The following is a 57,671-nucleotide window of genomic DNA, read 5'->3' on the forward strand; positions in this document are numbered from 1 at the left end:
TTCATTTTCCAAAAGTGGTTACCAATAATTTTAAACAGAAATATGATGTTGTTCCTTGGAGGAATAATGAAGCCGAATTTAAGAAGTGGTGTAAGGGAGAAACGGGGTATCCGATGGTTGATGCAGGTATGCGACAACTAAATAAAACTGGCTATATGCACAATCGTGTTCGAATGATTACAGCAGGTTTTTTGTGTAAACATTTGTTAATTGATTGGCGCTGGGGAGAAGCATATTTTGCTGAGAAGTTATTAGACTATGAACTATCTGCAAATAATGGAAATTGGCAGTGGGCAGCAGGTACAGGCTGCGATGCGGCTCCGTATTTTAGAGTTTTTAACCCAGAAGCACAGTTAAAGAAGTTTGACAAAGACTTACTATATATTAGAAAATGGGTTGAAGATTTTGATGAATTAACATACCCACAACCAATGGTTGAACATAAGCTAGCAAGAGAAAGAGCAATTGCAACTTATAAAAAAGCATTAAACTAAAAAGGTTCAAAGAATATGTTCTTTGAACCTTTTTTAATAATTAGAAGCTAATTCCCGCTTTACGCACTCGCTTTTTTTGAAGAAAAATCAAAAAAGAGCTCAAACAAACGCTTCAATCGGGGCTAAACTTATTTATAATTTTTTAGCTGCTATAAAGTATTGTTTGTATTATGATTAAACAATATAATCTTTCGCTTTTTCTAAAGCTTTCGGAATGCCGCCTGGGTTTTTACCACCAGCAGTAGCAAAGAAATTTTGTCCACCACCACCACCGTGAATCAGTTTTCCTAGTTCTCTAACTACTTTTCCAGCATCATAACCACGTTCTGCAGCTAATTCTTTAGAAATATAACATGTTAACATTGCTTTGTCAGCTTTTTCTGATGAAGCAAAGAATAAGAATAAGTTTTGAAACTCTTTACCTAAAGCAAAAGCTAAGTTTTTAATTCCGTTAGCATCTAAATCTACTTTAGTTGCTAAAAACTGTACTCCATTTACTTCTTGCAGTTGATTTTTTAATTCACCAGATAGGTTTTGAGCTTTTTCTTTTAATAATTGCTCCACTTGCTTTTTTAAAGCTGTATTTTCATCTTGTAAACTATTTACAGATTTGGCAATATCTTTAGGATTTTTTAATAATTGTTTTACCGCAGAAAAGTTACGTTCAACATCCTCAAAATAATTTCCAACAGCAACATTTGTAATCGCTTCAATTCTTCTGATTCCAGAAGCAACAGCTCCTTCAGATTTAATTTTAAAATACCAAATATCACCAGTTTGTGCTACGTGAGTACCTCCACATAATTCCATAGATTGACCAAACTTAATAGCTCTTACAGAATCTCCGTATTTTTCTCCAAATAAAGCAATCGCGCCTTCGTCAATAGCTTGTTGCATTGGTATGTTTCTTCTTTCAACTAAAGAAAGATTTTCACGAATACGAGCATTTACAAAGTTTTCTATTTCTTGTAATTGATCAGCATCTACTTTAGAAAAATGAGAAAAATCAAAACGTAAGTGTTTTGGACTTACTAATGATCCTTTTTGTTCAACATGTGTTCCTAAAATAGTACGTAATGCTTGGTGTAGTAAATGTGTTGCAGTATGATTACTGGCAGATAAATTTCTAGCCTCTTCATTTACTACTGCTTTAAATTTCTCTGATAAATTATCTGGTAAATTTTTAGTGTAGTGAATAATAAGGTTATTTTCTTTCTTAGTGTTAACTACATAAATTACATCTCCGTTAGACGTTTCTATATAACCTACATCACCAACTTGCCCTCCACCTTCAGGATAAAAAGGCGTCATATTAAATACCAATTGGTATTGCTCACCATCTTTTTTTGTAGTTACTTTTCTGTAACGTGTTAATTTAACATCAGCAGTTAAAGTGTCGTAACCTATAAACTCTTCCTCATCATCTTCTATTAAAACATTCCAATCATCAGTTTCAATAGCAGTTGCAGCGCGTCCTCTATCTTGTTGCTCTTTTAAAGCTATTTTATATTCTTCTTCATTGTAGCTAAATCCTTTTTCAGATAAAACTAAAGCCGTTAAATCTTCAGGAAAACCATAAGTATCTTTTAGTTCAAATACCTTTTTTCCAGAAATTAATTTATCAGCAGCATTAGCAGTTATCGTATCTAATAAAAGCAAACCTTGTTCTAATGTTTTTAAGAAAGAGTGCTCTTCTTCTTTAATTACATTATGCGCTAACTGTTCCTGTGCTTTTATCTCAGGGAAAGCATCTCCCATTTGCTCACTTAATGTTTCTACTAATTTGTAGATAAAAGGTTCTTTCTGATTAAGGAAAGTGAATCCGTAACGAATAGCTCTTCTTAAGATTCTTCTAATAACATAACCAGCACCAGTATTACTTGGTAACTGACCATCGGCAATAGAAAATGCTACAGCACGAACATGATCGGCAATAACACGAATCGCAATGTCTGTTTCGTCTCCAGTAACAGAAGTGTCTTCATATTTTACACCGGTAATAGTTTCAATCTCTCTAATAATCGGTGTAAAAACATCCGTGTCGTAATTAGATTGAACGCCTTGCAATGCCATACATAAACGCTCAAAACCCATACCAGTATCAATATGTGTTGAAGGTAAATTTTCTAAACTTCCGTTTGCTTTACGGTTGTACTGCATAAAAACTAAGTTCCATACTTCAACAACATGTGGATGATCTAAATTAACTAATGATGCACCCGATACTTTTTCTTTTTCTTCCGCAGAGCGGATATCTATATGAATTTCTGAACAAGGTGCACAAGGCCTTGCGCACCCATTTCCCAGAAATTATCTTTTTTATTACCTAATAAAATACGATCTTCAGCAATGTATTGTTTCCAAATATCATAAGCTTCAGTATCTTTTTCTAAACCTTCTTCTTTATCACCTTCAAAAATAGTAACATATAAAATGTCTTTATCTATTTTATAAACTTCAGTAAGTAATTCCCAAGCCCAAGCAATTGCTTCTTCTTTAAAGTAGTCACCAAAAGACCAATTTCCAAGCATTTCAAATAATGTATGGTGATAGGTATCTTTTCCTACTTCTTCTAAATCGTTATGTTTTCCAGAAACACGCAAACATTTTTGAGAATCAGAAACTCGAGTATTAACTACTTTTTTCTGTCCTAAAAAATACTCTTTAAAAGGAACCATACCTGCGTTAACAAACATTAAAGTAGGGTCGTTTTTTAATACCATCGGTGCAGATGGTACGATATTATGGTTTTTAGATTTATAGAATTCTAAAAATTTAGATCTTATTTCTTGAGATTTCATATAGTTTGAGCTCGAAATTTTGTTAAATAATCATTAAAAAACAACTAAAGAAAAGTAGTTTTAAAACATTTTGTAAATTTGTGTGTTTCCAAACACAACCCCTTAAATAAAGTTGCTTGTTTAACGAGCACAAAAATAGTACATTTAGCATTATGGCGAAAGTAAAATATTATTACGACCCCGAGACCTTATCATATCGGAAAATAGAGTCGAAAAAAAGTGAAACATTTAAAAAGTCTTTCCTAGGAGTTGTGGGGGCGTTATTAATTGCTTTTTTCGGATTTATTGGGTTTAGTCAATTTTTAATGTCGCCGAATGAGAGAGCTCAAAAAAGAGAGCTTGAAAACTTTAAATTGCATACAGAGCTGATGAATAAAGAGCTCGGTGTATTGTCTGAAAGATTATCGGAACTACAAGAGAGAGATGATAATATTTATAGAACATATTTTGAAGCTAGCCCGATACCCGATGAACAACGTAAAGCTGGTTTTGGTGGTGTAAATAGATATAAGCATTTAGAAGGTTTTAAGAATAGTGCAATGATTACCAATGTGACTAAAGAGATAGAAATATTATCGAAACAAATGGTCGTACAATCAAAATCATTAGACGAAATTGTTAGTTTAGCAAAAGAAAAGGAGAAAATGCTTGCGTCAATACCAGCAATTCAACCTGTAAAAAATGAAGATTTAAAAAGGATGGCTTCTGGTTACGGTATGCGTTTACACCCTATTTTAAAATCGTGGAAAATGCATAACGGAATGGATTTTACGTCTCCAAAAGGTACTCCTATTTTTGCATCCGGTAACGGAGTTATAAAAAAAGCACATCGTAGCGCTACTTTTGGAAAAGTAGTATATATAGATCATGGTTACGGGTATCAAACCATTTATGCACACATGAGTAAAATGGCAGCAACAAAAGGACAAAAAGTTAAACGTGGCGATATTATAGGCTATGTAGGGAATACAGGGCGTTCAGCAGCAGCGCATTTACATTATGAAGTGCATAAAAACGGAAGACCTGTAAACCCTATTTACTATTATTATGGAGATTTAACTCCGGAAGAGTTTATTGCAATGCAAAAAGCATCACAACAAAAAGGGCAATCATACGATTAATTAGAATTTACTGAAAAATGTATGTAGAATTACCTGAAAAAAGATATTATAAAATAGGAGAAGTATCTAATGCTTTTGGTGTGAATGTTTCTTTAATTCGTTTTTGGGAACAAGAGTTTGAGGTAATTAAACCCAAAAAAAACGCTAAAGGAAATCGATTATTTACCAAAGATGATATTGAAAATTTTAAATTAATTTTTAACTTAGTAAAAGAAAGAGGATTTACTTTAGAAGGCGCAAAGCAAAAATTAAAAAGGAATCCGGATGATGTGATTAATAATCACGAAGTTATTAGTAGGTTAGAAAGAGTAAAAGCGGAATTACAAAAAATCAAAAATCAATTATAAAAAAAAATCAAAAATTATGAAAAAATGGTTAGTGCCTTTAGTTATTGTTGGAGTAGTTGTATTCGTAATTTTTAAATGGGTTGTAGGATTTAACAATACAGCAGTAAGGTTAAATGAAAATGTAGCTGAGGCTTGGGGTAATGTAGAAACTGCATATCAAAGAAGAAGTGACTTAATCGGTAATTTAGTAAAAACGGTACAAGGAGCTGCCGATTTTGAAAAAGAAACATTAACTCAAGTGATAGAAGCAAGAGCAAAAGCTACCTCTACAACGATTAATGCTGGAGATTTAACACCAGAAAATATGGCTCAATTTCAAAAAGCACAAGCTGGTTTAAGCGGTGCGTTATCTAAATTATTAGTTTCTGTAGAACGTTATCCTGATTTAAAAGCAAATCAGAATTTCTTAAAATTACAAGACGAATTAGCAAGTACAGAGAATCAAATATTAACGGTTAGAACTCGTTTTAACGAGGCTATTAAGCCATATAATAATCACGTAAAAGTATTTCCTAATTCAATCTTAGCAGGATGGTTTGGTTTTGAAGGAAAACCTTATTTTGAAGCTGAAGCAGGTGCAGAAAAAGCGCCGGATGTTAATTTCGATTTTGGTACTAAAAAATAAAAATGTCTAAAGTAGAAGATTTTCTTACCAAAGAAGAAGAACAAGAAATTGTTTCAGCTATTAGAGTAGCTGAATTGAATACTTCTGGTGAAATAAGAGTACACATAGAAGCATCATCAAATAAAGATGATGCTTTTAATCGTGCTTTAGAAGTATTTCATTCTTTAAAAATGTTTGAAACCAAACAACAGAATGCTGTTTTAATTTACGTAGCTGTTGAAGATCATAAATTTGTGATTTATGGTGATGAAGGTATCAATAAAGTAGTGCCAACTAATTTTTGGGACACGACAAAAAACACCATGCAAAGTCACTTTAAACAAGGCGATTTCAAAAAAGGAATTGTTGAAGGGGTTTTAAAAGCAGGACAAGAATTAAAAACTCATTTTCCTTGGCAAAATGATGACGAAGACGAATTGTCTAACGAAATATCTAAAGGATAAATAAGCTTGAAGAAAACTATACATATTTTATTTTTTGTAATCGGATTGTTGTTTACTCAAACAACATTTTCTCAGGGATATAAAATTCCAGATAAACCAAAAGAACAAACAAGTGTTTATGATTATGTTGGTTTACTTTCTGATGCTCAAAAAGCAACTTTAGAAAATAAATTAATTAAATACTCAGATACTACTTCTACACAAATTGTGGTAGGAATTATCGATACAACCAATGACGAAAGTATTGGTGTTTTAACTCCGAGATGGGCACATGAATGGGGAATTGGCCAAGCAAAGGAAGATAACGGTGTTTTTATACTTTTAGCAAAAAACGATCGAAAAATATGGATTTCTCCTGGGTATGGAGTAGAACATAAACTAACTGCCGGAATTGTAGGTGAAATCACTAGAAATTATATTATTCCGCAATTTAAAAGAGGCGATTTCTATGCAGGATTAGACGCGGGATCGAATGCTATTTTTAAAGTCTTAAACGGCGAGTATAAAGGAACTCGTAAAAAAACTAAAAAAGATACAGATTTTAGTTTCATCATCTTTATTATAATTGTAGTCATCTTTTTTATAGTTATTTCTAGAGGGAACAAAGGAAATAGAGGTGGAGGAAAGCGAAATTACAAACGCTCAACATCAAGAGATATATTAGAAACCATCATTTTAAGTAACGCAGGCCGTGGTGGTTTTGGCGGCGGCGGAGGTTTTGGTGGTTCTTCTGGTGGATTTGGCGGTGGCTTCGGAGGTGGATTTGGTGGCGGTGGATTTAGCGGTGGTGGTGCTGGTGGTAGCTGGTAAAACATTTTTTTTTATGCAAAAAAGCCTTGTTTTTATTTCTTTCTTATTGATAATTAGTTGTCAGGATTTTGGACAGCTGAAAGTGCTTGCTGATTTGCCAAATGCTTTAGATGAGGTTTCTGGAATAGAAAAAATAAAAGGAGCTAACTTAATTTGGATGCTAAATGATAGCGGAAATAAACCTGTTGTTTATGGTATTAACATTAAAGGAAAGGTTATACGAGAGGTTTTTGTTAATGCTAAAAACAACGATTGGGAAGATATCACATCCGATGAAAAAGGAAATATCTATATCGCTGATTTTGGAAACAACAATAATAAGCGAAAAAATTTAAGAATACTTAAAATAAACGATCAAGATTTATTGATTAAAGATAAAGTTGAGGTAGAAAAGATTAAGTTTTCTTATCCTGATCAAGATAAGTTTCCGCCTAAAAAGAAAGATCGTTTTTTTGATGCCGAAAGCTTGGCGTACAAAAACGGGTTTTTATATATTTTTACAAAGAGTAGAGTGAAAAATAAGTCAGGTAAAACTACCTTATATAAGATTCCTGCAGTAAAAGGAAATCATGTTGCAAAACGCATTTCAACTTTTAAAACCTGTACAGATTTACACTGTTCGATAACTGCAGCAGCAATTTCTCATAACGGAAAAAAAGTAGCTTTGTTAAATCATCAATCGGTATTTATATTTACCAATTTTGTTGATGATGATTTTTTCTCTGGTGATGTAAAAGAATTTTATTTAGGGTATGTTTCTCAGAAAGAAAGTATCAGTTTTATAGACGATACAACACTTTATATTGCCGATGAAAAAACAAAATCGTTAGGAGGGAAGTTGTACGAGTTTAAGATTAAATAAACTCGAGTAATAACATTACCCAACCTATAACTAAAAATAAACCGCCTAAAGGTGTAATTGTGCCTAAAAACTTCATTTTTTTACCTTTCGCATCCGATAAAATTAATCCGTAAATACTAAAAGAGAAAAGGAATACTCCTATAATAAACGACCAACTCATAAATTGATTTGGGTTTGAAAAAGAACTTCCTACAAAGAGTAAAACAATTGCATGATACATTTGGTATTTTACACCTGTTTCAAACGATTTTAATTGTGTTTCAGATAAAATTTTCTTTAAAGCATGTGCGCCAAAGGCACCAAATATTACAGCTAATCCGCCAAATAAAGCGCCAGAAATTAATACTATTTGTTGTGTCATCATTGTTTTTTGTTAAAAGTTAAATCCCATAGCAAAAGCTATTCGTAAACCATCATTACTATTAAAGGCAGATAGGTTTGCTGTCGCCATATTAGCAGCGTTAAAGAAAATTCCACCACCAACAGAAGTATTCCATTTTTTAGAATCGTTAGTATCTAGCCATACTTTTCCGTAATCAAAGCCTCCATATATACCAATATGTAATGGTAATAAACCTGTTTTTAATCTTGTTAAATTTAATCGAATATCTGAACTATGATAAAATGCATCTTTCCCTGTAAAACGTTCGTTTCTGTAACCACGTAAACCGTTGTTTGCACCTAAATTTGCCCCTTGATAAAATTCAAAATCATTGCCATAAGTAAAATGACCTTTAACCTTTGTTGCAAATACTAATTGACCACTAGTGGCTAACTTATAATTAAAAGAAATGGACGGTATTACATAAGCAAATTTGTTGTTTTTACTTAAGTTGGCGGTATAGCCAACATATAATTCAGTTTTCATTCCCATTGTTGTAAAAGCAGGGTTATCAGTGTTTTCAAAAGAGTAACTTGCTTCAGCATTTAAAAAGTCCTGATTGTTAAAGTCAACGGCCTGTGTTGTGATAAATCGATTAAGGGTTTTATCAATTTTAAAAGATTGATAGTTGATACCTAATTTTATTTCGGCACCTAAATCACCTTTCCATTGCATAAATGATCCTGCAATTAATTTTCTTATTTTAACTCGATTATAGTCTTTTTCTTTAGTTTCATCGGCATCTAAATTAACGGTATTATTTCCATATCCGAAGAAATTTATAGCGTAATTTGGGCTTGTGTACATTGCATTAAAACCAAGATTCCAATGACCAATAATGTTTGCAAATTCACTAGCATATTTTAATTCAAATCCGTTAGTTGCAAAATAGTACGCTCCAGAAATGTTGTGTAGTGAGGTAAACGGATTCCTTTCAAATCCGTTAGTTGTATAGGTATTAGAAAGTCCTATTTTAAAACCATCATCGGGATTAAAACCAATAAGCGGAGTTAAAGTATTTGCATTGTTTTTTAACTTCTTATAGTTGTATACATTGGTTTCATAATCATCCGTTAATTTGATGTCTCCATTATTGGTAATGAAAGTATTTTTCTTTGTTTTATGATCATATATTTTTACTTTTTTGCCATTAATGGTGTTGTAAGTGTCTTTATTTTGACCTCCTATAATTCTCAGTTTTATCAAGTTTTTTCCTGTTCCTTTTACTACAAACATATCATTATCATCTAAACCATAAATCCAAATTTCTTTTGTTTGAGCATGTTTATAAGTTCTTTGATGAAAAATAGCTTCTTTTTCCCCTTTTTTAATTCTGTAAGCAGTAATTTTTGTTTGTCCGTTTGGTAGTCTATCAATTTCAAACCAATCGTCTTTATCGGTTCCTTTAACTACTTGAAATTTATTAATGTGATTAAAATAGTTATCAGCTATTTTCTGTAAATTCTTTCTTCTTCCTTGTAATTTTTTCTTGATAATTTGTATGGTTTCACCTTGTACTTCTTTCGGAAAATATTTAAAAGCAGCATCTATAATTTCATCAGTAATATTAGTTGTAATATGTTTTACTTGAGTATTCCAAACGCTTTTATCAGACTGATTTATTAGTGACATATCTAAAGGGTAAGGTTCTAAATTAAACCATTTCGGGCTTTTTAAATCTTCTTGATATGCTTGCATTAAACGCAACGCGGGAATCATCTCTGTAACTAAATTTAATAAAGCGCCATCGCCCATGATAGAGAATGCCTGATCTCTGTCTCTAGGAATAGGTCGGTAAATAGTGTTTCCGTTTTCTTTAAATTTTGCCCAACGCCATTGATCCTCATGTCTATCCCAATCACCAATTAACATATCAAATAACCGCGCTTTAATGTAAGCGGCTTCATCTAACTTATGTTTTTCGTTTTTAGATAAGTTTTTTAATAAATCGTCGGTACTAATTACTTCATCAGAAAAACCAAAACTAGCTTTATCTCCATGCCCAGAAGCAGCTCGCTCTTCAATCATATACAATTCATTACCAAATTCAGTATTAAAAGAGCCTAAAGAATTTTGTTTTGGAATATAATATAAAACAGGATTTGTATGATAAATACCTACTGCATCCGACAGCGTTGCAATTGTAAATGGCGCGTATGGATGTGAACCTGTAAAGGCGTCTAACAATAAACCTTCGGTATATGTTTTATCAAGCTGACCTTCTAAATACTGATCTTTAAAAGCAACGGCTTGTAAATACTGAACTGCATTTTTACGCAAAGCGCGCATTACATATTCACGTCCTTTTTTATCGCGTAAACGTAAAGATTTAGATTGATTTCCTCCACCTTTTCTTACAGGCCTTAATCCGCCAAACAAAGTGTCTAAATTTACTGTTGGTGCGGTTACTTTTGTTCCGAAATGTTTACGGTAGCGTTCTCCCCAAAAATATCGATAAAAACCACTTCTTGTTACTTCTTTATTGGCGTATACTGCGGCAGATTTTTCTGAAATCTTGGTTTCGGGATATGTTGTAAAGTTTTTCTTTTTATCAGGCCTTAAAACATTGGTTTGGTAAACAACTTTTTTGTCGTTCACAGAATAAAAACGAACATTAGAAGAGCCATCTTCGTAAATATCTAATTTAGCAAAACCCTGATTTCCATAAGTAAATTTAGCTCCTCCGGTTAATTTGGTAGCGGTAGTTTTAGAGCCAGAACCGCTAATAATTTGCGGAATATTATCTTCAACGATATATTGTAAACTATGCTCATGCCCCGAAACAAAAATAGTTTTATTGTTTTCTTGTGCTAATGTTACAATGTGTTTTTTTAACTCGTTGTATTTTTTGTTTTGTAAATCGGTATTGGTAATTCCTGTTGTTTTCCTTAAAACATTTTTTAAAGTTCCTAAAACTGGAAGCGGACTCATATGACTTTTAAAAGAATAATAACCACCGTGAGAACCATTTGTAAACATTGGGTGATGCATTGCAATAATGGTTGTTTTGCCTCTTGCTTTTTTAATTAATCCTTTAAATTCTTCAAGAAATTTTACTCTTGTTTTTATCTCACAATTGTCGTTTATTTTAGGGTGATTGTCCCAGTTTGTAACATACCAATGTGTATCGACAATAATTAAAACAACATCTTTAGAGATGGTTACTTTTTTTAGAGGACAGCCACTTTCTGGTAAAAAAGAGTTCTTGCCTAATGCTTTTTCAACCAATTTTTCCTCTCTTTTTAATCCGTCTAAACCATGATACCAATCGTGATTACCAGGAATAAAAATAGATCTCCCAGCAAATTTTTTAGCAATAGCAGTTTGTGCTTCAATTCTATGCTTTGCTAAAGGATATTGCTTAGAGTTTTCGTAAGGAATACCTGTTTCGTAAACATTATCGCCTAAAAAAAGTAGGGTAGCGTTTTCGGTTGCGCTACTAATATGTTTATCTAGATATGCTAAAGCAGGCGATACTGAGCCTAAATCAGAATTTCCAGCATCACCAACTAAATAAAAAGAGTGTGCAATTTTTTTATCAGAATTTATTTCTTTTTTTTTGCTTCGTAGCATATTGAGCTTTAAATGTAGCACAACCTGTTATTAAAAAAAGAGTGACAAAATATAGAAAATATCTAAAATTCATAAAGTGATTAATTGAACTGTAAAAATACTATTTATTGATTAGTTTTTGATAATCTTCTTTCGTATCAATATCAATTAAGTTAAAAAGAGGCATTTTTATAGTTTCAGATACATGATTGTTCAAAAAAAGCGAAGCCCCTTTATCTCCCTTTAAATTTACTAATTGATTAAAATAGTGTTTTGGAAATATAGCGGGAACTCCAATTTTATCTGTATAATTAGAAACTATTATTTTCTTGGGATTTTCTTCGGATGTAATTATCAACTTATTTAAGTACCTTGAATTTACATTTGGTTGATCGGCTAACATAATTAAAACAGCATCGAAATTTTCAGTAATTAAATGATTGATTCCAGCAACAATACTACTACTTAATCCGTTTTTAAAATTGGTATTAAAAATAATATCAATTTTATGCTGCTTAATTTTTTCTTTAATATTTGTTACATTTGCTCCCAAAACACAAAATATACTACTTGTTTTTGTTTGTTTTGCTTGCGAAATAGCCCAGCCTAATAAAGTGGTTTTTTTGTAAGGAAGTAGTTGTTTTGCAGTTCCCATTCTTTTGGAACTCCCTGCCGCAAGTATTAAGATAGCAGTTTTTTTCATAAATTAGTTATGAATTTTACCTGTAATTTTTTTTAAAGAAAACACTTCTTTTTTACGAACTACCGATAAAATTTCTGCTAAAATAGACAATGCAATTTCTTCCGGAGTTTCTGCACCAATATGCAAACCTGCAGGTGTGTGTATTTTGTCTAAAAAAACATCATTTATTTCAGGAGCAAAATCAAACAATTCATTTAGTAATTTTTCACGTCGTTTGGCAGCACCTAAAATACCGATATATACTGGATTTTGCTCTTGTAATTTTACGAGCCAACGCAAATCATACGTAAAATTATGATTCATAAGTACAATTGCAGTATGCTCATTGATATCGTTTAAATCAATAATTTCAGGAGTTTGTGCTACTACCGATTTTGCTGTAGGAAAATCTATTAATTCTTTCGGGTCGTTAATAGATGTAATCACATCTACCTCCCAACCTAATTGAGTTGCTTGTGAACAAAGTTTTACAGCATCGTGTTCTCCACCAATAATCAACAAACGAAATAAAGGTTTTAGAGTTTGCTTAAAAACAAGTGATTGTTCGTTTTTTGTTGGGTTAAAATGTTCAGAAAAAGTAAATTTCTGATTTTTATTAAACTGAATTACAGAACCAAAATTCCCGAAAACTTCATCTTCTTTTTTATAAAAAGATTGAATTTTAAATGATTTTCTATTAGATAAACTATCAGAAAAAGAACGAATAAATTCGGTTGAAATTTTAATAGGTTCTAATAAAATATATAAAATACCTTCACAACCTAATCGATAACGCCCATCGTAGGTTATAACTTTCGATTTATGATCTCCAAAAACTGAATGTGCCCTTCGTTGAACTTCTTTTTCTACACAACCTCCACTAACGGCTCCAATCATTTTTCCGTTGTCAGATAGTAGCATTCGAACTCCGGGCTTTCTATACGAAGAACCATCTAAGTCTACTACGGTAGCTAATACGTTTTGTATTCCGTTTTGTTGATTTAAAATAATTTGCTGTATAATTTCTTTGAACTCGTGAGTCATGTATTAACTTAATTTTAAAGGTAAAGAAGTTAATCGTTTTCCTGTTAATCGATAAACAGCGTTTGCAACTGCTGCGGCAATTGGACCTAAAGGAGGTTCGCCTACTGCGCCAGGTTTATCTATGCCTTGAAGTAAAATAATATTAATTTCTTTCGGAGCATTTTTCATTAAAGCCATATCATATGTGCCATAGATTGTGGGTTGTAATTGTCCTTCTTCTACAAACATTTGTTCATGCATAGAGGCACTTATACCCATTATAATTGCACCTTCACATTGCGCTCTTACTTGATCTGGATTTACTGCAATTCCGGGATCCATAGCACAGGTAACTTTATGTACTTTAATTTGATTATTTTCTATAGAAACTTCAGCAATTTGTGCACAAGGTGTTCCCGCATCTGTTGAGGCGGCGAAACCCATTGCACGGCCATTTTCGGCTTCATTTTTATAATTAACACTTTTTTTAGCAGCTTCAATAACTGCTTTTAATCGTTTTCCGTTTTCATCGTCCTGAATATGAGCTAAGCGGAAATCAATAGGGTTTTTACCTGCTTTTTCTGCTAAAACATCCATCATGCTTTCCCATGCAAAGGTGTTTGCTAGTAAACCTAGACTACGCCACCAGCTGGTTGCAAAAGGTAGTTTTACATGCCAAGAAACTGCACGAATATTCGGAATTAAACCGTATTGACAAAACCCGCCACGAATAGCACCAATATCGGCACCTAAAATAGTATTTATAAAACCTGGTAACATTGCCGAATCTATAGCAACATCTCCACTAGAAAAATCGTGACGTATAGCTTTTATCATACCATCAGAATTTAAGGTTCCTTTTACAATATGATGTGTTGGCGGACGAAACATATCGTGCTGAAATTCTTCTTTTCGGGTGAAAAAATACTTTACAGGCTTACCAACTGCTTTCGACATTACAGCTGCCTGAACAGCATGTGGCGTATGTAATCTGCGCCCAAAGCCTCCGCCTAAATACGTAGGGATTACATTCACATTTTCTTCATTAATATTTAAACGAGCAGCAACTTCTTTTCTTGTAAGTGCCACTACTTGTGTAGAAATTTTAATTGTTGCTTTATCTCCTTCAACAAAAGCTAAAACTCCATTCGGTTCCATTTGCGCATGTGCTCCAATCGGGCTTTTAAATTCCATCGAAATACTTGCTTCATCCTCTATGTCATCGCCTATTTTTTGAATGATAGTTGGATTTCCTTTACCAACTTTCATCATTTCTTCAATATTTTCAGTGTTTAAAGTGTTGTTATATTCCCATCTAACCTTAATAGCGTTTTTAGCATTTAAAGCTTCTGTGTAAGAATTAGCAACTACACCTACAAAATCATCTTCTTTAATAATTTTTATAACACCTGGTAACTTTTCAGCATCAGTAGTATCTGCATCTATAAATTTGGCTCCAATATGTGTTGCGCGAACAACAGCGCCATGTACCATATTTGGCATTTCTGCATCCATTCCAAAAATTGGATTTCCAAAAACTTTTGCATTTAAATCTATTCTTGGTATTGGTTTTCCTACAAGTTTATAGGTACTAATATCTTTTAGTTTTGGGGTGTCAGGAATTCCCCATTCGTTAACACCTTTAGTTGTTTCTAGGAAAGATATTGTTTTATTTCCGTCAGAAAAAACACCTTTATTTGCTTTTAAAGTACTTGCTTCAATACCTAGTTTTTTAGCAGCTTCTATCTTTAGCATTTCACGAGTTGTAGCTGCTAATTCACGCAGTGGCTGCCATAAACTAGCAATAGAGGTGCTTCCGCCTGTGGCGAAAGAATCTAAATTTCCGGTAGCAGTTGAGGCATGCACAACATCAATTTGTTTTATTGAGACACCTAGTTCATCCGCTGCAATTTGTGCTAAACCCGTAAAGGTTCCTTGTCCCATTTCTACCTTTGGAGAATGTAAAATAATGGTGTTGTTTTTTGTGATTTCAAACCATATCATTGGTTTCATTCCGCTTCCTGAATAAGGAGATTCTGCTGAATTTAAATATCCTAAAACTTTTCTTCGTATAGGATTTCTGAATAAATAGGTTCCTACAGCAACAACACCTATCGTACCTAGAGCTCCTCGAACCAAAAATTTACGACGTGATAATTTAGCACTCATAATTTAAGATTTTAAAAGATTAGTATTGTTTAATTCAGCAGCGCGATGAATTGCTTTTCGCATTCTGTAATACGTAGCACAACGACAAATGTTTACAATGTTTTTGTCGATCTCATCATCTGTAGGGTTTGGGTTTTCGTTTAATAAAGCGGCAGTTGCCATCATAAAACCAGGTTGACAATAACCACATTGAGGAACAATTTCTTCAACCCAAGCTTGTTGAACGGGATGAGAACTCTCTTCGGTTCCTAAACCCTCAATAGTAGTTATTTTTTTGCCTTCTGCAAATTTAACAGGAAAAGAGCAGGAGCGAACAGCTTGATCATCAACATGTAAAGTACAGGCACCACAAGCTGCTTTACCACAGCCAAATTTGGTTCCTTTTAAGTTAAGCATATCTCTAATCACCCAAAGTAAAGGTGTATTACCATCATCAATAGTAATAGTTTTTGATTGGTTATTTACTTCGAATGTTATTTTCATAATTATTAGCTCGTTTATTGAGAGTTGTGTTCTAGTTAAAAAATAGGTATGTTTTTTAACTAGAACCTCCTATGTCGACCTAAAGTTACTCTTTTTTTACGAACTACAACTTAATGCAGAGCAGCCAACTTTATGACGTGCCCATTCTGGTCGTTTTGCGAACCATTTTTCATTTTTTGGTTGTTCTGAATACGGATTTTTTAATAGTTGATATAATTCATCAATTAATTTATAATCGCCTTTATCAGCAGCATCAATTGCTAATTGCGCCATGTAATTTCTAAGTACATATTTTGGATTTATTAAATCCATTTTTTCTTTTCTTTCTTGATCAGAAAAGGTTTCTTGTTGTAGTCTTTTTAAATAACGATTAAACCAATCGGCCCAATGATTTTTAATTTCACCTTTAACTTCATCAATCGTATAAAAAGCAATTTCAATTTTTTTGAAAGCGCTCTCGAAATCATCTTTTGTAGTAATAGTTGACAAATTTCTAAAGAACAGCGTCATGTCAGTTTCTGTTAATTGCAAGGTTTCTTCTAATCGCCCAATTAACTCTTTATCGTTTGCATCCTCAGAAAATAAACCTAATTTAGATTTCATCATTTCATATTGCTTCTGGCTATAAATATCAGCATATACATCTAAAATTTCTTGTAAAGGAGCTACTTCTTCAATAAGCGGATACAAAGCATTTGCGAGTTTAAATAAATTCCATAGTCCGATTTGCGACTGATTTCCGTAGCGATATCGTTTGTGTTGATTATCTGTTGTATTAGGTGTCCAACCAAAATCATAGCCTTCTAACCATCCGTAAGGCCAAAATCGATTGTTAATCCGAGAATCGACATGTTATCTGTATTCATCACTCCGTGTACAAAACCAACGCGTTGCCAATGCACAATCATATCGATAGTTTTATTTCTTATTGCTGTTAAGAAATCGAGATATTTTTGTTTTCCTTCGGATGTAATTTCAGGATAAAAATGTTTGATGGTATAATCAGTCAACTTTTTTAAAGTAGGATGGTTTTGCCTTGCTGATAAAATTTCAAAGTTACCAAAACGGATAAAATTTGGCGCCAAACGAGCTACAATTGCTCCTTTTTCATATGCAGGATTTCCGTCGTATAAAACATCCCGTAAAACATCATCACCAGACAAACTTAACGATAATGCACGCGTGGTTGGAACACCTAAATGAAACATGGCTTCGCTACATAAATACTCTCTAATTGAAGAACGTAAAACGGCTAAACCATCTGCGGTTCTAGAATACGGAGTTTCACCTGCGCCTTTTAATTGAATTGCCCAACGTTTATTATTGTGTACAACTTCGGTTAAATTAATGGCACGACCATCACCTAATTGCCCTGCCCAATTACCAAATTGATGTCCGCCATAACACATGGCAAACGGGTGTGTGTTTTCGAGCACTTTATTCCCTGTAAAAACATTTAAAAAATTATTAGATATTGCATCTTCTTCGGATAAACCAACAGCTTCTAACATTTCTTTTGAAACGTGAATTAATGTTGGATTAGCTGTTTTTTTAGGTTCAACATACGAAAAGCAAGCATCTAAAACTTGTCGGCGTTCGCTTCCTGTAATTTTATCAGCAGGTAATTCGTTGTTAAAAGTATCTTGAATATTTAGTTTCATAATTTTTTTGACAAGAGAATAGAAGTTACTTTAATTTATCAGCATGTAATTTTCTAAGTCTCGCTAATTTAGGCTCAATAACAAATGTACAATATCCTTGCTTTGTGTTTTCGATATAATAATTTTGATGCTCTTGAGTTGCTTCGTAAAAATTGGTATAAGCACTTATTTCTGTAACAATTGTGTTCTCATAATATTGCTGTATTTGTTTTAAGACTTCAGTAGCCAATGCTTTTTGAGAATCGTTGTGATAAAAAATTACAGAACGATATTCTGTTCCACGATCGGCTCCTTGTTGGTTTAAGGTTGTTGGGTCGTGTGTTGTCATAAAAATAACTAAAATATCTTCGTAAGAAATAATAGCAGCATCAAAAGTAATTTGTATAACTTCTGCATGACCTGTTAAGCCAGAACAAACTTCACGATAGGTCGGGTGACCAGGAGCATTTCCGCCAGCGTAACCAGATACTACTTTTTCTATTCCTTTTACTTTTTGAAAAACAGCTTCTGTACACCAAAAACATCCACCACCTAAAGTAGTTGTTTGTAAATTTTTAGTTGTCATTTGTTCTTATTTGTTGTGAAGTTTAATTACTTTCAGCTAACTGCATAGATTCTGAATTTACACAATATCTTAGTCCACTTGGCTCATATCCGTCAGGAAAAACATGTCCTAAATGTGCATCGCAAGTATTGCATAAAACCTCTACTCTAACCATTCCTAGTGTACTATCTTTGTGGTATTTAATGGCGTTTTCGGTAATTGGTTGGGTAAAACTAGGCCAGCCAGAACTTGAATCAAATTTAATTGTCGAATCAAACAAAGGGGTGTTGCAACATGTGCAATTGTATTGCCCTTCATCGTAAGATGTACATAATTCGCCAGAAAAAGGGCGTTCGGTTCCTTTTAGACGTGTAATTCTAAATTGTTCAGGAGTTAGTAGCTCTTTCCACTCAGTTTCTGTTTTTTCAACCCTCTTTGATGGAGTTGGATTTCCGTTTACAGCAAAATGTATAATGTTTTTCCAAGTTAGCATATCAAAATCCTTTTTTTAGTTAATATTAAAAATACGAAAATTTTGGGCAAAAAATATAGTACAAAATCAATTACTAAATTGATTTTGTACTATATTTTATAAGTTAACAGTAAGATAGTCGTAATATATTCGACAAACTTACACTTAGTAAGAATTAAATATTATTTTTACTATAGTTAAAACCATTTTGATGAAAAATTTATTAATTGAAGCTGAAAATTTCGTAGTTAATTTTTTAAACGAAAAATTAGAATCTTCGTTTGTGTATCATAGTGTATTTCATACCCAGCGAGTTGTAGAGAAAACTCAAATATTGATTGAGGGATTGAAGATTGATGAAGAATCTGCAAACCATTTATTATTAGCTGCTTGGTTTCATGATACCGGTTATACAAAATCGATTGAAAATCATGAAAACGAAAGTGTTAAGATTGCGGAAGCATTTTTTAACGAGCAAAACGTTTCCGAAAAGGTTGTTTCAGAAGTTTCAAAACTAATTTTAGCAACAAAAATGGGCGTAAAACCAACTTCTGAATTAGAGAAAATAATTCGTGATGCTGATTGTTCTCATTTAGGAAGTAAGAACTTTAGCGATTACACTTCTTTGTTAAGAAAAGAATGGGAATTAACTAAAGAATGTATTGTTTCTGATGAGAAGTGGAATGAAGAAAACATTCAGTTTTTAACAAATCATAGATTTCATACTGATTTTGCGACTAAAAATTGGGGAAAAGGAGAAAGTAAGAATTTAGCAAAGTTATTAAAAACTCAAAAAAAATAGCACAAGAAAGCGCGAAGTTAAAGCAGAAAAAAGAAGCCTTAGCACTTAAAAAAAATAAAGTAGAATTGCCAGAACGAGGTATAGAAACAATGTTTCGTGTGGCTTTAAGAAATCATATTACTTTAAGTGATATTGCAGATACGAAAGCGAATATTTTATTATCGGTAAATGCAATTATTATTTCGATGACACTGTCTACTTTAATTCCGAAATTAGACAATCCGTCGAATCATTATTTAATTATTCCGTCAATTGTTTTTATTTTGTTCACCGTTGCTTCTATCATTTTATCAATAATGGCTACGCGACCAAATGTAACAGAAGGTAAGTTTACAAAAGGAGATGTTGCAAATAAAAAAGTAAATTTATTATTCTTCGGAAATTTTCATCAAATGAACTTGCCAGATTTTGAATGGGCAATGGATGAAATGATGAAAGATCGCGATTATTTATACGGATCACTTACTAAAGATTTGTATTTTTTAGGCTTAGTTTTAAATAGGAAATATAAATTATTACGAGTTACTTATACCGTTTTTATGATTGGTATAATTGCAAGTGTAATTGCTTTTGCGGTTGCTTTTAGAATACAAGAAACAGCAGGGATATTATAAAAATAAACCCTCAGAATTTAATTCTGAGGGTTTATTTTTTATTGTTTAAATTCAGCCATTAATTCATCGATAGAGATTGTTTTTTTACTGTCAAAATCTTCTTGGTAAATTACTGCTACTCGTAAAGCTTTTAGTCCAGAAACACCTTGTAAATTTTCGAGTTCTAGATTTTCAACTTCACCTAATAATTTTTTAGATTGTAAATATTTAATATATTTCAAGTATTCTTTAGCATCTTTATCTTGTGAGTATACGATGGCAATTTTACCAGGAATTGTAAGTCGTTTATTAGTTCCTTTAATATGAACTTTGTCTATTCGTTTTTTTATAATTTCGTATCGAATATTATAAGCACCATCTACATCAAATTGTTTTTCATCCATTCTAAATTTTATAGATAATGGATTGCTATGCACTAATATTAAAGAGGCAACTTGTAAATCATGTTCCATTGATTTACGTGTGGTGTTTGCCACGTTTTCCATCTCACACATAACTTTTAATTGCCACAAACGAAGATTGTATAAGTAAACTTCATCGAACTTTTTATCTTTAGTTAAAGATTCTCCGATATACATATTGTATTCTACACCATCTGTTTTGTAACGCTCAAAATAATGCGGGAACATTGCTTGCGCATCTTCTTGTTTAGCATCTATAAATTTGGCTAATTTATCGTTTAGTAAAGTAACACTTTGTTCATATGCTTTTCGTTTTTCATAAACTACCTGTAAATTGTTGTCTAAACGATCCATGTAAGTGTTTACAATGGTTGTTAAGCTGTTATTAATTTCTTTAATATGTTTGAAAACAGGGTAGATTTCATTTTTAAGAAAATTTAAGATGACAATTTCATCTCCAGATTTTAAACAACTCGTTACTTTATTTAAGTATTCATTTACACGAAACATTAATTCTTTGTAAATAGGTAATTTCTCAGATTCACAAGCTTTTTTAAGTACAGCTATAGCTAAAGTAAGTTGTATTATTAAATCTTCCTTAATTGCTTTATTTCTGGCTAAAGAAGATCCTTTAATGTCAGATTGACCAAACAAAGGGTATACATCTTTAAAAACAATTTGTTCGATTTTTATATTTTCTTTTTTAGAATAAAGGTCTGTTTGGTATTGCTCAGCAGCTTCATAAAACTTCCATTTTACGGTTGGGTGTAAAGAAGTATAATGTTCTTGAATAGTTGCTTCTAAAATATTTAAATACTCTTTAGAAGAGCGATCGATGGCTGCTTTAAAAACCGGAATAATATCAGATAGTTTTTGTTGATTTACAGAATTTAATTCATATGCTCTTGGTGAAGCTATTTCTAATAAAGCAACATCGTTATTTTCGCTCGCTTTGATTGGAATTAGTAAAATACTCCCAATATTCTTGTTTTTTAACCTAAGAGAAAATTCATTTTCGTTTGATGACTTTCCGTAATTTTTAGTGTTAGAAATTGCAATTATTTGTTGCTCGTAAAAAATTTTAGAAATTAAATGATCACAAAAAAAAGTGCTACATGTTATTTCTTTTTCATCATCTAATAAAATAATACTTTCAGATTTTTTAACTCTTATTTTTTGTAATGATAAATTAGAAACTTCAAATATAGAAAAGCCAACTTTTAAATCTTTAATATTATAAAACTCACTTAAATCTTTACGAAGTTTTTCAACAATACTACCGTCATCTTTTTGTAAAAGACTCGTTCTTATTGATGAAATATTTTCATCAGCGGTAACATCAAATAAATTCATTAACCCAAATCCTTTAAAAATATAACTGTTTGGTGGGAATTTTTCTTTCCAAACATCAATGTTATCATAATTATCTAAAAGAATTTTAATATCGCTTTCTGTTATTTTTGGTGCGGTAGCAGAGGGAGTAACATCCATAAAATCACCGTTAAAAGCTACTCGGTAATGTTTTAGTTTTTCTAAATTTTTATCAGGAATATCAAAGAAAAAAGGACGTTTTAAATCAATAGGATGTTGGTATACTGCATTTAAAATAAACGTACATGCCATAATATACATTTTGTCATCTTCAAAATCTCTAACCTTTAGTTCGTAATCTTCTCCTGCGTTTTTAAGGATGTTTTCTAAACGTTTTGTAAATTTAAAAGAAGTAAAAGAAAAAGGAATGGTAGCTGCTTTAATTTCGTTTAGCGTTAATATTTCAGGGAATAATGCTTCTAGTAAAACATCTATAATTCCTTCATGTTTTTTTAATAACGTGAGGTCAGAAAATCCGTTTATAAGTTCAGGGTGTTTTTCAACTTCATTTATGATAAGCTTTGCAGATGCATTAAAAGGATGGTTTTTAGAGTTGTCACTTGTATACTCTTTAAACATATCGTAGATTTTCTTAAAACTAATATTTAGTTGTAAGGGTAATTCAATATCTTTAAACGTGTTTAATTTTCTAATTACCATGAAATTATTTATTAATCTATTGCAAATTTACAAAATTGTAAACTGTTAGTCGTAAAAGACTTATTTAGCTTTCATTAATGCGGGTATAAAAAAAGCCCTTATTATAAAAATAAGGACTTTTTTAAGTGATAATTTAGTGATTAAAAATGCATATTGTAATCTCGCACTTTTCCTTTTTTACCTAAGCTGTTAAATTTCCAGCTAAAGCCTAACATGAAATATTGTTGTAATACAGTACTTTGAGAATCTTCAATGTAATTTGAACTAGCTCTACGTTGCGCATTTGTATTTTGATTTAATAAATCATAGGCTTTTAAACTGATAGTTCCTTGGTCTTTTAATACTGAATAAGCTAAGGTTGCATTCCAAAACCAAGCTGCTTTATCAAAACCAACAATATTAGGATTATAAGTATATTTTATATCATTTCTCCACTCTAATTTTTTAGGAAAATTTGTTTTTGTTCTTATTGTTAATGTCTGCCTTGTGAAATCTTGATTTTGAGTAGTGTTTATATCGTATTTTGTTTTCGAAAAAGAAACGTCATAGCGTGTTTCAATAGAAATAAGTTTATTCCACTCTAAAGTTACTCCTAAGTTAGGTCTTAACGCAGTTGTTTGTGCCCCTTCTTTTATATTGTTTAGAATATTAAAGTTTTTATATATGCTGATATTTGAACCTGCTCTAAGTTTTAAAGTAGTAATAGAATCTAATTTTACCTTTTTACTATAGCTACCTCCTCCAAAAAAGTCGTAACCTCCATCAGTATTTTCGTAGGTAGAATTTCTAATAAATTCATCAGAAATTGTAGTGTTAGAAATAATTTGATTTTTAAACATACTTCCGCTTATATACAGATACATTCCAGTACCAGCTTGCCAATTATATTTATTGAAGTTAATATAAGCTCGGTGATTTTGCGTTGGTTTTAATTCTGGGTTACCAGTAATTATATTTGATGGATTGCTAACGTTTTCGAAAGGTTGAATTTGATTAATGCCAGGAACTCTGTTTGTTAAACGATAATCGAAATAAATAGAAGCTTTTGAATCGAATCGATATCTAAATCCTGCATCTAAAGCGATGTTGTTAAACTTCTTATTTAAACTTAAATTAGGGCGTAATTTATCGTTGTTCTCTAAAGTTCTGTTTACATAACCTGTTTCGAAATTAAAACGCCATTTTTTAGTTTTGTAAATCAATTCTAAAGAAGGTGTTTTTGCAATGTCATTATACGTAAAATCAGAACTTAAGTTCTGATTAAAATCAGCATATTGCTGAGAAGTATTATTAAAGTCATAAGTATCTTCTTTATTTTCTCTTTCATCACTTTGATAACTATATTTTGCATCCAAAAATAATTTTTTAGCTAAAGGAAAACGATAAGTTATCATTGTATTAAAGCTATTTAAGTTATTTGAGATAGTACTTTTTTGATCTCTATTTTCTATACTAGCATTACTACCAAATACTTCAATAGTAGATTCGTTTACTTCTTCAGTATCTGATTTATCTATTTGATTAGTAATAGATGCTTTAATAAACGCACCTTTAGACCCTATTTTTTTAGTAACATCAATAGTGTTTTTAAAATTGTTAGCTTCAGATTTAGCGTAAGAATTACTGGTGTAACTGTTGGTTAAGTTATTACTTTCATCTAAAGATTCTTCTTGCCTGTTGTTACTTCCTTCTCTCTTATTAAAAACAAAAGAAGGTTTTACATTAATTAAGAAGGTTGAATCTATTTCGATATCAAACTCAGTAGTAATACTATGGTTATGATTTTCATCATTTGATTTTGAGATAGCATTAGAGAAATATTTTCCGTCAGGAAGTGTATATTCTTTATTGCTCTTTGATTCGTCACTTGAATTACTACCAGAATAAAAATAATTAGCATTTACATCCAAGCCTTTTCCGTATTGATCAGCATAAGTTGCACCAGCAGTCTTAGATTTTACAATTCCGCTTCCACCACCAAAACGTCTTCCGTTAATACTGAAGCTACCGTTTCCGCCAATCCAATTATTTCCACCACCAAACATTTTTTGAATCTCTCCAAAACTAAAACCAGGAGAGTTAATGTTGTTTGTGCTGGCCAAAACACTAAAACGTTGGTCGTTGTTAAAACGATTAACCATCGTTGCACCTTCGTAACGCTTGTCTGTTCCTGCACCAGCAGAAACTCTACCAAACCAACCTTTGTTGTTTTCTTTTTTTATAGTAAGGTTTATTGTTTTATTATTGGCATCGCCTTTTTCACCGGCAAAAGCTTCAGATTTTGATTTTGTATCAGTAATCTGAACTTTTTCAATAATTTCTTTTGTTAGGTTTTTAGTAGTGATACTAGGATCGTTTCCAAAAAAAGGTTTTCCGTTTACTAAAATTTTATTTACTTCCTTTCCGTTTACAGTAATTTTACCAGCTTCATCAACTTCTACACCAGGTAGTTTTTTTAATAAATCTTCAACATTAGCATCTTTTTTTGTTTTAAAAGATTTTACGTTAAACTCTAATGTGTCTTTTTTTATGGTAATAGGAGCTCTAGAGGTAATAACAACTTCATTAAGTAAGTTGCTTTCTTCCTTTAGATTAATAATACCTAAATTAAAAGTTGTCTTTTCACCTAAAGAAATTGCTTTAGCATAGCTGTCTTTTCCAATATAAGAAACAAATAATTTTAAATCTTTATGAAAAGATTTTCCTTCTAACGAAAAAAGACCTTTGTCGTTTGATATTGTGTACGAAACAACAGTACTATCTTTTATTCTTTCTAAATGAACTGTAGCAGCTTCAATTGGTGTTTTTTCTTTTCCAGAATTTATCTTACCTGTAATTTTAAATGGATAAGATTGTGCAAAAATACTCGTAGTAAGTAATAGCGTAAAAACAAAAAGTAGTTTTTTCATTGCCTTTTTTATGAATTATTTAATGATTCGTAAAGGAACTGAAAAAACTACTTTTAAATAGTTAAAATATGTTAAAGCTATTATTATTATTTCTGTCTAAAATAAATAATAATAGGTACTCCATTAAAATTGTAACGCTCACGAAGTTGATTTTCTAAATAACGTCTGTATGGCTCTCTAATGTACTGAGGTAAATTAGCGAAAAATGCAAATTGTGGTGTATACGTAGGTAGTTGCATACAGTATTTAATTTTTACATATTTTCCTTTAATTGCAGGTGGAGGGTTTTGAGCCAAAATATCTAACATTGTTTCATTCAATTTACTTGTTTGAATACGACGTTTTCTGTTTTCAAAAACTTCTACTGCAGATTCGATTGCCTTAAAAATACGTTGCTTTGTTAATACTGAAGTAAAGATAATAGGTACATCACTAAAAGGAGCAATGGTCTGTCTTATTTTTGCTTCAAAATCACGCATGGTATTCGTTTCTTTCTCAATTAAATCCCATTTATTGACAAGTATAACGACTCCTTTTTTGTTTTTCTCAGCTAACCAAAATATTTTTTCATCTTGTCCTTCAAAATCACGAGTTGCATCAATAACTAAAACTGCAACATCACAATGTTCAATAGCACGAACTGCACGCATTACTGAATAAAATTCTAAATCTTCTTTTACTTTCGATTTTTTTCTAATCCCAGCAGTATCTACTAAGTTAAATTCAAAACCAAAACGATTATATTTTGTATCAATAGAATCTCTGGTTGTACCAGCAATATTGGTAACAATGTTTCTGTCCTCGCCAATTAACGCATTGATAAATGATGATTTTCCTGCATTAGGTCGACCAACAATAGCAAAACGAGGAAGTTCGTTTTCTTCAACCTCTTCTTCTTCAGGAATTTCTTTGGCAACAGCATCTAATAATTCACCTGTTCCACTACCATTTATTGATGAAATGGTGTGGTATTCACCTAAACCAAGGTTGTAAAATTCAACAGCATCTGCATCACGCATTGCATTATCTACCTTGTTAACAGCCATAATTAGTGGCTTCTTAACTTGGCGTAATATTTTAGCAACTTCATCATCCATAGGAGTAATTCCTTGCTCAACATCAACTACAAAAACAATAATATCAGCTTCATCAATCGCCAACTGAACTTGTTTACGTATTTCTCCTTCAAAAATATCATCCGACCCGACAACATATCCACCAGTATCAATTACAGAAAATTCCTTTCCGTTCCATTCAGACTTTCCGTAATGTCTGTCTCTCGTAACTCCACTTACAGAATCTACGATAGCTTCACGACGTTGTACTAAACGGTTAAATAAAGTGGATTTACCTACATTAGGTCTTCCAACAATGGCTACAATACTACTCATTATGCAAAAATTTGTGCAAAGATACAACTTACGTTATGAAATTAAGCCGAATTTTAAATAGTATACTATTTTTACTACATTGTAGGCGAATAATTTATAAGTATGGATGATCAATTATATAATCAGATTTTTTTAAAGCCAAGGTTTCAAATTGATTTTAAGATGAATTCTGCAATTTTGTTGGCTGAAATTAAAAATCATTTATCAGATGTAACGGTTTATGAAATGAGGATAGTAGACAATCATGTAATTATTGATGTGCCTAAAAAGGAAACTCATTTTTGGTCGCCTCAGTTATATCTCGAAATAGAAAAATTATCTGAAACAACTTCTTTAATTAAAGGGCTATTTGATCCGAAGCCACAAGTATGGACATTCTTTATGTTCTTGCATTTTATTGTTGCTATTGCTTTTTTAATTTTCGGAATAATGGCATACAGCAATTGGTCTTTACAAAAGGAGTCAATATTCCCCGTAGTAATGATGGTTGTTTTACCCATTATATGGGTGGCGTTTTATCTTGTAGGAAGTTTAGGTAAATCTACAGGTAAAAAGCAAATGGATGAATTAAAAATTTTTACAAAGTTATTATTACGAAAAATAAATTAATCTTTATAGCCAAAACGTTTTAACTGTCGTTCATTAGAACGCCAATTCTTATTTACTTTTACGTAGAGTTCTAAAAATACTTTTTTATCAAAAAACAACTCTAAGTCTTTACGCGATTCTGTTCCTACACGTTTAAGAGCAGTTCCTTTATGACCAATAATTATTCCTTTTTGAGTGTCGCGTTCCACCATAATTACCGAGCGGATTTTTATAATGCTTTCTTCCTCAAAAAATTCTTCAGTTTCTACTTCTATCGAATACGGAATTTCTTTTTTATAATGTGTTAGAATTTTTTCGCGAATTTTCTCATTTACAAAAAAACGTTCAGGTTTATCTGTTAATTGATCCTTCGGATAAAAGGCTGGTGCTTCTGGTAGTAATTCTATTATTTTTGAAAAAACAGTATCGATATTAAATTTTTCTAAGGCAGAAATCACATAAACAAATGCATTAGGCACTTTGTTTTTCCAGTATTCAATTTTATCTTCAACTTCTTGTTGTGATGATTTGTCTATCTTATTTAATAATAGGATAACAGGAATCTCACTGTGAATGATTTTATTAAAGAATGCTTCATTTTTTAATTCTTTCTCGCCAACTTCTACCATGTAAATTAATACATCAGCATCTTCAAAAGCTGATTTTACAAAATCCATCATAGATTGTTGTAGCTCATAAGCAGGTTTAATGATTCCTGGAGTGTCAGAAAAAACAACTTGATGATTGTCGTCATTAACAATTCCTAAAATACGATGTCTTGTCGTTTGTGCTTTAGGTGTAATAATTGATAATTTCTCGCCAACCAATGCGTTCATTAAAGTTGATTTTCCCACATTTGGGTTTCCGATGATGTTTACAAATCCTGCTTTATGTGTCATGCGGCAAAGATAAGTTGTTTGAATTAAAAAAACTTTTTTTTATAATGCTGTTATTCTTAGAGTTACTAATTTTATTTTTTTAAAAGCTAGTTTTATTTGGATATGAGGAATTAAAAGGGGTATATTTGCACTCGAAATCGCGGGATAGAGCAGTAGGTAGCTCGTCGGGCTCATAACCCGAAGGTCACTGGTTCGAGTCCAGTTCCCGCTACTAGCAAAGAGTAATCAGAAATGATTGCTCTTTTTTTTGTTCTTTTGTGTTGTTAAAATCACTTTTCTAGAAGAGCAAGTCTTATTTTTAAAACTAAAAATAAGACTTGTTTCTTTGTTTATAAATTCACTAAATTAGCGAAAAGTGATTTGATGACTTTAACAATTTCAATTGTTCTTTATAATAATATAATTAGTGAGGTAGAAAAGTTAATAAACGATTTTTTAACATCATCGGTGGATTTATATATCTATATAATAGATAACTCTATTAAAAATAATAAAATTTCTTTTGACGGGTATAAAAATCTAACATATATATATAATAATGAAAATTTAGGATATGGTAGCGCTCATAATATTGGTATAAGAAAAGCGATTAATTTAAACTCTAAGTATCATGTGGTGGTTAATCCAGATGTAAGGTTAAGTAAAAATGCTATTAGTCAATTAGCTCTTTTTATGGATAAAAATAAAGAAGTAGGTTTGAGCACACCTAAAGTGTTATATCCATCAGGAGAACTACAATTTTTATGTAAGCTAATTCCAAGCCCAAAAGATTTGATCATTAGACGTTTTTCGCCGGTAAAAAAAATGATTCAAAAGAATGACCAGATGTATGAATTAAGAGGTTTTGATTATAATAGTAATATTGAAATACCATATGTGTCGGGTTGTTTTATGTTTTTCAGAACGAGTGTTTTGAAAAAAATGAATGGTTTTGATGAGCGTTTTTTTCTTTATTTTGAAGACTTAGATTTAACTAGAAGAGTTGGAGAAATATGTAAAATTTTTTTTTACCGGAGGCATTTGTTTATCATGCCTATAATAAAGAATCATATAGAAGTAGTAAAGTTTTCTTTTATCACTTAATCTCGTCAATTAAATATTTTAATAAATGGGGATGGATTTTTGATGAAAAAAGAATAAAAATCAATAAAAGAACACTTCTTCAAATAGAAATTAAGAAATGAATATTTTAAAAGCCATATCATATTTTTCTATTTTTAATTACCCTTTAACTTCTGAAGAGATTTTTAAATTTTCTGATATTAAAGGGAAAGATAAGATGGTTAAAGAATTGTCAAGTTTAGAGCAAAAAGGAGTTATTTATAATATTAAAGGGTATTACTCAGCTATTAATGATGAGGGTATTTTAGTTAGAAGGCTTAAAGGAAATAAAAATGCTGAAAATATAATGCCAAAAGCATGGAAGATAGCTAAACTTATATCGAACTTCCCGTACATTGAGAGTGTTTGTATTTCTGGATCGTTGTCTAAAGGGTATTTTGACGAAAAGAGTGATATTGATTTTTTTATTATTACAAAAAAGAATAGAATTTGGATAGCAAGAACTTTATTAATACTATACAAGAAAATATTTTTACTAAATTCAAAAAAATATTTTTGTGTAAATTATTTTATGAGCAGCGGGTATTTAAAAATAGATGAAGAAAATAGGTTTACGGCCACAGAAATAGCTACATTAATTCCTTTGTATGGAGAAACTACATTTAATAGATTTATTCAAGAAAATAAATGGGTGTATAGTTTTTTTCCAAACATTAATAGAAGGGAAGAAAATATTAAGACTAGTTGTAAAAGTGTTTTGCCAAAAATTATCGAAAACTTATTAGATTCCAAATTTGGTAATTGTATAGAACTTTTTTTTATGAAAATAACAATTAAAAAATGGAATAATAAATTTAACCATTTATCTAAAGAAGATTTTGAACTAGCATTTAAGTCTTCTGAAAATATTTCAAAGCATCACCCTAGTAATTTTCAAAAAAAAGTGTTATCAAAATTAAATGAAAAATACATAGAAATAGAAAAAATACATAATATAAAACTCACACAAGAATATGCTTAATATTGCTTTCTCACATTCTTATTTTTATCGGTTTGACGAAAAGCAGTGGAATAATAAAACTCCTTTTCCTCCACTAGGAACCATATATGCAGCGTCTTTTTTAAGAGAAAAAGGTCATTTAGTTAGTTTGTTTGACACAGGTTTATTGAAAAATATAGATTCTTTAGATTATTTTTTAAAGACTAATAAGTCCGATGTTTTTGTGCTTTATGATGACGGTTTTAATTACCTTACTAAAATGTGCTTAACCAATATGCGAGAAGCAGCATTTAAAATGATTTCAAAAGCAAAAAATAATAATTGTAAAGTCATAGTTAATAGTTCTGATGCTACTGATCATTATGAAAAATATTTGGAAGCAGGTGCAGATTTTATAATTCAAGGAGAGGGTGAGGTAACCCTAAAAGAGTTAATAGATAAGTTCCAAAATGAAGATGATACACTAATCGTTAATGGTGTTGTTTATACAAATGAGAAAGGAGAAATTATTAAAACACCTAAAAGAGCTGTTTATAAAGAGCTAGATAGCTTTCCTATCCCAGCTTGGGATTTAGTTAATATTGAAGATTATAAGAAAATATGGAAAGAAGGAGGTAAAGAGTTTACCTTAAATATTGCTACGACAAGAGGTTGCCCTTTTAAGTGTAATTGGTGTGCAAAACCAATTTATGGAAATAGATACAATTCACATTCTCCAAAATATATTGTAAATCATATTAGTTATTTACAAGAAAATTATGGAGTTGATAAATTTTGGATGTGTGACGATATTTTTGGATTGAAAGAAAAATGGGTTCAAGAGTTTAATGTTCTATTAAAACAAAAGAACATAAAAATAGAATATTATATACAGAGTAGAGCGGATCTTTTATTAAAAGAAGATAATATTCAAGCATTAGCCGAAAGTGGATTGACCGAGGTTTGGATTGGAGCCGAAAGTGGTTCTCAAAAAATTTTAGACGCTATGGATAAAGGAACAACTATAGCTCAAATAGAAAAAGCTACTCGTTTGTTGAAAGAAAAAAATGTTAAAGTAGCTTTCTTTATCCAGTTTGGATATTTAAATGAAACCAAAGAAGATATTGATTTAACGATTGATATGATACAAAATTTGTTGCCTGATAATATAGGTGTTTCTGTTTCTTATCCGTTACCAGGAACTCAGTTTTACGAAAAAGTAAAAGATGACCTTAAAATAAAAGCTAATTGGACAGATTCCGACGATTTAGCAATGATGTTTCAAGGGTCGTTTAATTCAAAATTTTATAGAAAACTCCAACGATATGTTCACAGGGTTTTTAGAAGAAGCCAAGGGGTTTTTAATTTGAAAAAAATTTTAAGAAATCCTTTTAAAGTGAAATTTTATGAATGGCGTTTAGTTTTCTTATTACCATATTACATAACTACCTCGATAATAAATAAATTGCAATTAAATAAATTAGAGAATATTAATGACTAGTTTTTTTGATATTGCAGCAAAAACATACGATGATACCTTTACAAATACTAAAATAGGTAGGGAACAACGTAAAAAAGTTTATAAAAATATTGAGCATGTATTTTCATCAGAAAAAAAAGTAAATGTTTTAGAATTAAATTGCGGAACAGGTGTAGATGCAATTGCTTTTGCAAAAAAAGGACATAATATAATAGCTACAGATATTTCAGAAGAAATGATTAAAGTAGCAAATAAAAAGAATAGCTATAATAATTTAAATTTTGAAGTTTTAGATTGTAAAAAAGTTTCAAAAGATTCTTTTAAAAAAGAATTTGATGTTATTTTTTCGAATTTTGGAGGATTGAATTGCCTCTCTTATGAAGAGTTAAGAAAGTTTATGAAAAAGGCTTCCGAACTACTAGTATCTGAAGGAAGATTAATAATGGTACTGATGCCTAAAAATTGTGTTTGGGAACAACTTTATTTTTTAGTTAAAGGAAGTTTTAAAAAGGCTCAAAGAAGAAATACAAATGAAACTTTATTGGTGAATGTTGATGATGTACAAGTGCCAACTTGGTATTTTAACCCAAAAGAAATAATTGAAATGTCTAAGGTAAATTATACAGTAATTAATTATTCTCCTGTAGGAATCGTAATTCCACCTTCTTATTTAGAAAAATCGTTTTTAACGAAAAAGCCTATTTGGAATGTTTTAAAAATAATCGAAAAAAGATTGTCAAATCGTTTTTTAGCGAGATATGCAGATCATTTTATAATTGAATTGATAAAAAAATGAATGTAGTTTTAACCCATGCATATTATTTATATGAAGATGATAAGGAGCAAAAAATTATGCGGCCTTATGCTCCTTTAGGATTATTGTATATATCAAGTTATCTTAATAAAAATAAAATTGAAAATCATGTATATGATAGTACTTTCTATTCATTTCAAGAGCAATTAGAGTTTATTGAAGAGAAAAAACCTAAGGCGATAGCTATTTATACTAATTTAATGACAAAAATTAATGTCATTAAATTGATTAAAAAGCTTAAAACAAACACTAAGTTAAGAGGTGTTAAGATTATACTTGGCGGATCAGATGTAACTTATAACTGTGAGAATTACCTAAAAGCAGGCGCTGATTTTTTGGTTATAGGTGAGGGAGAACAAACTACTTTAGAACTATGTTCAGCAATTCTTAATAATGAGAGTTATAACACGATTCAAGGAATCGCTTTTTTACTTGATGAAAAAGTTATTAAAACAGCCCCGAGAGTAAAAATAAAAGATTTAACTGATTTACCATTACCTAATAGAGAAGCAATACCTGTTTATAAGTATTTAGAAACTTGGAAAAAACACCATGGACAAAGCTCTATGACTGTAAGTACACAACGTGGTTGCCCATATACATGTAAATGGTGTAGTACTGCCGTTTATGGGCAAAGTTATCGAAGAAGGTCTGCAGACTTAGTTGCTCAAGAATTAAAATTATTAAAAAATAAGTATCAGCCGGATTCTATTTGGTTTGTTGACGATGTTTTTACAGTAAGCCATAAATGGATTAAAAGTTTTCATGAAGAAGTTATAAAACAAGATGCTATTATTCCTTTTGAATGTATTACGCGTGCAGAGAGATTAACCGATGAAGTTTTACAACTTTTAAAAGAAGCGGGGTGTTCTAGAATTTGGATTGGAGCAGAAAGTGGTTCACAAAAAATTGTTGACGCTATGGATAGACGTGTAGATATTAATGTAGTAAAAGCTGCAATTCAAAAGACAAACGCTTTAGGGGTAGAAACAGGTACTTTTATTATGGTTGGTTATCCTGGAGAGGAAGAAGAAGATATCTATGAAACAGTTAGGTATTTAAAAGCTGCAAATCCAACACATTTTACAATTACCGTTGCATATCCTATAAAAGGAACTTCATTGTATAATGAAATAGAAAAAAATATTACGATACAGCCTGATTGGAAAACTACAACCGATAGAGATATCGATTTTAAAAGAACATACTCTCGAAAATATTACGATTATGCAGTTAAGTATATTGTAAATGAAGTAAATGCTTCTAAAGAGCTTAGACAAGGAAATTACGTAAACGCTTTTAAAATGAAAATAAAATCATTATTATTATCCCAAATAATAATGAAGTTCTTAAAATAATTATGAAAACAAATAATAATAATAATATCTTTTTATATCTAAGTATTATCTTGCAATTTTCTTGTTTATGCTCTTCAACTAAAGAAAAAAAGGAAAATATAATCAATTTAAGATGGAACAAATCTTATGAGGGTGATACAATTGAAAAAGCGAGAACGAGCCTATATTGGTGTTACTCTATGATTGGAGCTAAAGTTTTAAATTCTGTTGTTTTACCTGAAGTTAAGGGTGTTTTTTCTGTAAGAATTAATGATATTGCTCTTGATGAAAAAGCTCTTATAAAAATAGAGATTCTACATAACAAGATTAAAACATCAAATGAATATAAACAGAAGAATTCAATAGATTTAGGGAGATATATTTCGTTGTTAATTGGATCTCCTGAACATTATTATGCAATTACTAATGTACCTGAAAAATTAGATACACTCTTATCTAATTACAAATTAAATATATCAAAAGGTTATATAAATAACTCACGAGTTTCTTTAGAGGATAGAATTATTGAATACTCTAACCAAGAAGAAACAAAGCAATTATTTTTATCAACTGAATTTGACTCAAAGAACAATACTATTGTAGAGTATGAGACTATAGAAATAATGGAAAACGGACAATTAAAATTTGGAATATTTGACGTAAATAAAAACAGAATTAATTCAGCAAATAGTAAACATACAAATGCTGGTAAACCAGCAAAATGTATGTGGTGTCATGAAAGTAATATTAACAAATTGTTTTCACCTCAAAATGATTTCCCAGGGTTCTTAACTTATCAACAATTGAATGATACACTGATTAAGTTCAATAATAGTTTAAAACTAAAACAAAATTCTCTTACAGAAGGTGTCGTTTACAGTAATAGTAAAGATCATGTAATGTTTGAACTAGGGTATATTACTTTTATGGAGCCTTCAGCTTTAAGATTGAGTAATGAATGGAATATACTTGAAAGTGAGGTGAAAAACCTACTAACATCATTACCTACTCATAAGCACGAAGAATATCCTTTCTTAGGAATTTTATATAATAGAAAAGATGTTGAACAATTTGCTCCTTATAAAAGTTTAGAAACATCAATGAGTATAAGAGAGGTATCTGAAGTTGAAGTAAATTATATTGAGCAATGATAAGTAATAAGGAAACGACTATAATATTGACTAGCTAAAGTATATTAGAAACATTACATAAAAGAGATAAAAAAGTCCTTTTAATATTGTAGGAGGTATTTTTTTTAACCCTTTGATGTATTTTTAGAAAAAGACAGAATAGCTACTTTATATTATATAAATAATTGAAATTATAATGAATTTTTATAAGAATTCTAATAAAAAAAATTAAGTAAATGATTTATATCTTGGGAATATCAGCTTTTTATCATGATTCTGCAGCTACCTTATTGCACAATGGAAAAATCATTGCTGCTGCTCAAGAAGAGCGTTTTTCAAGAATAAAACACGACCAAAAATTTCCTAAAATGGCAATCGAATACTGTTTGAAAGAAGCATGTATTGATATTTCAAAAATATCACTTATAGTTTTTTATGAAAAACCTTTTTTGAAATTTGATCGTATCATAAATACTATTCAAAAAACAACTCCTTTTGCTTTTAAATTTTTCAGAAAAGCGATAAAGTCTTGGATCAAAACTAAATTATGGATTCCGGTAGTTATTAAAAAAGAGCTGAATTACGATAAGGAAATTATTTTTTCTGAACACCATGAAGCTCATGCAGCTGGTAGTTTTTTTACCTCACCTTTTGAAAAAAGTGCCATTGTAACTATTGATGGTGTTGGAGAAAAAGCCTGTACCACTATTGGAATTGGGGAAAAAAATAAAGTTTCAATTTTAAAAGAACAGCATTACCCGAATTCATTCGGGTTGTTATATAGTGCATTTACACAATATTGTGGTTTCAAGGTCAATTCAGGAGAATACAAATTAATGGGATTGGCACCCTATGGAAAACCAATTTATAAACAGCTCATTTTAGATAATTTTGTATCGATAAGTGAAAAAGGAGAGGTCTTTTTAAATTTGGATTATTTTTCTTTTGATAAAGGAGAATCTACAATTAAGAAAGCTTTTTGTACTGTTTTGGGAAGGCTTCACAAGAAAACATGAAGAGGAAATAGATAGTTTTTATATGGATATAGCAAGTTCAATTCAAGTAGTAACAGAAGATTTTTTAATAACATTAGTTTCTTATGCTAAAAAAGTTACTGGATTAGAAAATATATGCATATCTGGAGGTGTTGCTTTAAATTGTAAAGCTAATGGAGAATTAATTTTACAGAAAGAAATTTTTAAAAAAATATGGATTCAACCTGCTTCTGGCGATAGCGGAACTGCTACCGGCGCTGCATTTATTGGTTGGTATCATTATTTAAATAAAGAAAGAGTTATCATAAATGATTCACTTAAAGAACAAATCTATTTAGATCCATCATTTAGCTCTGAAGAAATTAAAGCAGATTTACATAAATATTCTATTCAATTTGAGACTAAAATAGGTAAAACTCTTTGTGAAGACGTATCTGAGTACTTAAAAAATAAAAAAATTGTTGGCTGGTTTCAAGGTAGAATGGAGTTTGGACCTCGAGCATTGGGAAATAGAAGTATTTTAGCAAGTCCATTGTTTGAAGACATGAAAAAACATGTAAATATGCGTATTAAAAAACGTGAAGGATTTAGACCATTTGCACCAATTATTTTGAAAGAGAGAGCTCAAGAGTGGTTTCCTGATTGCAAGGGTTCTAGATACATGTTATTTACTTATAAGAGTAGCCAAAAAGAAAAAATTCCATCTTGTATTCACGAAGATAAAACGGCAAGAGTACAAACTTTAGATAATGATGATAATCCTTTACTTCATCAACTTATTTCTAAATTTGAAGAAAAGACTGATTGCCCAATTTTAATAAATACGTCTTTCAATGTTAGAGGAGAGCCTATAGTTTCTAAGCCTTTAGATGCCTTAAGATGCTTCTTTCAAACAGATATGGATGTTTTAGTTTTAGGAAATCACGTTGTTTTGAAAACTAAAAACACTAAAAATATAGCTACAGAACTTACAAAAATTCAAGAATATGAAATGGATTAAGACTGGCTTAAAGATTATTCAAGAAAATAGTAGTCAAAGAAAAAAACAAAAACAATTCGGATTATTATTAATAAGTTTTTGTTGTATTATTTTGGTAACTTTATTTTATAAGAATGGAGTTTTATTTGAGTTGAAACAAAACCTTCTAATCGGGGTTTTAATTATTTTAAGTTTGATTACTTTAATATTACCCAAAACCTTTTACCCATTTTTATTTGTTTGGTTTTTCATTGGATTTATTTTAGGTGAAATATCTTCTTTTTTTATATTAGGATTTTTGTATTATTGTTGTATTAGTCCAATTACTTTTTTCTTACGATTAAAAAACAAAAAAGAAGAAAATCAAGGATGGGTTGACAAAGAAAATATTATAGATTACAAAAAACTATCTTAAATGAATAAGTCTGTTATCTTCTTAGAATTTTTAAAATTTTTAATTCAACAAAAAAAGTATTGGTTATTACCAATAATTATAGTACTTATATTATTAAGTGCATTAATTTTATTTACTGAAAACTCAGTGCTTTCACCATTTGTATATACTTTATTTTAAATAAAACACTTTTATTTAATTATCGAAACTATTAATTGAAGGTGTTATTTTCTTTAGAATTTCATTAGCAATTATTTCATTTCCTTTTGTTCCTGTATGACAAATGTCAGAATAAATAGGTTCTGAATAGCCATCAAAAGCAGCACTTATATTAGTAAATGTTGGGTTTTTATTCAATAATGAATCTTGTTTTATTATGGAGTATGTTTTTAAATATGTATCTTTAAAATATATTCTTGCATCTTTCATTTTTGTTTCTAAAATTGAAGAAGTTGTTTTTTTTATGAAAAGTACAGGTTGAAAAAAGTTGAAAACTTTAAAATTATATTTCTTCGCAATTGCACTTGTTAGTTCTATATTTTTCCGATAATTTTTTACTATCTTTTTTGGTAATTCTTTCTTAGAAGAAATTGTTGTAGTTTTTCTTAGTCTCTTTTTTAAGTAAGACACCATTTTATAAATATAACTCGCATTTAGAAAAAGATATAATCGCTTTGTATAGTCTCTCTTTGTGTTGAATTCTACAATTCTGTTAACTGAATTGGTTGGTATTCTAATATCATCGTTTTCGTAAGCTGCTGAAACCTCATTAACACCATCATAAAAAATCACAAAATTGGGCCTTTATCTTTTTGTAATAATTGTTCTTGTAAAAGAATTAATTCCATGTCTCTTGTAAAACCAGGAATTCCTAAATTTAATACTTCGATTTTCAGATTGGGATATTTCTTTCTTAATCGTTGAGATAATATTGAAGGAATCGTATTGATATCATTTGTACCTATGCCATACATAGTGGATCCGCCAAGGCAATAAATTCTGATTTTTTCACCTCTAGAATTTTCATTAAAATTTGTTGTTTTCCTAAACCCTTCAGAGTTGATGTTATTATATTTTCCTTTAAAGGGACTTAATTTGTAGTTAACAAAAGGCCCATACCATATTAAGTTGATTGTTTTCATTATACATTTCTTTAACCTCATCTTCAGTCATGCTTGGATGTACATTGCTTTCAACCTTTAAAGAAACATAATCTTCAAATTCTTTAGACTTCTTGTATGTATACACAAAAAAGAGCAAAACCTCTAAAAATAAAAATAGAACAAGAACTTTTTTGAGTGTGTTAACGAGAAAAGGTGCTTTAGAATTTTTCATTTTTTTTTATTTTGTAGATATAATTTATTTCTCCTGTAACTTTTTTTTCATCGATACAAATTTGAGTTAAATTATTTTTTTTTAAGATTCTAAAAATCCTTTTCAAGTTACAATCTTGTGAAAGAATCATATAAATATCTTCATTAAAAGGACGTTTTGAAATTTGTTGAAATAACCTTTGAAAGTATTCAAATTCTTCACCGCAAAACCAAGCCTTTTCTTGATCATTTTTTGGTGCTCTTGGATAATAAGGAGGGTTTATAAAAATAAAATCAAATTGTTGTTTTGATACATTTTCAAATAAATCCGAATATAAAACATCAACTTCTACGTGGTTTTTAACTTTTGCATCTTTTAAAGCATTCAAAGCTATTTTATTGATATCTGTTGCGGTAACTTTTGCTCCTTTTGAAGATGCAAAAAGCGAAATAATTCCCGAACCACATCCTAATTCTAAAAAAGTCTTTCCTTCCATGTCTAGCTCCTTGATATAATTCAATAGAATTTTTGTGCTAAATGTAAAATGTGGAGGGAATACTTCAGGATATACGAGTACTTCTAAATCAGCATATCTAAACCGTCTTGGTTTTTTATAATATTTCTTGAACCAGAATTGAATAAATGGATCTATAATTCTTTTAATGAAAGCTCTCATATCTAAAATTATTCTGAATAAAAGCCTTCTATTTCTGGCTGGCGATACTTCCAAATTTTATGTAATACTTTTATTTCATATGGATATTTATAGAACCCTAATCGATATCGATAACCAGAAACTAGTTTTAATAAACTTTTCTTATAGCCTTTAATTCTAAAATCAGAGACTGTAGGGTAATAACCGTTTAAAACAGTTTCAAAATTTCTAATAGTGTCAATCATATATGGTTTTAGCCAAGGTGTTAGTGGGTTTTTTCGTAAATCAAAACTTTCCCAACTTGGTGATATCCATTCTTCTAAAGTCTCTGGGAAAGAAAAACCTGCTTCTAAAATTTGTTTATATAATTCTGATCCTTTTGTAGGTGTTGGACTGTATAAGTAGATAATAATTTCTGTATCTGGATTAATTTCTTTAATTTCTTTTATGAAATTGATGTCCCAAAGAATCTGTTTGTATACTTGTTCCTCAGTGTCAGCTGGCATTCCTAAAACAAATGACATTTCTGGAATTATCCCTGCTTTCCCCATTCGTAAGGCAAAGTCTTTAATCATTTTTCCAGATTGTGTACCACCTTTGTTCATTTGTTTCAATACCTCATCATTCCCTGTTTCAGCACCTAAGAAAATCATTTCACAACCTGCTTGTTTCATCAGTTTTAATTCTTCATCAGAATATTTATTTAGGGTATCAATTCTTCCTTCTCCCCAATATTTAATATTGTCATTCATAATTAAATTAGAGAATTCTAAGACTCTCTTTTTTGAAGTAAAGAAGTTATTGTCATGAAATTCTATTGCATCAATATTGTATTTGTCTTTAAAATATATCACATCTTGATACATTCCATCTGCTGATTTCCCTTTCCACCTACCATTGAAAATTGGTACAATTCCACAGAATGAACAAGTAAACGGGCACCCCATACTAGAATGATAAGACAAAGTTGTCTTTCCCATAAAAGTTTTTGCTAAATAATTTTTTAGAGGATAAAAAGTGTCTAAATATGTGTAAGGCAAAGTTGGTAACGCATCTTGATCTAATAATTTTTCTTTTTTCGTTCTAACAATTTCTCCTTTACTATTTCTGAAAATTAAGTTTTCAATACCGCCTAACTTTTCCTCAAAATTCACTTTATCTAATTTTTCTCCTTCTAAAACGCCTAACAAAGTAGGGAAAGTGATATCTCCAGTGCCATTTACAATATAGTCTACTAAATGAGAATCCATACAAACTCCATACTGATTTGAAGCGAAATAACCTCCCCATATAATTGTAATATTAGAAAATGATTCTCTTAGTTTTTTTGCAAAAGGAATTGCTTGTCTAAGTTGAGGCTCAGGCATCACAGTAGAACAAAAATATTTGAATTCTCCTGTATTAAAATAATTTAAAATGGTTTGCCAAGGATCTTCTTCTAAATTCCCATCAACAAATATATATTCGTATTTATCGTGAATTGAAGCGCCTACTTGTAAAATAGAATTAGGTATTCTATGTTTTCCATTTGCGCTTTTTGGGTTGAATATTATAATTTTATTGGTTTTTTTCATATTTAAAAAGCGCTACAACATCTACTACAAGCAGGGAAAAGTCCACCAGCTTTGTGTAAGTCCGTTCTTAATTTTTTTAATGCTCCAGAAGACCATATGCCTTTTAAAGATTGATCGTACATATTTCCTAAGTTTAAATTATAACATCGGCCATGAGCCGGAATAACAGAACCATCTGATTTAATCATGATACTTGTATATACCGCATTACACAGTTTTCCTATTATTTTCTCAGTCTGAAGATAATAAAGTTCTAAATTTTCTTTTGATGTGATTTCTGGTGAAAAATAAACGTTAAAAGGATACGTAGAATTTTTAATTGTCTCAATTTCATTTAATAAAGAATCTAAGTCCATGTTTTCAAAATCTATAAGGTCTACATTTGAATCAGATGCTGGATATAATAAATTCCAAGGAGAATTCTCATGTAGTTCAGCAGATTCTTTTGTTATAAATTGGGTATGCATAAAACCAATATCTTGAATAGGGAGGTGTTTTAATGAGTCTAATAGTTCGTGCATAGCACCAACATTCCACTCTGTGATTGCACAAATAACTTTAACGAGAGGTTTTCTTTTTTCATTAAGAAGTTCTTCAATACCTTCTATAGCTTTCTGAAAAGACTTTTTATGACCTCTAATTTCATTGTGAATTTCTTGAGGTCCATCTAATGAAACATAAACTTCATTAATACCAGACTCTACTAATTTTTTTGCTTTATGTTTTAATGTTAATGCGTTAGTGGTAATAGTAGTGTATAGTTGTTTTTTATTAGCATATTCTAGGGACTCTAATAAATGTGGGTAAACTAGAGGTTCAGTAAAAGCATATGCTAATTTTGAACTAGGATAATATTTTGAAGTTTGATCTATTATTTTTTTAATCAAATTTAGTGGCATATTTATTGGGTGTGTGCCAACTAAATTTTGGGCAAAGTTACTCTCTAAATTTTTGTTTCCAACATCACACATTTTACAATGCAGGTTACAAACATTATTAACTCCTAATACAATCCACTCTGGCGAAAATTGATATTTGCTTGGAAATAATTTTTTATTTATATTTTTTAGAGAACTTTTCATTTGATAAAGGTAAAAAATAAATTATTGTTGGTTTCAATTTTATTAATAAATGCATCGTAGTAAAATCAAATTTAACTATATTTAAACTCATGATACATCAGGTTTTTATAATATTTTTGATGTATAAAGACTTTATTTAAGAAAACTCAGAATGGATAAAAATATTTTGACCTTTTTTAATACCATTAATAAAGAATACATTCATCCAAAAGGAAAGAAAGCAACGCAAGTTTTATTGAATGAATTAATTCCTGTTGAGAATGAAAAAATTCTTGAAATTGGTTTTGGAACAGGGTCTTCTCTAATCCATACATTTTCTCATAGTGAGTCGATTAAACTTTATGGGGTTGAGAAAAGTAAACTAATGTTAAAAAAAGCTACTTCTAGAATTAAATTCTGTGGTTTAAAAGATAAAATTATTCTTAGTCTTCTTGAAGAGGAAACACAAAATATCCCTTTTCCTTCTAATTTTTTTGATAAAATTTATATAGAGTCTGTTCTTGGAATACAAGAAGGCGATTATTTAGAAAAAATGATTCGAGAAATAGGAAGAGTTCTTAAAACAGGTGGGGTGCTTTGTATTAATGAGTTGCTTTGGAGTACAAAAGTTCCTGTTGAAAAAATCCAAGCTACAAACAAATTTGTATTGAAAAATTTTGGAATTATTCAAGCAAACGAAAAATATCCGTATTTTAAAGATTGGGAAAAATTATTTATTAAAAATTATTTTTTTTTAAATAAATCTATGAATTTGAATGAAAGTCATCATTTTGATTCAGTAAAAAGTGATGTGAAATTAAAGCTTTTTCTTTCTCAAATTTTTTCTCTTTTGGGAGTGATAAAGAGTAAGATTTTTATTCGATATAGAAATGAATGGAATTCATATAAAAAGAATATGAATAAAATTGATAGTCAAATTACACTTGAGCCTTACTTGCTAAGGTTTATTAAATCAAATCCAACTAATAAAATTGATTAACTAAAAATATATTTACATAACAAATATTATTTTTTAAAAAGAAAGGAGTAGAAAAACATAGTCATTATTTGTGTTATAGCATTTGCTAACAATACACCTAAAGTGTTAAGGTCTAAAAATAAGAATATTATTGATAAAATTAAATTTAAAAATAGTCCAATAATACTAATTATTACAACTTTTCTTTCTTTATTAAATTTAAATAATTCAAGAATTTTAATACTATATATATATGTAGGGTATCCAATAAAAAAACCTATTAGATATTCAAAGGGAGTTAATGTTATATCAAAATAATTCTCTAAACAATAAGCAATAATTAGTGTAATTATAGAATTAAAAAAAACACCTAAAAAAGCTATTTGAAAACGAATTTTTTTTATGCTTTTTATATTAATTCTGTATATGTTTTTAATATATGGAAATAATAAGATAGTTATTATAGATTGTGAAAATATAAAGAAAGAAGATATGATTTGATACTCTCCTAAAGCTATATTGTTCTGGAAAAAAGCGTAAGTATATATATCTATTTTAGAATGTAAAAAACCAGTAATACCAATTAATAAAAAAGGAAGTCCAAATTTTAAATTTGAAAAATTAATGATAAAAAACTTAAATTTTAAAAAATAAGAATATTTAAAAGAAACAAAAATAGCTTTTAAAAACATATACAAAGCATAGAAAAGAATTAATTCATCTATTGTAATATGATCTTTCTTTAAAAATAATAACAAGTTTAAAAAGAAGAAACTACTTAGTTCAATTATTATAAGAAGGAGATAATCTCTGTTATAAAAAAAAATGGATAAAAAAGAATTATAAATAAAAGCACTTAGAAACCATATGATTAGACTAAAGTTATTTAAGTCTATTAATAAAACAAGGGCTAGAATACTTAAAAAAAGAATGGGAACTCTTGTTAAAAGTTGTTGTTGCCATGTTATAACCATATTTTTAGGATTAGTACTAAAAGCTTTTTGTAAATAAGTTTTTGTACCCCAATCAGAAAAAATTAAAGCAATAAAAAAATAAAGATGTACTTCTACAAAATTACCCCAAAGAGACTTAGAAAAATAATTTACAATTATATAGGATAATATTAAGGTTAATATAGGGGTTAGAATACTCCTAAAAAGATTTAACAAAATAGGTAAGTATCTTAATGTTTTTTTTTTCATTTTACTATATATACTATGCTCCTATTTAGATTACTGAGTCAAATATGTGCTTTTAAAATCCATTTTTGGGTATAGAATTTAAGATACTACTCTTTTACCAAAACATGTTTGTAATTTTTAATTGCAAATTTAAAAGTTTCCCAAAAATTTCGTTTTTCTGAACGTATGTATACCAAAAAATAAATAATACCAAACCAAGCTCTAAATAAAAAATTAGGTGGTAATTTTATAATTCTTTTAATAAAGGGAAATGTCCAAGGCCATAGTACAGCCGTTTGAAAAAACTTCTGTAAATTTTGCAATTCTCTTTTATGAGGAAGTTCTAATTGAGAGGAAAGGAAAAAAGATTTATCCAACTCTTCAACGGAAAAAGTTGGACTTAAGTAGCCTTTCTGTAATGAATAATCAGCTAATTCAGTACCAGGAAACGGCGAGAAAATAGAACACCAAGGGTAATCAGCTTTAATTTTAATGTTTAGTTCTACTGTTGAATAGGCATCTTCTAAAGTTTCATCTGGTAAGCCTAAAATGTTATATGTTCTAAATGTAATACCTGCTTCATGTAATAGTTCTGCTGCTTTTATAATTTCGTTATCATCTAATTTCTTTTTTAAAACTTGATTTCTTAAGTCTTCATTACCAGACTCTACTCCAAAAAATACAGATTGGCATCCTCCTTTAGCTAAGTTAAATGCATAATCTCTATCAGCAGCTACTAAATCAGCTCTAACTAAACAAATGAAGGGTAGGTTTACTTCTTTTTTATATCGCTCGAGGAATTCGTATAGCCATGATCGGTTCATTCCAAAAACATCATCAGCAAAATAAATCACTTCTACAGGAGTATCTCTTTTTAATTGAAGACATTCTTCAATTACTTTGTCAATATCACGAATTCTTACATATTTTCCTTTTCCTTTATATAAAGCGCGCATGGCATCTTCAAAACAGAACGAACAATGAAAGGGACAGCCTCTTGATGTAATTATATTTCTTACTTGTCTATGTTGTGTTTTATCAAGAGTGTGATATAGTTTTCTATCAGGATAGGGATATTCATCCATATCTTTACGTAAGTTACGAAGAGAATTATGTTTTGTTTTGCCTTCATTATCAATATAAGATAAGTTTGGAGTGTTTTTAAAACATTTATTTTTATCAATTGCATCAAGTATATCTAATACGGATTCTTCTCCTTCACCACGTATTAAATAATCAACACCTTCTTCTTTAATAAATTCAGGAAAAAAAGTAGGATGAGCACCACCAAATAACGTTGTTATATTATATTTTTTCTTTACTTCTTTTGCTATTTTTCTACCCCAATTATGACTCCCACTCATAATAGAAAAAGCTATTATGTCTGGATTGAATTTTTGAATTACTTCTTCAAAATCTTTTAGTTGATGTCCGATTTCTAAATCACATTCATGCCCATGTTTCTTTACCATAGATGATATGTACATTGAGCCAACAAATTCATAATCCATATTTTGTAAGAATAATAATTTAGCCATAATTTTTAGAAAGATGATTATTATAATGATGAGACAAAACCAAAAATAAACATAATAATACCCAAAACCTCGGATAGTGCAATAATAAATTAATAGTAAAAAAATTGCTAAGGTCAGGGATATGATGTATCTGAACACTAAATGTAATTAATGATAGTAGCGATACTACACTAATTGCTGTTTTTGATTTGAAGCTCTTTAACCATTTAAAAATAATTAAAAGAGGAAGTAATAATAGTAAAAAATGATAAGAAGCTGTAGCGGGTAATAGTAGAAAAATGCTAATTAAACAAATAGAAACAAAAATAGGAGTAGCTTTAAATTTATTCTTTTTAAATAATATAAATAGGATACTAACAATTCCTGTAAAAAATGAATATTTAATAATTGGTTTTAGAATAGAAGTATTAATAATTGGAAATGGATTTTTAATACTATCATATACAAATAAATTGTTGAGTAAAGAATCAATAGATTGAAAGCCAATAGAATATTTTCCTTGCCCTGGTAAATCCCCTTGTATATGAGATTGAAAATGTTGAAAAAAAGAAGAATAAGCCTTATTATCTATCAAAAAAAGGAGTAGAATAGAAACTCCAATGAAGGAAAGGGTATAGAATATAATGTTGTACTTATTTTTATTTTGAATTATAAATCCTAAAAAAAGAATTGGAACATATTTCAAAGAGCTAGTAATTCCAATAAGTAAACTAATTAGTAAAGGTTTATTTTTCATATATACTTGGCCAAAAACTTCTAGTAAAATAAATGCAATAACTAAATATATTTGTCCAGAAATTAAACAACTTATTAAAGGAATTGAAAATAAAGAAATAAAAAGCATAGTTGTAATTAGCGGCCATGCTGTTATTTCTTTTATTCTAAAAGGCAAGATAATTAATAGTAATACATTAAATATGAGCCATTTTTTTTTAGCTTTTAAAGGCTCCCATATAGTTAAAGGGATATAAGCATAAGCAGTAATAGGAGGGAAAGGAGAAAATTTTGCTCCAGATTTTATACCTAAGTTTTGCGCCTGTTTATAAAACCAATCGTTATTATAAAATTGATGAATTGATTTTCCTTCAAGAACGAGCTTTGAAGCAGTATAGTAATTGTTAAAATCAGTATTGACTTTTTTGCTTCCAGGAATAACCCCTTTCCATATAATAATTATAAAGGAGAATACTAGCCATAAAACTTTTAATACATTCAATATTGTTATTTTTCCTTTTATCATGTAGATTTATTTTTTGAAAAAAAACCTTTGAATATGTAGAAACCTTCGATTAAATGAATTTTAAATTCGATCCAATTACTAATACTAATCACTCTTTTAAAAAGATATTTAGGCCTAAAATAAAAAGATTTATAAGCTTTGTTTTTAAGTTTTTGTAATTCTTTTCTGCTAAGAACACCAGTGCCAATTGTAACTTCATTTCCCGATTGATCCATCACTTCTAATGAATCATTAATTAAGCCTTGTTCTAAAGCTTCTGTCCTAAAAGAAGTGTTACTTCTAGGTACAGCAATGTTAAATGAAGCATAATCAGCATCAATTTTTTTTGCAAAAGCTATTGTATTTAATATTGATTCTTTGGATTGCCCGGGTACACCTAATAAAAAAGTGCCTAGACGTTTGATTCCTATTTTTTTAGATAAAGCGAAGGTTGTTTCTATTTGTTGTATTGTGTAATGTTTTTTGTAATGTGTTAGTAAATCATCTTCAGCCCATTCAACTCCAAACATAATTAAGGAGCATCCTGCTTTTTTCATTAGTTTTAATTCGTTTTGATTTAGAACATCAACTCTAGAAAAACACATCCAATTTATCCCATAATTTACATCGATCATCCAATTTAAAATTTCGTTTGTAATTGCTTTTGATTGAAAAAAAGTTTGGTCAGAAAAATAAATAAATTTATAGCCACTTGCTTTTAGATATTTTAATTCTTCAATAATAGAAGCTGCCGTACGGGTTGTATAAGGTAAAGAAGACATAATACAAAATGTGCAAGGATAGGGGCAGGCGTAATTAGTTAAAACGGTAGCTATTGGAAGTGCATTGGCAAAAGGCATTCTATAATTACCTTTAAATAAATGCTGTTTTGGTAAAGCCATATTTATTGGCTTTGAACGCTTACTGTTTTTAACGAATAAGTTTCCTTTTTGATAATAAACAAGGCCTCAATTTCATTTTCACCTTCTATGTATTGCTTAAAACCATCTTTAAAGAAATTAGTAATAATAGCATTTAACCATTTATATTTTTTAAATTTTTCTTTATGTTTTTCGAGTAAGGAATCGCCAGAGCATGCTATTAAAACATTGGGATTTTGTTGTTTTACCTTTTTATAAAAAAAAGAGTCTTCATTTAATGAAACTGATCCCATTAAACCAATAATGTAATTAGGATTAAAGTTTCTAATTATTTTAAGAGCTTCTATTTCAGTTTTATTTTCAGCAATACAATCTAATACCAAGATTTTATACTCAGGTTCATTAAAGAAAGAAGATTGAATTAATAAATCTACAGGTTGTGGCAGATAATATGCCTTAGATACTTTAGAACAATAATAGTCTCTAATAAATATATTACCCCCAGGAGGGTTTAAAAATATTATATGTTTTGAAGTACTCATTGTTAGTAGTATATATTAATAGTCATTTACAAATTTATTAATTTTTAAAGCCATTTCTTTAGGTTTGAAGGATGTAAAGCAAGGTAGCTTTCCGTTACAATGCTTTGCTACCTTTGATTTAGGATGAACGAAGCATGGAGCGCATTCTAAATTTAAATCTAAATTTAGCATTTGTTGACTGTTTTTATAACCTATTAAACGTGATGATGTTGAATTCTCAGATCCCAACAGTTTTAACTTTGAAAAATGTAGCTAAATGTAAAGTAGCCTGAATCATTAGTAATAAGTACTCTTGCTTTTTTTAGATTATTTACAAATTCTGAAAGATTGTATTTACCAGCAATATTAAATAATAAACTAGGAGGAATTTTATTATTTATTAAGCGTTTTTTAAACAGTTCAACATATTCATATTCTGAAGTTGTACCCGTTAAGTAAAAATGCCAATCTGGGGTTTCAGAATGAAGCTCTTTAATTAATTCAATATATTTTGATAATGTAAATTTACGTTGTGGAAAATAGTTTCCTGCATTTATATTAATAAATATTTTGTTTGAGGAAGTGTTATTGATGTTTTTTGTAATTGGGTTTTTATATTTCTTACCAAACATTTCAGCAATAGCTTCTGTAGTTGGCTTATTAAACAAAGAAATATAATGATGTCCTTTTTTAATTGTGTTTTTAGGTTTAAAATAAAACGAACGACTAGGTTTTTTTATACTAATAATTAGCCTGAAAATACCAGATAGGTTTGAAACTCTTTCCATATCTAATATAGTACACTGTTTAGTTTTCCATATTTGATTTATTAGTTTGAAGAGACTGCTTATTAATGCTATTGGCGTGTCTGTTTTTACATAAATAGCATTTAAATTAAGTAAATCAATTAAGGTTTTATTTTTATGTAGTGTAATAAATGTAACCTTACTTTTAGCTATGCCAATAGTATCAATAACATGTACTATTCTAGTAATACTGCCAAAACCAAAAAATTTCAGTACTATAAAATTTTGATTATTAGAGTTTGTTTTTTTTTTACTGATTAAATTACTCATTATCATATAGAGTGGCTTAACCAACCGATCAATAACAATTAAATTTTTAGGGTTCATTTATATATTTCTAATTTAAAAAATATCTGTCTATAATATCACAAATACTATGTTCAATAAATAAATGAACTTCTTGTATTCTTGAAGTCTGTGTTGAATTAACAATAATGTTTTTGTCACATATTGTATTCATATCTCCTCCTTTATTACCACTTAAACCAACAACAAAGCATTTTTTGTTTTTTGCAACCTTAAGTGCATTGATAACATTTTTACTAGTACCACTGGTACTTATACCAATTACCAAATCTTGGTCTGTAGCTAACGCTTCTATTTGACGAGAAAAAACATTGTCATAAGTATAATCATTACTTATAGATGTGAGTATAGAAGTATCTGTAGTAAGAGCTATAGCAGCTAAAGCTTTTCGTTGCTTGTTATTAAAACTACCAACAAGCTCAGCAGCCATATGTTGAGCATCGGCAGCACTACCGCCATTACCAAGTATAATAATTTTACCACCAGTTTTTAAACGAGTTATACATTCATTGGCAATCAGGATAATATCATCTTTATGTTGATTGACTGTTAGTTTTAATACTAGAATATGTTCATTTAAGTTATCTAATATCATTTTTTTATTTTATTAATTAGTTCAGTCGTACTTTTTCCTTCTATAAACTCAATTAACTTTGTTTTTTTTACAATATCACTACCAATTACTTTTTTGTTTTTATAATCACCACCTTTTACTAAAATGTCAGGTTTTATTATTTTAATTAATTCATAGGGAGTATCTTCATTAAAAATAACTGTATAATCTACGGTTTTCAATGAATTTATGAGGTAAGATCTATCAAATTCATTGTTTATTGGGCGATCTTTCCCTTTCAACCTTTTCACAGATGCATCTGAATTAATACCTATAATTAAAACATCACCAGCTTTCTTTGCCTTTTCTAAATACTTTATATGACCTAAATGTAAAATGTCAAAACACCCATTCGTAAAAACTATTTTTTTGTTTTGTTTCTTTAATTGATCAACAATCTTTTTTATTTCATTTTTTGTTTTGATATTATATTGTTGAGCATAAATTTCATCAATAGTAGCAGTTGCTACTCCAGTTTTACCAACAACAACACCTGCAGCTAAATTAGCAAACTCTATAGCTTCTTCAATAGTTTGTTTATGGGCTAGTTTGAAAGCTATTGCAGCTATTACAGTATCACCAGCTCCAGTAACATCATATACTTCTTTTGTTTTAGTAGGGAATGTTTTTAGTTCTTTATTATAAACAGCAATACCGTCATGGCTAAGAGTAATTATAGAAATAGATAATTTATAATCAGATTTTAGTTTGCGAATGGCAGTTTCTAAATTTTTATTGTCAATGTCAAAGTTAGTAACAATACTAGCTTCTTTTTTATTTGGAGTTAATAAATAAGCTCCTGAATATTTTGAGTAATCATAGCCTTTGGGGTCTACTAGTACTTTTATTTTTAGCTTTTTAGCTGTTTTAATGATGTTTTTAGTAATCTTTTCAGTTAAGACTCCTTTACCATAATCAGAAAGAATAACGATATTATAATTTTTAATAATACTTTCAAATAGTTTTATGATTTTATTTGAAGTACTATCGCTAATTTCTTTTATATCTTCTTTATCGTAACGAACTATTTGTTGGTTAGAAGATAAGACTCTAGTTTTTACAGTTAAAGTTCTATTTTTTTCTTGTATAAGATGATTTGTGTTTATGTTTTTATCTTTTAATAATTTGTCAATTATTGAGAAATTTTCATTGTCGCCTATTACACTTATAATATCTGCTTTAGCTCCAAAAGCCAATAAATTATTAATTACATTACCAGCACCACCTAACACTGATGTTTCTTTATCTATTTTTACTATTGGAACCGGTGCTTCAGGTGATATTCTATCAATACTACCAACTAAATAATTGTCAACTATAATATCACCAATAACTAAAATACTTTTCATTATTTATTATTCCAATTAAATGTTTGTTTTATATAAGGGGTATATTCTTTAATACCTTTTTCTAGAGTATAACTAGGTTTAAATTTTAAAGAATGTTGAGTTAAACTAATATCCGCTTTAGTATTCATTTGATAACCTGTGTAAGGGTTCTTAAAATATTCTATATTTAAATCTGTATTTAATTCTTGTTGTAATATACTTACAATATCATAAAAACTACGATTAATACCTGTACCAACATTGTATACTCCTTTCTTTTTTGCAAAGCAGGCTAATATATTAGCTTCAACAACATCTTTAATGTAAATAAAATCTCGCATTATTTTATCTGAGTCAAAAAATAAACGAGGTGATTTACCTGCTAAAATTTGATGTCCAATTTGAAGTATCATAGAAGAACTCTTTTCTTTAAAGTATTCTTTTTCACCATAGACATTGAAAAACTTAAGCCCAATAATATGCATTTCAGAGTGCTCTTTTAAATATTTATAAGCAATTTGATCCATGCAGTATTTAGAAAAAGCATAAGGGTTTTCAGGAGAGTCGTCACCAATTTTTTGAGGGGAAGGACTTGAACCATATGTTGCAGCAGAACTAGCATAAACTATAGTTGAATTGTTATTCTTTGCAATTTCTAAAAGTTTATAAAAACTATTAACATTTGTTTTCATGATTAATTCTTGATCATAAACACGAGTGTCAGAAATAGCAGCTTGATGAAAAATATAATCTAATTTGTAATTTTTAAGTTTATTTAAATCTTGATCATTAGTAATATCTCCACAAATTATAATTCCTTTGAAACCTATTAAGTTTTTATAATGACCATAACTTTTTAAACTACCAGAACTAAAAATTTCTTCGTTTCTGAAAATATCAAAAATTATAATTTTGCTATCAGGATAATTTTCTTGTAAATAAAAAGCGATATTGGATCCAATAAACCCTGCACCACCAGTTATTAAAATAGTTTTATTATTAAAATTTGTATTCATTATCTTTAATAATTTATAAAACTACTTATATGTTTAATTGAAGGTGTGATAAAGGTAGCCTTACTATGCTTTTTATTTACTTTATGTCCACTTTCAACTAATATAGTATTTGTTATACCAAAGTTGTTTGCTGCTTTAATGTCACTTTCTTTATCTCCTATTAACCAAGATTTTTTTTTATCTATTTTATATTTAATATCAGCTATTTCAAACATTCCAGTTTTTGGTTTACGGCATTTGCAGTTGTCTTCTGGTTTATGTGGACAATATAAAACATCTAATATATTTATATTTTGGCATTTAAATTCATTTAACATCCAGTTATTAACAATATTAAAATCTTGTTTAGTATAGTAACCTCTTCCTATGCCTGACTGATTTGTAACAATAATTAAATTGAAGCCTATTTTTTGTAAATATTTACAACTAGTAAAAACACCTTCTATAAACTGAAAATCTTCTATTTTATGTAAATATTGTACTTCTTTGTTAATAACTCCATCTCTATCTATAAATATTGTCTTCATAATTTAAACACTTATTCTATTCTAAAAAATTAAAAGTATTAATGAAAATTCTATTTTAAAATTAATTACTATTCAATGTCAAAACTATTTTGATAGTTTTTATTAAAATTATAAAATCTAATTTCCATGAGTATTCATTTATATAGTATAAATCAAATTTTAATTTATCAAGATTATCTTTTGGTTTAGCTTTAGGGAGGTTAACTTGAGCCCAGCCAGTAATTCCTGGTTTTACAATATGTCTTAAATTAAAAGAAGGGTTTTGTTTTAAATATTCATCAACATAATTTGGTTGCTCTGGTCTAGAGCCAATAAAACTCATATCTCCTTTTAAAACATTGAATAGTTGAGGTAATTCATCGATTTTAGAAAGTCTTAAGAATTTTCCTAAGGTTGAAATTTTAAAATTTGACTTTTCTAAACATTCATTTTGAATATTAGAGATTGTTCTTATCTTGTATATTAGAAATAGTTTATCATTTTTTCCTACTCTTATTTGTGAAAAAATAGCGGATTCTTTTAAAGTTAATTTGGTTAGTAAAAAAGCTAGTATAATTAGTAGTAATGAGGGAAGTAGTATGATAGAAACAATAAAAATATCAAAACTTCTTTTTAATATAACATTGTTTTTTCTTTTCAATAAAGAAATAGAGTTATCAGTCATATTTAATAAATAGATTTTTAGTAAATAAAACGAAAAATTCTGTTATAATAATCTTTTTTTGTAAAATATTTCATCGGTTATCCTGTGAAGCTATTATAGGGAGATTTAGGTTGTAATTTCGAGATAGTGTAATGACAATTGTTTGTTATACCCTAATAAAAAATAAATTTTATTTTTTATTAGGGTATAACAAATAAATAGCAGTATATTTGCACTCGAAAATCGCGGGATAGAGCAGTAGGTAGCTCGTCGGGCTCATAACCCGAAGGTCACTGGTTCGAGTCCAGTTCCCGCTACTAGCAAAGAGTAATCAGCAATGATTACTCTTTTTTTTGTTTAAAAATTAAAAAGTTAAACTTTTTTTATTGTTGCTGATTTAAGCAAGAAAGATGCTATTTTTACAAAAAATAGAATAACAGTTTTAATTGTATAAAAATGAGGAAATTAATAACAATCTTAATCTTTACGATAAGCCTTGTCTCTTATGGGCAAATTCATAATCCTGTAAAATGGACTACTAGCGTAAAAAAGATATCTGATAAAGAAAGTGAATTAATAGCTACGGCTACCTTAGATCATGAGTGGTATATCTATTCTCAAGAAATTCCTGAAGGAGGCCATTACCTACAGTGTTTTCATTTACGGGAGATCAACGTTACTTAAAAAAAGGAAACACCAAAGAAGGAGAAGGGCATGTTGTAGATGATGAGGTGTTTGAAATGCGCATTAAATATTTTGATAATAAAGCAGTTTTTAAGCAACGTATTAGATTAAAAACAAATGAAAAATTTATTATAAAAGGAACTGTTGAGTATATGGTTTGCTCGGGAGAAAATTGTTTACCTCCTAAAGAAATAGATTTATCTTTTGTTATTAATTAAATATCCATAAAATTTAGATGAAAAAAATATTTATAATACTGTTTAGTTTACTGATAAATTTAACGGTAACAGGCCAGATATTTAATCCGATTAAATGGACAACCAAAGTAGAAAAAATTACAGATTCAAAATATAAGTTACTAACAGTAGCAACGATTGAAGATGGTTGGAGTTTGTATTCTCAAGAAGTGCCAAAAGGTGGCCTATACCCACAACTTTTACGTATGATGATAATGGAGGAACTTTAAAAATAATAGGAAATACCAAAGAACCTAAAGGAAAAGTAAAGTTTACAAAACTATTTAGTGAAGCAGGAATGAATATAAAATCCTTTGCTCATAAAGCTGTTTTTGAACAAGAAATAGAACTAGTTGATCCTACAATTACAGTAGTTAATGCTTTTGTTGAGTTTATTGCCTGTACTGAAGAACAATGTTTGCCGCCAAAAGAAATTGAGTTGGTTTTTGATTTAACGAAAAGTGTATTTAAAAAGAAAACAAATTCTGATGTTGCTAAAGTAGATGATGACACTAAGAAAGATAAAAAAGGATTGTTAAGTATTTTCTTTATTGCTTTCTTATCAGGGTTTGCAGCATTATTAACACCTTGTGTTTTCCCGATGATTCCAATGACGGTAAGTTTCTTTACGAAACAAAGTAAAAGCAAAGCAAAAGGAATAAAAAATGCAATTATTTACGGAATTTCAATTATTGGTATATATGTATTATTAGGTACTGTAGTAACAGGTGTTTTTGGTGCTGATGCTTTAAATGCTTTGTCAACTAATGTATGGTTTAATATCGCTTTCTTTTTAATTTTAGTAATTTTTGCAGTGTCTTTTTTAGGTGCTTTTGAAATTACATTGCCGAGTTCTTGGGCAACAAAAGTAGATTCACAAGCAGATAGAGGAGGTTTAATAGGAATCTTTTTTATGGCATTAGCCTTAGCAATTGTATCATTTTCTTGTACTGGTACAATTGTAGGAACATTGTTGGTAGAGGCTGCCTCAAAAGGGGGTATCGCACCTATTATAGGTATGTTAGGATTTTCATCAGCTATCGCAATACCATTTGCATTGTTTGCAGCTTTTCCAGGTTGGTTAAATTCATTACCAAAATCAGGAGGTTGGTTAAATACAGTGAAAGTTGTATTAGGGTTTTTAGAACTAGCTTTAGCTTTTAAATTCTTATCGAATGCCGATTTAGTTTTACAATTACATCTACTAGAAAGAGAAGTTTTTATTGCTATTTGGATTGCAATATTCGGAGCTTTAACATTTTATTTATTAGGGAAAATTCAATTGCCTCATGATAGCCCACAGAAACATATTTCTGTAGGTAGGCTTTCTTTAGGGTTAATTGTAGGATCATTTACTATTTATATGTTACCAGGTTTATGGGGGGCACCTTTAAATTTAATTAGTGCTTTTCCGCCACCACAACATTATAGTGAGTCTCCATATGGAGTAGGGTTTACAAAGAAAAATACACTAGTAGTTTCAGAGACTAATTCTGAAAAAACTCACAGCGGTTTACCAGAAGGAGCGCATTTAATGCCTCCTCATGATATTGTTTCTTTTCACGATTATGACAAAGGGCTTGCATATGCTAAAAAAGTAGGGAAACCAGTAATGATAGATTTTACAGGGCATGCTTGTGTAAATTGTCGTAAAATGGAGCAGAATGTTTGGGTAAAACCTAAGGTGCTAAATATTTTAAAAAACAAGGTTGTTTTAATATCATTATATGTAGATGATAAAAGAGCTTTAAAAGAAGATGAGGTTGTAAATTCTAAATTAAACCCTGGGAAGAAATTAAAATATATTGGACAAAAGTGGAGTGAATTACAAACCATAAAATACAAAGCAAATTCACAACCATTTTATGTATTAATGGCGCATGACGAATCTAATCTGATAGTTCCTGTATCTTACACACCAGATGTAGATGAATATTATAATTGGTTAGAAAAAGGAATCGCTAATTTTAAGAAATAAAATAAAAACATCCACTTTAATTTAAAGTGGATGTTTTATTTTTAATCAAATCTATTTGGATTAAAAGGCGTAATATTTAAACTTGTTTTTTCTTCGGATATAATTTCTGAAACTAATTTTCCGGTTGCTGGACCTAAGCTCCAGCCCATCATTGCATGCCCTGTTGCAATAGTTACATTTTTAACTTTAGATAAGCGTCCAATATATGGCAATCCGTCAGGAGAACAAGGTCTTAAACCACAAGCGGCGTTGTCTATATCATGTTGCTCAATTTTTAATCTATCATAATATTTTTCACCAGCTTTTGCAATCGCATCAACTCTTCGTGTATTTATAGTATGGTTAATTGTATCAACTTCCATAGTGCCAGCAAAACGCGTAAATCCATTCATTGGTGTTACTGCAACTTTGGCTTCTATCAGAATAGCAGGAATTGTAATCCCTGTTTTTTTAGACACATTTATTCGATACCCTTTTCCTGCCTGAACCGGAATTGTTGTATTTAGTTTTTTTAGTAGTTTTTGTGACCAAGAACCTGTAGCTACAATAATCTCATCTGCAAATAATTCTTGTTTATCAGTTTTTATCGATGATACTTTATCTCCCAGTAAATTCATATCTAAAACCTCTTCATTAGCCAAAATAGTAACATTGTTTTTTACTAAATAGTTTTTTAACTGAGGCATAAATTCATTGGGTGTCATATGTGCATCAGAATGGTAATAAACGGCTCCTTTAATATTTAAACCTGCATCAGGTTCTAGCTTTAAAACTTGTTTTTTTGTTAAGTTTTCAACATGTAGCCCTTCTTTAATCCCGCGTTGCCCAGTAGTCCATTCTTCTTCGCCAGCTTTATCAGTTTGGTAGCACATTAACAATCCTTTATGCTGATAAAAAAAATCGAAATCATTTGAAGCTTTGATGTCTTCATAAAGATTTTTGCTAAGAAGGTTAATATCTTTAATTACTTTGATGGCACTTTCTACTTTTTGAGTAGTGGAAGCTTTTTTAAACAACCAACTCCATTTTAAAAAATCATAATCTAAGCGAGGTTTAACATAAAAAGGACTTTCAGGGTTTAGCATCCATTTAATTCCTTTATTAATCATCCCCGGAGCTGCTAAAGAAATAATATGGCTAGGGGTTATAAAACCTGCATTTACATAAGAAGCACCGCTTGTAAAATCGGATTTATCGATTATAGTTACCTTATTCCCTTTTTTTTGCAAATAATAAGCAGTACATAATCCTATAATACCGCCTCCGATTATCAATACTTTTTTCGACATTTAATGTGTTATTTTATCTACAGTTATAACTCTAAAAGTATTTGAA

Annotated in this window: 53 protein-coding genes, 2 tRNA genes and 3 pseudogenes (2 of these 58 cut by a window edge); 25 read left to right on the plus strand and 33 right to left on the minus strand. The window is 29.7% G+C overall.

The window, feature by feature from the left end:
• Positions 1-494, plus strand: the end of a protein-coding gene (locus PG912_RS02185; protein ID WP_275688293.1) for a cryptochrome/photolyase family protein. The gene continues 793 nt to the left of window position 1, outside the view; the window shows 494 of its 1,287 coding nt (coding positions 794-1,287); the start codon falls outside the window, past its left edge; the stop codon is at positions 492-494.
• Between the two features lie 174 nt (positions 495-668).
• Here PG912_RS02185 and alaS read toward each other — a convergent pair.
• Positions 669-3,295, minus strand: a pseudogene (gene alaS, locus PG912_RS02190) (alanine--tRNA ligase).
• 152 nt (positions 3,296-3,447) lie between these two features.
• On the opposite strand from alaS, the gene PG912_RS02195 reads away from it, so the two are divergent.
• The 6 genes from PG912_RS02195 to PG912_RS02220 are packed head-to-tail and all read left to right on the plus strand — an operon-like array spanning position 3,448 to position 7,503.
• Positions 3,448-4,416, plus strand: a complete 969-nt coding sequence (locus PG912_RS02195) for a M23 family metallopeptidase (protein ID WP_275688294.1) — start codon at positions 3,448-3,450, stop codon at positions 4,414-4,416.
• A gap of 17 nt (positions 4,417-4,433) precedes the next feature.
• Positions 4,434-4,763 carry a MerR family transcriptional regulator gene (locus tag PG912_RS02200; protein WP_275688295.1) on the plus strand — a complete coding sequence of 110 codons (330 nt, stop codon included), beginning with the start codon at positions 4,434-4,436 and terminating at the stop codon, positions 4,761-4,763.
• Between the two features lie 16 nt (positions 4,764-4,779).
• Entirely contained in the window at positions 4,780-5,388 is a 609-nt protein-coding gene (locus tag PG912_RS02205) for a LemA family protein (protein ID WP_275688296.1), read from the plus strand.
• Between the two features lie 2 nt (positions 5,389-5,390).
• Positions 5,391-5,831: a TPM domain-containing protein gene (locus tag PG912_RS02210; RefSeq protein ID WP_260586385.1), complete on the plus strand. Its 441-nt coding sequence runs from the start codon at positions 5,391-5,393 to the stop codon at positions 5,829-5,831.
• Between the two features lie 6 nt (positions 5,832-5,837).
• Complete coding sequence (locus PG912_RS02215) at positions 5,838-6,641, plus strand: TPM domain-containing protein (RefSeq protein ID WP_275688297.1); 804 nt, start codon at positions 5,838-5,840, stop codon at positions 6,639-6,641.
• Between the two features lie 13 nt (positions 6,642-6,654).
• On the plus strand, positions 6,655-7,503 hold the full coding sequence (locus PG912_RS02220) for a hypothetical protein (protein WP_275688298.1): 849 nt from the start codon (positions 6,655-6,657) through the stop codon (positions 7,501-7,503).
• Here the strand turns inward: PG912_RS02220 and PG912_RS02225 are convergent.
• From PG912_RS02225 to msrB, 9 genes and pseudogenes are all read right to left on the minus strand, one after another.
• On the minus strand, positions 7,496-7,864 hold the full coding sequence (locus PG912_RS02225) for a DUF423 domain-containing protein (protein ID WP_275688299.1): 369 nt from the start codon (positions 7,862-7,864) through the stop codon (positions 7,496-7,498). The two genes, PG912_RS02220 and PG912_RS02225, sit on opposite strands and share 8 nt — an antisense overlap.
• A 12-nt stretch (positions 7,865-7,876) precedes the next feature.
• The gene (locus tag PG912_RS02230; RefSeq protein ID WP_333780678.1) at positions 7,877-11,458 is read right to left on the minus strand and encodes a metallophosphoesterase; all 3,582 of its coding nucleotides are present in this window, start codon (positions 11,456-11,458) and stop codon (positions 7,877-7,879) included.
• A gap of 100 nt (positions 11,459-11,558) precedes the next feature.
• Positions 11,559-12,140, minus strand: a complete 582-nt coding sequence (locus PG912_RS02235; RefSeq protein ID WP_275688300.1) for a nucleotidyltransferase family protein — start codon at positions 12,138-12,140, stop codon at positions 11,559-11,561.
• A 3-nt stretch (positions 12,141-12,143) separates the two neighbouring features.
• On the minus strand, positions 12,144-13,163 hold the full coding sequence (locus tag PG912_RS02240; protein WP_275688301.1) for an XdhC family protein: 1,020 nt from the start codon (positions 13,161-13,163) through the stop codon (positions 12,144-12,146).
• Positions 13,164-13,166: 3 nt separating this feature from the next.
• The gene (locus PG912_RS02245) at positions 13,167-15,311 is read right to left on the minus strand and encodes a xanthine dehydrogenase family protein molybdopterin-binding subunit (RefSeq protein ID WP_275688302.1); all 2,145 of its coding nucleotides are present in this window, start codon (positions 15,309-15,311) and stop codon (positions 13,167-13,169) included.
• A gap of 3 nt (positions 15,312-15,314) precedes the next feature.
• Positions 15,315-15,794 carry a (2Fe-2S)-binding protein gene (locus PG912_RS02250; RefSeq protein ID WP_275688303.1) on the minus strand — a complete coding sequence of 160 codons (480 nt, stop codon included), beginning with the start codon at positions 15,792-15,794 and terminating at the stop codon, positions 15,315-15,317.
• 96 nt (positions 15,795-15,890) lie between these two features.
• Positions 15,891-17,458: pseudogene (locus PG912_RS02255) on the minus strand (protein adenylyltransferase SelO).
• 22 nt (positions 17,459-17,480) lie between these two features.
• Positions 17,481-18,020, minus strand: a complete 540-nt coding sequence (msrA, locus tag PG912_RS02260; protein ID WP_275688304.1) for a peptide-methionine (S)-S-oxide reductase MsrA — start codon at positions 18,018-18,020, stop codon at positions 17,481-17,483.
• 22 nt (positions 18,021-18,042) lie between these two features.
• The gene (gene msrB / locus PG912_RS02265) at positions 18,043-18,492 is read right to left on the minus strand and encodes a peptide-methionine (R)-S-oxide reductase MsrB (RefSeq protein ID WP_275688305.1); all 450 of its coding nucleotides are present in this window, start codon (positions 18,490-18,492) and stop codon (positions 18,043-18,045) included.
• A 190-nt stretch (positions 18,493-18,682) separates the two neighbouring features.
• Here msrB and PG912_RS13630 point away from each other — a divergent pair, with 190 nt between their 5' ends.
• Positions 18,683-19,273 carry an HD domain-containing protein gene (locus PG912_RS13630; RefSeq protein WP_333780679.1) on the plus strand — a complete coding sequence of 197 codons (591 nt, stop codon included), beginning with the start codon at positions 18,683-18,685 and terminating at the stop codon, positions 19,271-19,273.
• Between the two features lie 65 nt (positions 19,274-19,338).
• Entirely contained in the window at positions 19,339-19,887 is a 549-nt protein-coding gene (locus tag PG912_RS13635) for a Pycsar system effector family protein (protein WP_333780680.1), read from the plus strand.
• A gap of 38 nt (positions 19,888-19,925) precedes the next feature.
• On the opposite strand, the gene PG912_RS02275 is transcribed toward PG912_RS13635, so the two are convergent.
• The 3 genes from PG912_RS02275 to der all read right to left on the minus strand — a co-directional run bounded on the left by PG912_RS02275 (position 19,926) and on the right by der (position 26,619).
• Positions 19,926-22,319, minus strand: a complete 2,394-nt coding sequence (locus tag PG912_RS02275) for a GAF domain-containing protein (protein WP_275688306.1) — start codon at positions 22,317-22,319, stop codon at positions 19,926-19,928.
• Between the two features lie 140 nt (positions 22,320-22,459).
• The gene (locus PG912_RS02280; protein ID WP_275688307.1) at positions 22,460-25,228 is read right to left on the minus strand and encodes an outer membrane beta-barrel protein; all 2,769 of its coding nucleotides are present in this window, start codon (positions 25,226-25,228) and stop codon (positions 22,460-22,462) included.
• An 86-nt stretch (positions 25,229-25,314) separates the two neighbouring features.
• The gene (gene der / locus PG912_RS02285) at positions 25,315-26,619 is read right to left on the minus strand and encodes a ribosome biogenesis GTPase Der (RefSeq protein ID WP_260586366.1); all 1,305 of its coding nucleotides are present in this window, start codon (positions 26,617-26,619) and stop codon (positions 25,315-25,317) included.
• A 102-nt stretch (positions 26,620-26,721) separates the two neighbouring features.
• Here der and PG912_RS02290 point away from each other — a divergent pair, with 102 nt between their 5' ends.
• Entirely contained in the window at positions 26,722-27,228 is a 507-nt protein-coding gene (locus PG912_RS02290; protein WP_275688308.1) for a GTP-binding protein, read from the plus strand.
• Here PG912_RS02290 and era read toward each other — a convergent pair.
• Positions 27,225-28,106 (minus strand): GTPase Era, encoded by an 882-nt coding sequence (gene era / locus PG912_RS02295; RefSeq protein ID WP_260586364.1) that lies wholly within the window; start codon positions 28,104-28,106, stop codon positions 27,225-27,227. The two genes, PG912_RS02290 and era, sit on opposite strands and share 4 nt — an antisense overlap.
• Positions 28,107-28,244: 138 nt before the next feature.
• Between era and PG912_RS02300 the strand changes: the two genes are divergently transcribed.
• From PG912_RS02300 to PG912_RS02350, 11 genes are all read left to right on the plus strand, one after another.
• Positions 28,245-28,317, plus strand: a tRNA-Met gene (locus PG912_RS02300).
• Between the two features lie 152 nt (positions 28,318-28,469).
• Entirely contained in the window at positions 28,470-29,189 is a 720-nt protein-coding gene (locus PG912_RS02305; protein ID WP_275688309.1) for a glycosyltransferase, read from the plus strand.
• Between the two features lie 97 nt (positions 29,190-29,286).
• Entirely contained in the window at positions 29,287-30,189 is a 903-nt protein-coding gene (locus PG912_RS02310) for a nucleotidyltransferase domain-containing protein (protein WP_275688310.1), read from the plus strand.
• Positions 30,182-31,648 (plus strand): B12-binding domain-containing radical SAM protein, encoded by a 1,467-nt coding sequence (locus PG912_RS02315; RefSeq protein ID WP_275688311.1) that lies wholly within the window; start codon positions 30,182-30,184, stop codon positions 31,646-31,648. The genes PG912_RS02310 and PG912_RS02315 overlap by 8 nt, the downstream gene beginning before the upstream one ends.
• Entirely contained in the window at positions 31,641-32,423 is a 783-nt protein-coding gene (locus PG912_RS02320; RefSeq protein WP_275688312.1) for a class I SAM-dependent DNA methyltransferase, read from the plus strand. Before PG912_RS02315 ends, PG912_RS02320 begins: the two co-directional genes overlap by 8 nt.
• Positions 32,420-33,799 carry a B12-binding domain-containing radical SAM protein gene (locus PG912_RS02325; RefSeq protein WP_275688313.1) on the plus strand — a complete coding sequence of 460 codons (1,380 nt, stop codon included), beginning with the start codon at positions 32,420-32,422 and terminating at the stop codon, positions 33,797-33,799. Before PG912_RS02320 ends, PG912_RS02325 begins: the two co-directional genes overlap by 4 nt.
• 179 nt (positions 33,800-33,978) lie before the next feature.
• Positions 33,979-34,929 carry a hypothetical protein gene (locus tag PG912_RS02330; RefSeq protein ID WP_275688314.1) on the plus strand — a complete coding sequence of 317 codons (951 nt, stop codon included), beginning with the start codon at positions 33,979-33,981 and terminating at the stop codon, positions 34,927-34,929.
• Between the two features lie 215 nt (positions 34,930-35,144).
• Positions 35,145-35,924 (plus strand): carbamoyltransferase N-terminal domain-containing protein, encoded by a 780-nt coding sequence (locus PG912_RS02335; RefSeq protein WP_275688315.1) that lies wholly within the window; start codon positions 35,145-35,147, stop codon positions 35,922-35,924.
• 22 nt (positions 35,925-35,946) lie between these two features.
• On the plus strand, positions 35,947-36,903 hold the full coding sequence (locus PG912_RS02340) for a carbamoyltransferase C-terminal domain-containing protein (protein ID WP_275688316.1): 957 nt from the start codon (positions 35,947-35,949) through the stop codon (positions 36,901-36,903).
• Complete coding sequence (locus PG912_RS02345; protein ID WP_275688317.1) at positions 36,890-37,297, plus strand: SxtJ family membrane protein; 408 nt, start codon at positions 36,890-36,892, stop codon at positions 37,295-37,297. The genes PG912_RS02340 and PG912_RS02345 overlap by 14 nt, the downstream gene beginning before the upstream one ends.
• Positions 37,298-37,456, plus strand: coding sequence for a DUF5989 family protein (locus tag PG912_RS02350; RefSeq protein ID WP_275688318.1), 159 nt, complete (start codon positions 37,298-37,300; stop codon positions 37,454-37,456).
• A 15-nt stretch (positions 37,457-37,471) separates the two neighbouring features.
• Here the strand turns inward: PG912_RS02350 and PG912_RS02355 are convergent, their stop codons facing one another.
• From PG912_RS02355 to PG912_RS02380, 6 genes are read right to left on the minus strand one after another with little or no spacing between them, the layout of a single operon-like run.
• Positions 37,472-38,068, minus strand: coding sequence for a hypothetical protein (locus PG912_RS02355; RefSeq protein WP_275688319.1), 597 nt, complete (start codon positions 38,066-38,068; stop codon positions 37,472-37,474).
• Positions 38,065-38,418: an SGNH/GDSL hydrolase family protein gene (locus PG912_RS02360; RefSeq protein WP_275688320.1), complete on the minus strand. Its 354-nt coding sequence runs from the start codon at positions 38,416-38,418 to the stop codon at positions 38,065-38,067. The genes PG912_RS02355 and PG912_RS02360 overlap by 4 nt, the downstream gene beginning before the upstream one ends.
• Complete coding sequence (locus tag PG912_RS02365; protein WP_275688321.1) at positions 38,378-38,611, minus strand: hypothetical protein; 234 nt, start codon at positions 38,609-38,611, stop codon at positions 38,378-38,380. The genes PG912_RS02360 and PG912_RS02365 overlap by 41 nt, the downstream gene beginning before the upstream one ends.
• Positions 38,598-39,266 carry a methyltransferase gene (locus tag PG912_RS02370; protein WP_275688322.1) on the minus strand — a complete coding sequence of 223 codons (669 nt, stop codon included), beginning with the start codon at positions 39,264-39,266 and terminating at the stop codon, positions 38,598-38,600. Before PG912_RS02370 ends, PG912_RS02365 begins: the two co-directional genes overlap by 14 nt.
• Positions 39,267-39,274: 8 nt before the next feature.
• Positions 39,275-40,819: a B12-binding domain-containing radical SAM protein gene (locus PG912_RS02375; protein WP_275688323.1), complete on the minus strand. Its 1,545-nt coding sequence runs from the start codon at positions 40,817-40,819 to the stop codon at positions 39,275-39,277.
• Between the two features lie 2 nt (positions 40,820-40,821).
• Positions 40,822-41,901 carry a radical SAM protein gene (locus PG912_RS02380; RefSeq protein ID WP_275688324.1) on the minus strand — a complete coding sequence of 360 codons (1,080 nt, stop codon included), beginning with the start codon at positions 41,899-41,901 and terminating at the stop codon, positions 40,822-40,824.
• Positions 41,902-42,052: 151 nt separating this feature from the next.
• On the opposite strand from PG912_RS02380, the gene PG912_RS02385 reads away from it, so the two are divergent.
• Positions 42,053-42,880 (plus strand): class I SAM-dependent methyltransferase, encoded by an 828-nt coding sequence (locus PG912_RS02385; protein ID WP_275688325.1) that lies wholly within the window; start codon positions 42,053-42,055, stop codon positions 42,878-42,880.
• A gap of 26 nt (positions 42,881-42,906) precedes the next feature.
• Here the strand turns inward: PG912_RS02385 and PG912_RS02390 are convergent, their stop codons facing one another.
• The 11 genes from PG912_RS02390 to PG912_RS02440 form a co-directional block, all read right to left on the minus strand.
• Positions 42,907-43,617 carry a hypothetical protein gene (locus tag PG912_RS02390; RefSeq protein ID WP_275688326.1) on the minus strand — a complete coding sequence of 237 codons (711 nt, stop codon included), beginning with the start codon at positions 43,615-43,617 and terminating at the stop codon, positions 42,907-42,909.
• 530 nt (positions 43,618-44,147) lie between these two features.
• A complete protein-coding gene (locus PG912_RS02395) occupies positions 44,148-45,578 on the minus strand; it encodes a B12-binding domain-containing radical SAM protein (protein WP_275688327.1) in 1,431 nt (476 codons plus the stop codon).
• Entirely contained in the window at positions 45,571-46,818 is a 1,248-nt protein-coding gene (locus PG912_RS02400) for a glycosyltransferase family 87 protein (protein ID WP_275688328.1), read from the minus strand. The genes PG912_RS02395 and PG912_RS02400 overlap by 8 nt, the downstream gene beginning before the upstream one ends.
• Positions 46,815-47,699: a B12-binding domain-containing radical SAM protein gene (locus PG912_RS02405; protein ID WP_275688329.1), complete on the minus strand. Its 885-nt coding sequence runs from the start codon at positions 47,697-47,699 to the stop codon at positions 46,815-46,817. Before PG912_RS02405 ends, PG912_RS02400 begins: the two co-directional genes overlap by 4 nt.
• Before the next feature lie 2 nt (positions 47,700-47,701).
• Positions 47,702-48,220 carry a hypothetical protein gene (locus PG912_RS02410; RefSeq protein ID WP_275688330.1) on the minus strand — a complete coding sequence of 173 codons (519 nt, stop codon included), beginning with the start codon at positions 48,218-48,220 and terminating at the stop codon, positions 47,702-47,704.
• Between the two features lie 233 nt (positions 48,221-48,453).
• Positions 48,454-49,275 (minus strand): glycosyltransferase family 9 protein, encoded by an 822-nt coding sequence (locus tag PG912_RS02415; protein ID WP_275688331.1) that lies wholly within the window; start codon positions 49,273-49,275, stop codon positions 48,454-48,456.
• A 67-nt stretch (positions 49,276-49,342) separates the two neighbouring features.
• The gene (locus PG912_RS02420) at positions 49,343-49,906 is read right to left on the minus strand and encodes an SIS domain-containing protein (protein WP_275688332.1); all 564 of its coding nucleotides are present in this window, start codon (positions 49,904-49,906) and stop codon (positions 49,343-49,345) included.
• The gene (gene rfaE1, locus PG912_RS02425) at positions 49,903-51,273 is read right to left on the minus strand and encodes a D-glycero-beta-D-manno-heptose-7-phosphate kinase (RefSeq protein WP_275688333.1); all 1,371 of its coding nucleotides are present in this window, start codon (positions 51,271-51,273) and stop codon (positions 49,903-49,905) included. Before rfaE1 ends, PG912_RS02420 begins: the two co-directional genes overlap by 4 nt.
• Positions 51,273-52,268 carry an ADP-glyceromanno-heptose 6-epimerase gene (gene rfaD, locus PG912_RS02430; RefSeq protein ID WP_275688334.1) on the minus strand — a complete coding sequence of 332 codons (996 nt, stop codon included), beginning with the start codon at positions 52,266-52,268 and terminating at the stop codon, positions 51,273-51,275. Before rfaD ends, rfaE1 begins: the two co-directional genes overlap by 1 nt.
• Before the next feature lie 5 nt (positions 52,269-52,273).
• Positions 52,274-52,795, minus strand: a complete 522-nt coding sequence (gene gmhB, locus PG912_RS02435; protein ID WP_275688335.1) for a D-glycero-beta-D-manno-heptose 1,7-bisphosphate 7-phosphatase — start codon at positions 52,793-52,795, stop codon at positions 52,274-52,276.
• A gap of 61 nt (positions 52,796-52,856) precedes the next feature.
• Positions 52,857-53,459 (minus strand): sugar transferase, encoded by a 603-nt coding sequence (locus PG912_RS02440; RefSeq protein ID WP_275688336.1) that lies wholly within the window; start codon positions 53,457-53,459, stop codon positions 52,857-52,859.
• Between the two features lie 223 nt (positions 53,460-53,682).
• On the opposite strand from PG912_RS02440, the gene PG912_RS02445 reads away from it, so the two are divergent.
• The 3 genes and pseudogenes from PG912_RS02445 (at position 53,683) to PG912_RS02455 (ending at position 56,336) form a co-directional block, all read left to right on the plus strand.
• A tRNA-Met gene (locus PG912_RS02445) sits at positions 53,683-53,755 on the plus strand.
• Between the two features lie 333 nt (positions 53,756-54,088).
• Positions 54,089-54,340: a protein-disulfide reductase DsbD domain-containing protein gene (locus PG912_RS02450; RefSeq protein ID WP_275688337.1), complete on the plus strand. Its 252-nt coding sequence runs from the start codon at positions 54,089-54,091 to the stop codon at positions 54,338-54,340.
• 17 nt (positions 54,341-54,357) lie between these two features.
• A pseudogene (locus tag PG912_RS02455) lies at positions 54,358-56,336 on the plus strand (protein-disulfide reductase DsbD family protein).
• Positions 56,337-56,377: 41 nt separating this feature from the next.
• Here the strand turns inward: PG912_RS02455 and PG912_RS02460 are convergent.
• Both PG912_RS02460 and PG912_RS02465 read right to left on the minus strand, forming a co-directional pair.
• Positions 56,378-57,625, minus strand: a complete 1,248-nt coding sequence (locus PG912_RS02460) for an NAD(P)/FAD-dependent oxidoreductase (RefSeq protein ID WP_275688338.1) — start codon at positions 57,623-57,625, stop codon at positions 56,378-56,380.
• Positions 57,626-57,671 carry the final stretch of a DUF3781 domain-containing protein gene (locus PG912_RS02465; RefSeq protein WP_260586360.1) on the minus strand. It continues 215 nt past the right edge of the window, so only the last 46 of its 261 coding nucleotides appear in the window; the start codon falls outside the window, past its right edge; the stop codon is at positions 57,626-57,628.

The sequence above is a fragment of the Tenacibaculum retecalamus genome, assembly GCF_027941755.1.
GTDB lineage: Bacteria > Bacteroidota > Bacteroidia > Flavobacteriales > Flavobacteriaceae > Polaribacter > Polaribacter haliotis_B.

Coding starts and splice junctions, on each gene's coding strand:
- rfaD (WP_275688334.1), bottom strand. CDS start 52,268: ATGAATACAAATTTTAATAATAAAACTATTTTAATAACTGGTGGTGCA.
- PG912_RS02250 (WP_275688303.1), bottom strand. CDS start 15,794: ATGAAAATAACATTCGAAGTAAATAACCAATCAAAAACTATTACTATT.
- PG912_RS02275 (WP_275688306.1), bottom strand. CDS start 22,319: ATGGTAATTAGAAAATTAAACACGTTTAAAGATATTGAATTACCCTTA.
- PG912_RS02400 (WP_275688328.1), bottom strand. CDS start 46,818: ATGATAAAAGGAAAAATAACAATATTGAATGTATTAAAAGTTTTATGG.
- PG912_RS02335 (WP_275688315.1), top strand. CDS start 35,145: ATGATTTATATCTTGGGAATATCAGCTTTTTATCATGATTCTGCAGCT.
- PG912_RS02365 (WP_275688321.1), bottom strand. CDS start 38,611: ATGAAAAATTCTAAAGCACCTTTTCTCGTTAACACACTCAAAAAAGTT.
- PG912_RS02210 (WP_260586385.1), top strand. CDS start 5,391: ATGTCTAAAGTAGAAGATTTTCTTACCAAAGAAGAAGAACAAGAAATT.
- PG912_RS02370 (WP_275688322.1), bottom strand. CDS start 39,266: ATGAGAGCTTTCATTAAAAGAATTATAGATCCATTTATTCAATTCTGG.
- PG912_RS02235 (WP_275688300.1), bottom strand. CDS start 12,140: ATGAAAAAAACTGCTATCTTAATACTTGCGGCAGGGAGTTCCAAAAGA.
- PG912_RS02200 (WP_275688295.1), top strand. CDS start 4,434: ATGTATGTAGAATTACCTGAAAAAAGATATTATAAAATAGGAGAAGTA.
- PG912_RS02280 (WP_275688307.1), bottom strand. CDS start 25,228: ATGAAAAAACTACTTTTTGTTTTTACGCTATTACTTACTACGAGTATT.
- PG912_RS02290 (WP_275688308.1), top strand. CDS start 26,722: ATGGATGATCAATTATATAATCAGATTTTTTTAAAGCCAAGGTTTCAA.
- PG912_RS02230 (WP_333780678.1), bottom strand. CDS start 11,458: ATGCTACGAAGCAAAAAAAAAGAAATAAATTCTGATAAAAAAATTGCA.
- msrB (WP_275688305.1), bottom strand. CDS start 18,492: ATGCTAACTTGGAAAAACATTATACATTTTGCTGTAAACGGAAATCCA.
- PG912_RS02320 (WP_275688312.1), top strand. CDS start 31,641: ATGACTAGTTTTTTTGATATTGCAGCAAAAACATACGATGATACCTTT.
- PG912_RS02310 (WP_275688310.1), top strand. CDS start 29,287: ATGAATATTTTAAAAGCCATATCATATTTTTCTATTTTTAATTACCCT.
- PG912_RS02385 (WP_275688325.1), top strand. CDS start 42,053: ATGGATAAAAATATTTTGACCTTTTTTAATACCATTAATAAAGAATAC.
- PG912_RS02305 (WP_275688309.1), top strand. CDS start 28,470: ATGACTTTAACAATTTCAATTGTTCTTTATAATAATATAATTAGTGAG.
- PG912_RS02220 (WP_275688298.1), top strand. CDS start 6,655: ATGCAAAAAAGCCTTGTTTTTATTTCTTTCTTATTGATAATTAGTTGT.
- PG912_RS02350 (WP_275688318.1), top strand. CDS start 37,298: ATGAATAAGTCTGTTATCTTCTTAGAATTTTTAAAATTTTTAATTCAA.
- PG912_RS02325 (WP_275688313.1), top strand. CDS start 32,420: ATGAATGTAGTTTTAACCCATGCATATTATTTATATGAAGATGATAAG.
- PG912_RS02375 (WP_275688323.1), bottom strand. CDS start 40,819: ATGAAAAAAACCAATAAAATTATAATATTCAACCCAAAAAGCGCAAAT.
- PG912_RS02410 (WP_275688330.1), bottom strand. CDS start 48,220: ATGAGTACTTCAAAACATATAATATTTTTAAACCCTCCTGGGGGTAAT.
- PG912_RS02415 (WP_275688331.1), bottom strand. CDS start 49,275: ATGAGTAATTTAATCAGTAAAAAAAAAACAAACTCTAATAATCAAAAT.
- PG912_RS02240 (WP_275688301.1), bottom strand. CDS start 13,163: ATGACTCACGAGTTCAAAGAAATTATACAGCAAATTATTTTAAATCAA.
- gmhB (WP_275688335.1), bottom strand. CDS start 52,795: ATGAAGACAATATTTATAGATAGAGATGGAGTTATTAACAAAGAAGTA.
- PG912_RS02345 (WP_275688317.1), top strand. CDS start 36,890: ATGAAATGGATTAAGACTGGCTTAAAGATTATTCAAGAAAATAGTAGT.
- PG912_RS02195 (WP_275688294.1), top strand. CDS start 3,448: ATGGCGAAAGTAAAATATTATTACGACCCCGAGACCTTATCATATCGG.
- PG912_RS02315 (WP_275688311.1), top strand. CDS start 30,182: ATGCTTAATATTGCTTTCTCACATTCTTATTTTTATCGGTTTGACGAA.
- msrA (WP_275688304.1), bottom strand. CDS start 18,020: ATGACAACTAAAAATTTACAAACAACTACTTTAGGTGGTGGATGTTTT.
- PG912_RS02395 (WP_275688327.1), bottom strand. CDS start 45,578: ATGGCTAAATTATTATTCTTACAAAATATGGATTATGAATTTGTTGGC.
- era (WP_260586364.1), bottom strand. CDS start 28,106: ATGACACATAAAGCAGGATTTGTAAACATCATCGGAAACCCAAATGTG.
- PG912_RS02440 (WP_275688336.1), bottom strand. CDS start 53,459: ATGACTGATAACTCTATTTCTTTATTGAAAAGAAAAAACAATGTTATA.
- PG912_RS02245 (WP_275688302.1), bottom strand. CDS start 15,311: ATGAGTGCTAAATTATCACGTCGTAAATTTTTGGTTCGAGGAGCTCTA.
- PG912_RS02225 (WP_275688299.1), bottom strand. CDS start 7,864: ATGACACAACAAATAGTATTAATTTCTGGCGCTTTATTTGGCGGATTA.
- PG912_RS02330 (WP_275688314.1), top strand. CDS start 33,979: ATGATTGGAGCTAAAGTTTTAAATTCTGTTGTTTTACCTGAAGTTAAG.
- PG912_RS02360 (WP_275688320.1), bottom strand. CDS start 38,418: ATGAAAACAATCAACTTAATATGGTATGGGCCTTTTGTTAACTACAAA.
- PG912_RS02460 (WP_275688338.1), bottom strand. CDS start 57,625: ATGTCGAAAAAAGTATTGATAATCGGAGGCGGTATTATAGGATTATGT.
- PG912_RS02340 (WP_275688316.1), top strand. CDS start 35,947: ATGGATATAGCAAGTTCAATTCAAGTAGTAACAGAAGATTTTTTAATA.
- der (WP_260586366.1), bottom strand. CDS start 26,619: ATGAGTAGTATTGTAGCCATTGTTGGAAGACCTAATGTAGGTAAATCC.
- PG912_RS02405 (WP_275688329.1), bottom strand. CDS start 47,699: ATGGCTTTACCAAAACAGCATTTATTTAAAGGTAATTATAGAATGCCT.
- rfaE1 (WP_275688333.1), bottom strand. CDS start 51,273: ATGAAAAGTATTTTAGTTATTGGTGATATTATAGTTGACAATTATTTA.
- PG912_RS13630 (WP_333780679.1), top strand. CDS start 18,683: ATGAAAAATTTATTAATTGAAGCTGAAAATTTCGTAGTTAATTTTTTA.
- PG912_RS02420 (WP_275688332.1), bottom strand. CDS start 49,906: ATGATATTAGATAACTTAAATGAACATATTCTAGTATTAAAACTAACA.
- PG912_RS02205 (WP_275688296.1), top strand. CDS start 4,780: ATGAAAAAATGGTTAGTGCCTTTAGTTATTGTTGGAGTAGTTGTATTC.
- PG912_RS02380 (WP_275688324.1), bottom strand. CDS start 41,901: ATGAAAAGTTCTCTAAAAAATATAAATAAAAAATTATTTCCAAGCAAA.